Consider the following 57671-nt stretch of genomic DNA (forward strand, 5'->3'; position numbering starts at 1 on the left):
AAGGCACCAGTTTCCGATTTCCGGGCTAATCAGTTTTAAAGAACTCGCGAAAAATATGGGCGGAAAAGCAAAGACGACTGTGGATGGGTTTGATCTCGAACAGGCAGGAGCGGATATCGCGAGGGAACTGAATGTTGACAATGATGAGATGGTCTGGAAGGTGAAGAGAGTCAGGCATATTGATGAAGAACGGGTCATCCTCGATAAGGATTTTATCGTCGAAAGGCATGTGCCAGGCCTGTCACGCCAAAAATGCGAGAATTCGATTTTTGAATATATTGAGCAGGAACTGGATAAAAAAATCAGTTTTGCCAAAAAGGAATTCACGGTTGAGGAACCGAGTGAAGAGGATCGGGAGCTTCTGGATATGGAAGGATTCCATGCGATTGTCATCGTGAAAAACTATATTTATTTCGATGATGCGACACTTTTCCAGTATACCGAGTCAAGGCATCGTCCCGACAAGTTCCGGTTCGTGGATTTCGCCAGACGTATGGATACACAGAATATATAAAAAAGAGCTGCCGTTGACAGGCCTGGGCGACCAGGCTGTCATTAGGCAGCTTTTATTAATGTTTCGGATATTTTCCGACTAGATGAATGGCACTGATGATCCGTTTATTGATCCAGGCCCTGTTCTCCTGAGTGTTTAGCTGTTCATAAACCATCTTTCGGCCATCTTCCGTAGTGACATAGTGGCTTGGAAGAGTGTTCAGGCTGATGGCGATGATATCATTACGGCACTTCTGGCAATTGCAGAAAGTCTGGTAATCGGGGCTCATCATCAACACATTGACAAGAGTCGAAACCACTTCCTCCATTACATTGATATAACCAAATTTCATGGTGCTCCTTCTCTCCCTAAAGATGTCCTAAATAAATTATAGACGAATTACGCAAATATAAAATCTTTTTTTTGCTTTAAACTTAAGATAGGTCTATTTACATAATTTTATTGTAAAAAGTGGAAGTGTTTATTGATGTTTTGTCCTCTCCAGACAGGGAAGATTTAATAGTGGAGAATTTATTAAAGGAGATGTTGAATCCATGGGTAAGAAAATTGCCTGTTTAATAACAGACTTATTTGAAGACGCAGAATATCTTGAGCCTTCTCGTGCATTTACAGAAGCCGGACATGAGGTTATGACGATCGAAAAAGAAAAGGGAAAGACGGTAAAAGGCAAGCAGGGAAAAGCCGAAGTCAAGATTGATGAAAGCATTGACAACGTCAAGCCGGAAGATTTTGATGCATTATTCATACCGGGCGGCTTTTCTCCAGACCAGCTGCGCGAGGATGAACGATTCGTCCAATTCGCCAAGTACTTTATGGATGAGAAAAAACCCGTATTCGCAATATGTCATGGTCCGCAGCTGTTATTGACAGCCAAGACACTTGAAGGCAGAAGTGCGACAGGCTATAAATCCATTCGTGTCGACATGGAATACGCCGGTGCGAAATACCAGGACAAGGAAGTCGTCGTCTGCTGCAACCAGCTGGTGACAAGCAGAGAACCGAAGGATATTCCAGCGTTCAATCGCGAAGCACTTAAAGTGCTGGAATAATGTTGAGAACCCTTTTGCTGAGGCAGAAGGGTTTTTTATTGTGTGTGCAAACTGGAAAAACATAAAAGTCGCTATATAAAAGAAAAAGTCGCTATAAAAAGAGGAAACTCGCTATATAAAAGAAAAAGTCGCTATAAAAAGGTGAAACTCGCTATATAAAAGAAAAAATCGCTATATTTACGAGAAAGTCGCTATAAAATAAGATTCTCGCTATAAAAAATGATTGCAGAGATTTGTTAAAACCGTTAAAAGTGGATTTTCTGTGATAGTAATCAAGTAAACTAAGCCTATTTGCTTTTACCTTGTGAGGAACTGGTTCATTTTGCGAAATTTTACGTATAAGATAATATAGAGGGTGAAATGAATCAGGGAGATGACGGAATGATTGTTTTGAAATCGGCTCGAGAGATTGAGAACATGAAGGAAGCTGGAAAATTGCTTGCTTCTGTGCATAAAGAGCTTCGCAAGATCATCAAGCCAGGGGTGACGACCTGGGAAATTGACCAATTTGTTGAGGATTATCTGAAAAAGCATGGAGCCACACCAGAGCAAAAAGGCTACCGGAATTATCAATATGCAACATGCGCAAGCATCAATGATGAGGTTTGCCACGGTTTTCCGCGGAAAGAGGCTTTGAAAGAGGGCGACATTGTGACGATCGACATGGTCGTCAACCTGAACGGTGCCCTTGCTGATTCGGCCTGGAGCTATGCTGTAGGAGAAATCAGTGAACAGTCGCAAAAGCTGTTGGATGTGACGAAAGAGGCCTTATACCGCGGGATTGCTGCTTCCGTACAGGGTAATCGGGTTGGCGATATTGGCCATGTGATCCAATCATATGTTGAAGCAGAAGGATTTTCAGTTGTCCGCGAGTTCATCGGCCACGGGATCGGCTCGGTCATTCACGAAAAGCCGGAAATCCCTCATTATGGCTTCCCAGGCAAGGGGCCAAGACTCAAGGAAGGCATGGTGTTCACCATCGAACCGATGGTCAATGTCGGAGAATGGCCGACGAAAATGGACTCAAACGGATGGACAGCAAGAACGGTTGATGGAACCCTATCTGCCCAGTATGAACACACAATCGCAATCACAAAGGAGGGTCCGATTATCTTAACGGATCAGGATTAAAAAATGTATGGGGCTGAACCAAAATTCGGTCCTTTCTTTTTGCGAAGTGTGAAAAAAATTTTCATCCTGCTTAAATAATGATGAAAATCTTTTGGTAAAATAAAGTGGTTAAAAAAGGGGGCAAAAACATGGCCAGTGAACTGAATGGACAAAATGTCATCGTTAAAATTAAAGCGATCTACTCATCGCTTTCATCAAAGGAGAAGGCGGTCGCAGATTATATATTGAAGAACACCCAGGATATCATCCACCTCTCGATCACGGAGTTTGCGGAGTATGCCTCTGTTGCCGAAGCGACCATTTTCCGCTTTTGTAAACGGCTTGGGTTCAGAGGATATCAAGCCTTCAAGATTGCCCTGGCTAGTGAACTCGTGGAACCGATCAAGAATATCCATGAAGAAATAACAGAAGAGGATGAGGTCGTAACGCTTGCGGAAAAAGTGTTCGCCGGGCATATCGAGGCCATGAAGGAAACGCTAAACCTTTTGGATGCCAAAGTTCTTGAGAAGATTATCGATGTTCTTGTCCAAGCTTCGAAAATTGATTTTTACGGATCAGGCGGTTCATCAGCCATTGCGCTTGATGCCTATCATAAATTCCTGCGGACAGGCATCCATTGCAATGCCCATAGTGATGGACACCAGCAAATCATTTCTGCCGCGCTGCTTGGACCCGGGCAGGCTGCGATCGGCATTTCGCATAGCGGCAGCAATAAAGATGTCATAGAAGCGTTAAAAATAGCAAAAGCTAATGGGGCAGCGACCATCGCAATCACCGGACATTATAAGTCCCCACTGTCAAAGGAAGCGGATTATGTTCTCTATACCACATCCCGCGAGACGCTTTTCCGGTCTGAAGCACTGGCATCCAGACTCGTCCAGTTGAGCCTGATTGATGTGCTCCATGTGGCAGTATCCGTGCGCAGGCAAGACCAGACTTTAGGAAATCTGCAGAAAATCAGGGAAGCGATTTCCATTAAAAGATATTAACGCGTGAAAATTATTTTCTTCTATTTTATATACATATGAAAAAATATTTGATACTATCATATTATATTCAAGCTCTCTTCTTATGCAGAATCTGCACGAAAAGAGTTACATAAAAAGGAGTGCATCGAAGTGAAACTAGGAATGGTTGGCCTTGGTAAAATGGGCTATAACTTGGTATTGAATCTGATGGAAAACGGCCATGAGGTTGTGGCGAATGATATAAATGAAGAAGCAATGCAGAAAATCAAAGCAGAAGGCGCTGAAATCGCAGCAGACTATCAGGCAATGGCGGATATGCTGCTAAAGCCGCGCGTGATCTGGCTGATGATTCCTGCTGGTGATTTGATCGACCAGGTAATCGAGAAGTTCACGCCATACCTTGAAGAAGGTGACATCCTGATTGATGGCGGAAACTCCAACTATAAGGATACGTTAAGACGTGCAGAAAAGCTTTCTGCTGCCGGCATCCACTTTATGGATGTGGGAACAAGCGGCGGAATGGAAGGCGCACGCAATGGAGCCTGCACAATGATCGGCGGCGATGCAGAGGTTTTTGCCCATGTTGAGCCAATCTTCAAGGACATTTCCATCGAAAAAGGTTATCTTTACACAGGTAAGGTTGGAAGCGGCCACTTCCTGAAGATGGTTCACAATGGTATCGAATACGGAATGATGCAGGCAATCGCAGAGGGCTTCGAAATCCTTGAGAAGAGCCAGTTCGATTACGATTACAAAGAAGTTTCACGCGTCTGGAACCACGGCTCTGTCATCCGCAGCTGGCTGATGGAACTGATGGAAAACGCATTCTCAAAAGAGCCGAAGCTTGAAAGCATCAAAGGCGTCATGCATTCATCAGGCGAAGGAAAATGGACAGTCGAAACCGCACTAGACCTGCAAACAGCAGCTCCAGTCATCGCGCTGTCACTGATGATGCGCTACCGTTCACTTGAAGATGATACCTTCACAGGCAAGGTTGTTGCTGCATTAAGGAACGAATTCGGCGGACATGCTGTCGAAAAAAAGTAAAAGCTTGAAATCAGGTTCTCCTCTAATAGAGGAGGACCTTTTTTGTTGTTCATAAAATTATCCTATTTTGCAAGATGGCTACATTGCTTTTTCCGTTATAGTGAAAGTGAATACGGAAAATGGAGGCGCGAAACGTGAAAACAAAGTGGTATTTCTTTTTCCTGACGACAGTTGCCGTTTCGGCTATTATATATGCTTTTCTTGGGTTCAAGGGCGATGGTCCTGCGGAAATTGGGGTCCTGATGATCGGGGAAAATCGCCATGAAAAGTTCACTGGCCTGGAAAAAGGGCTTAAGGATCTCGGTTACAGCGGCAAGGAGATCCATTTTACAGTGAAGAATGCGGATGATGATGAAAAGCTGCTTGATAAGCAAATCGATGATCTACTAAAAAGTGAGCCAGATTTAATTGTTACGCTTGGAGGGATCGAATCCCTGCGTCTAAAGGAAAAGTTGGATAAGGAGAAAATCAAAATTCCTGTTGTTTTTGCAGGTATTGCTGCACCGAAGGAATTGGGCTTGATAAAGGATTACAAGTCACCTGGCGGGATTTTTACCGGAATCAATAACTATCATGCCAGTATTTCTGGAAAACGACTTGAAATGCTGACATCACTGGTTCCGAAAATTGAAAAGGTGCATGTCATATATGACAGCAAGATTGACGTCAGCAACTTAAGCCTTAAAGAAACAAGGATTGCTGCCCAGGCACTTGGCGTGGAGATATCCCCATGTGATGCAAGCTCGAAGGAATGCCTGGAAACATTGTGGAAAACGGTTAAAGATGAGGAGGCGATCCTGATCCTCCCCAGTTTCAGGATCGAATCGCTGACAGATGACATTGTCAGGCTGACCGAAGAGAAAAAAATTCCTGCTATGGGATTATATGATTTTGAAGCGGAAAAGGGGCTCCTGGCAAGCTACGGATCCAGCTTTCATTCACAAGGCTACCAGGCGGCAAGATTTGTCAGCTTGATCCTTCAGGGAAACAAGCCGGGAGAACTTCCGGTCGAACTGCCGGATGGCATCCGTTTTGTCATCAACCAGCAGACAAAGGACGCACTTGGCGTCAAATATAATGACGATTTGCTGAAGTTGGCGGAGCTGATCCATCCCGAAGTGCAAGGAGGCCGGAGTCAATGAAAGCAATGACTGATTTTATGCAATCGCAGACAATCCGGAATAAGGTCCTTGTGTTTGGAGTGGCCATGTCGACCATTCCGCTGCTGCTCATCAGCTTATTTTATTATTCTTTTGTAAAAGCGGATTTGGAAACGCGAATCATCGAAAAACAGCATCTTGTGCTTGAGAATTTGTCCCGTGAGATTGAATTTGAATTCAGCCAGACATTTCAGCGGATTCAGGTCCTTGCATCTCTCAATCTATTAGATAAAAAGCAAAGTGCTTTATATGAGCTTTTGCAGCAAAGCGAATCTGTCGAGGAGGTTGTGATCGCGGATGATAAAGGTTTTGTGGAGCAACGGGTGTCCCGATATGATCTCAATATCGCTGGAAGCATGGAGCGCTGGTTCACGGATGATATGTGGTTCCAGCTGCAGACCCGCGATAAGGTATATGGCCAGGTAGACTTCAACCAGTATGGCCAGCCGGTCATGAAACTGGCGATCCCATTTTATGGAAATGGCACAAAGAAAGCGATTGGGGTAGTAGTCCAACTCCAAAAAATCATCGGGAAAATATCTTCAATGCGCCAGGATCATTCTTCCTATATCTATCTGGTTGATGATAATGACCGTGTCATCGCCCATCAGGATTACAGCAAAATCTGGCATAAACAGCCTTCTGGAGGCCATGATGAAATTGGCGTGACAGCGAAAATTGAAGACTTGAACTGGATTCTCGTGATGGAGCAGCCGAAAACGACTGCGTTTGCTCCCATCAACAGGATATTGCAAAGCGGCATAGGTGCTGTCGCCCTCCTGATCTTGACGGTGAGCCTGATCAGTGTATGGGCGGGCCTTTATTTTACAAGGCCGATCGTTTCGATTGACCGGGAAATGAACAATTTGAAGCAGGGACGTAAAATCAGTCCTGTGAAAATGAGGCGCACCGATGAACTCGGGAAACTCGCAGATTCCTTCAACGACATGAGCAAGGAGCTGCTCGAAAAATCAAGATTGCTTGAGCAGGAGAAGGAAAGGCTCAATGTCGTGGTGAACGGGATTGGCGCGGGACTGGCGCTCGTGACGAAAGAGTACCGGATCACCTGGATGAACCCGATTTTAAAAGGCTGGTTAAAAGAAGACCGGCTTACGCTCCCTTGTTATACCTTGATTGGCGGGGAGAATACGCCATGCCTGAACTGTCCGATTACTTGTCCAGACCTTGATAAAATTGCCGATGAAGTCATGAAGTTCAAGGATGGGCCTAATGGCGAGCGGATATTCAGGCACAGGGTGTTCCCGCTGAATCACGCGATTGAGGAAGAAGGCGAATTCCTCGTCGTGCTCGAGGATATCACCGAGCAAAAACAAATGGAAGAAACGATGATCCAGACTGATAAACTGAGCGCGCTTGGCATCATGGCGTCAAGCTTCGCGCACGAAGTCAACAATCCGCTGGCAACAATCAATGTGTATGCGGAGGACCTGATTGACCGAATCCAGGCTGGCGACGAAGATTTGGATGAGGATGAGATGGAGCACTATCTTCGTAAAATCAAGGAGAACACTGAGCGCTGCAAAAAGATCACCGGGAATCTGCTTAATTTTTCCAGGAAAAACGATTGGACACAAGAACACATCCACATCAGGGAAATCATTGAAAGCAGCATCAGCCTTGTCGAACACCAGCTGAAAAAGCAGCGGATTCAGCTTGAGCTTCAAGTCCCTGATTCGCTGCCAATGGTTACCGGTGATGGACTAAAACTGATGCAAGTCATCGTCAACCTGATTAACAACGCAGTCGATGCGATGGAGAGCGAAGGAAGACTGCTCGTCTCCGCTTCGGCAGATGATGAGGGGCAGGTTTCCATCAAAGTGACCGACAGCGGCCATGGAATCCCGGCCGAAGCGATGGATAAATTGTTCGATCCATTCTTCACAACGAAGCCAATCGGCAAAGGAACCGGACTTGGACTGTCCGTCTGCTATGGCATCATCCAGCAATTTGGCGGGACAATCACGATTGACAGCAAACCAGAGGAAGGAACAACGGTGGAAATCCAACTGCCGGCAGAACTGCAAGCGGGAATAGAAGGTGAAGATCAGTAAGAGGAAGACGGACGAGGTTTTTCCAGACAGCAAACAGATGCTAACCTGTATTCTGGACTAGAAACAATGGAGGTGGGCTACGATGTCAGCAACAAGATTATTGGTCGTTGATGATGAACAGGATTTGCTGGAGCTATTGGTAAGGCGGCTGAGGCGTAAGGGGTTCGATGTGGACAGCGCGGGTACGGCTGAGGATGCACTCGAGCTTGTGAAAAAGAATGAATACGACATCGGCGTTTATGATATCAGACTTCCAGGCATGGATGGCATCGAGTTGTTAAAAGAAACGAAGAAAATTCAGCCCGATATCGAGGTGCTGATCTTGACCGGGCACGGGACGATTGATACCGCCATTGAAGCGATGAAGGTGGGCGCCTTTGATTATATCACCAAGCCTTATAATCTATCAGAGTTGGAATTGACGATAGGGAAGGCTGCTGAAAATAAGGCGCTCAAAGAGAAAAACGAATTAATGAAGAAAATCATCGCACAGCATAATGAATTCAGGATAATTGGTGACAGTGCCAATTTTAAAGAAGTGATCGAGATGACGAGACGGATTGCCGACAGCGACGTACCTGTCCTGATTGAGGGTGAGAGCGGCACTGGGAAGGAGCTGTTCGCGAAGGCTCTCCATTACTGGAGCTTCCGCGCTGATGAGCCATTTGTGCCCGTGAACTCCGGTGCGCTGCCTGAGCACTTGTTGGAGAGCGAATTGTTCGGCCACGCCCGCGGCGCTTTTACCGGAGCGAGCCAGGATAAGAAAGGCCTCGTCGAAGCGGCAAAAGGCGGAACACTGTTTTTGGATGAGTTGGGTGAAATGCCGCTTGCGCTTCAGGTGAAATTGTTGCGGTTCCTCGAAACAGGTGAATTCCGACGCGTCGGCGATGTCCGGGAGCGCCATGTGACCGTCCGCGTCGTCGCCGCCACGAATCGCGACATGGAAAAAGAAGTGGCTGAGGGACGATTCCGTGAAGACCTATATTACCGGTTGAATGTCGTCAAGCTGACGATCCCGCCGCTGCGCGAACGGAAAGGCGATTTGCCTGCACTGATCGAGCATTTTATCGCGAGGACGAAAGACCCGTCGAAGCAGTTGTCGGCAGAAGCATTTGCTGCGATGGAGCAATATGATTTTCCGGGAAATGTCCGCGAGCTCAGCCACCTGATCGAACGCGGCGTGCTCTTGTCGAAGGGCAGCCTGATTAAAACCGACGATTTGCTTTTGCCAAAACAGGCTGCGGTTGGTGCTGCTCCCGCTGGTGGGGAATCAAGACTCTGCTCACTTGAAGAAGTCGAAAAAATACACATCGATAACGCCTTGAAGCAGATGAACTGGAACAAAACAAAAGCAGCAGATGTGCTCGGCATCAGTGTGCGGAATCTCTACCGGAAGATTGACCAATATGATTTGAAAGAGTAGTTTGTATGTGGGCGGCGAACTGGAAAAAAAACCGTGGAATTTCCAGTTCGCTATATAAAAGAAAAAGTCGCTATAAAAAATGAAAACTCGCTATATAAAAGAAAAAGTCGCTATAAAAAATGAAAACTCGCTATATAATCCAAAAACTCGCTATAAAAATTTTATGGAACAGAGAAAAGGAATTTAAAATGTGAAAAGAGAATTATTATAGAAGAAAAATAAGAGGAAGTGATGTGCTTGATTGAAAAAAATAGGGATTTTCCAAGAGAAATTACTGTTTTGAAGGCGATTTTAAGGAGATTCACCTTAAATCCGCAGCTGCAAACGGATCTTGAGAGCAAATTATCAAGAAAATCAGCAGGCTACAAAGGTGAAAAAGAACTAGACTATCATTTATCGCAATTTGACCACACAAGATTCTATATTTTACACGATTTAAGAATTCCCCATAATAATACCCACTTCCAGATTGATTCCCTCTTGATATCAGAAACCTTCATGCTTGTCATTGACTCAAAAAATTTCGCTGGCACTTTGGACTTTCATCCGGAATTCAACTATTTGCTTCAAACTTTGAATGGAATTGAAAAGGTCTACCCTGATCCCATACTGCAAACAAGAACCCAAGCTGCGCAATTAAAATCCTTCCTAATTAAAAATCATTTTTCCCCACCTCCTATTGAATTCCTTGTTTCTATTAGCAACTCACAGGCAATTATCAGGAATCCTGGAAACCACCATGATGTAAGAGTAAGAGTTTGTAAAACTCCCGCTGTTGCCTATAAGATTCAGTCCTTTAATGACAAATATAAAAATGAGGTTTTATCAATAAAGGAAATAAGAAAAATCACCAAGCTGCTATTGAAAAGCCATGAACCATATATTCCTGATATTCCTTCAATGAATTTGCCTATGGATCAAGTAAAGAAAGGAGTCCAATGTCCGGAGTGCCAGCAGATCGGCATGAAAAAAATTTATGGCAACTGGATTTGTGAAAAATGCGGCCATTTATCAAGAGATGCTCAGATAGAAGCACTTAGAGATTTCTTCATCATATTTGGTCCTGCTATTACGAGCAGACAATTCAGCGATTTCCTCCAAATCTCATCCATCCACCAGTCAAAAAGGCTGCTTTCGGCGTTAGACCTAGATAGCAGCGGTTCCACCAAAGGAAGAATCTATACCCCGGGAAAGAACTTCCCCTTATAGGATTAATCAAACTCACCAAAGCGTATGTCATTCCTGCACACCATGCCAAAATGTCACATGCCAAAATTGCAGCATCATGACAAAATGGCACACAAGCAGCGTCTGAAACCGGCGACTAAAATCGGTTTCAGATGCTTTTTCTTGTTCACAGAAGTGTCACGAATCCGCGAGCCTTACTGCCCCAAGGAATCGCAATACCCATTCATCCGAAAACACTCCATGCCAAAAAAGTTGGCACGCAGCTTGCAATATAATTAGGCAAGAAAAAATAAAAAAGGAAGTGGCAACATGCTATCCAATATTGGTATTCCTGGTTTGATTTTGATCCTTACTTTGGCGTTGATCATCTTCGGCCCGAAAAAGCTGCCTGAAATCGGCAGGGCGTTCGGCCAGACGCTGAAGGAATTCAAGAAGTCGACTCGTGAGCTGACTAGTGACATTACTGACGACATTGTGGATGACATCAAGGAAATAAAGAAAGAAATCTAAACGCATAAAAAGAGGTGACGTAAAATGGGTCTTTTTTCAAATGAGAAAAAGGTAGATTACGATAAAATCGTCGACAAGATGCTGCCGGACGCACAGAAGGAAATGGATGAATCACAGTATGACACAGAGCTTGGCCTGAACATGGCGCGCGATGCCAGAAAGGTCATCAGCGGCAAACTGAAAATCGAAGACTTCCATAAAATCTACTCTTCATCGCTGACAAAGGAATTTGGCAACTATTATGCATCTGGGGATGGACCAGACATTAGGAAGGGTGACGGCCCGAAATGGGCGATGGTCATTGATCTGAAAAAATGCGTTGGCTGTGATACGTGTACCGTCAGCTGCAAGGCAGAGAACAGGACGCCGCCGGGCATCTCCTACAACGTCGTCATGGAATCGCTTGAAGGTGAGTTCCCGAACATCAAGGCGGTCAACCTGCCAAGGCCGTGCATGCAATGTGACAAACCAGCATGTGCACAGGTTTGTCCGACAAGGGCGACTTATAAGATGGAAAACGGCATTGTCGCGATTGATAATGACCGCTGCATTGGCTGCCGATATTGCATCGTTGCCTGCCCGTATGGCGCCCGTTCATTTGATTTTGGCGAAAGCTATGAGCAGGAAGTGCAAGGCGCAAATGATGTAACAAGCCCTGAATATGGCGTAGAGCGCGGCAACCGCGAAAAAGGCAAGACACCAATAGGCACGGTCCGTAAATGCAGCTTCTGCTTCCACCGCCTGCAAAGGGGCGAAGAGCCAGCATGCGTGGAAACGTGCATTGGCGATGCCCGCTTCTTCGGAGACATCAGCGATCCGAACAGCGTGGTATCAAAGCTTGCTGCAAGTCCAAGAGCATTCCGCCTGAAGGAAGAGCTTGGAACACATCCGAACGTCATTTATCTAAGATAGGAGGGACTGGCGATGGCCAATCTTGCTGTTGATTTAAAAGAGAAAAGCACATCAAAATCGAAAATCAATGTCACTGTGTCAAAAGCTTTTAAAATATGGATTTCTGCCCTGACTGTAGCCTTTTTGATCGGCGGGTATTTCATCGTAGAACGCTTCTTCACGGGGCTTGCGGCTACGAATCTATCAAGCATTACCCCTTGGGGAGCCTGGATTGCTTTTTACATCTTCTTCGTCGGCCTCAGCGCGGGTTCATTCCTGCTGTCGACCCTGATCTACGTTTTCGGGATGGAAGAATACGAACGGGTCGGAAAGGCGGCACTTTTCACCGCGATTGTCTGTATGATCGTCGCGCTGACCTTCGTGCTGATGGACCTTGGTCGTCCGGAGCGAATGCTCAACGCGATCATCTACTGGAATGTCACATCACCGCTTGCCTGGGAAGTCCACTTTTATCTGGTGTATATTGGGCTGTTAACAGTTGAGCTTTATATCGCGATGAGGGAAGATCTCGTCCGCGCGGCAAAAACAAACTCATTGAAAGGCTTTATCGCAAGATTCATCACCTTCAAAAATGCGACTATCAATGCAGCGACGAAAAAGCGTGACCATATGTGGATGAAAATCCTTGGTACAATCGGGATCCCGCTGGCAATCCTTGGGGTGCACGGCGGAACAGGAACGATTTTCGCTGTTGTAAAAGCACGTCCGGCCTGGAATACAGCACTTTTCCCGATCATTTTCGTCGTATCGGCAATGGTTTCTGGAACAGCATTGCTTTTAGCGATGTATATCATCAAGAAAAAAGTCCAGAGGCAGGAAATAGATAAAAACATGGTTGTATCGCTTGCAAAATTGATGGTCGGGTTCCTGATCATTGACCTTGGCCTTCAATTCTATGAATATCTGATTGGCTGGTATGGTCTTGAGGCGGAACACCTTGATACGCTGGCGACAATGATGGCCAGTGAAAAAGCCTGGTCGTTCTGGTTCGTGCAAATGTTCCTTGGAGCAGTCATTCCGATTACAATCGTTTTCTGGAAAAAAACAAGCCAAAACGTCAATGCACTGCTTGCAGCAGCTGTCCTTATCGTCATCGGGATCATCGGCGTCCGCTTCAACATTGTTGTTCCGCCGCTTGTCGTGCCAGTTTTCCACGAACTGCCCTGGGGCAATTACGCGCCAACGATTCGGGAATGGATGGTCAGTGTCGGTGTCGTGGCAATGGGACTCTTAATCTATTCATTCGGCGAGCTGCTGCTGCCAATCGAAGAAACTTCTGACGAGGTGAGCCATAATGGAAAATAAACCAATGAAACGGCGTGGGTTTTTAAAAGCGCTCGGTACGCTGAGTGCGGTCGCGTTTGTCGGTCCGGCTCTCGTCGGGCCAATCAAGCAGGTCATGGGCGGTGTCTGGACGGATGAACCACATGGAACCGGCACCGATTATCAGGATTATACAGCAGAAAATGTCATCTTCACATCATGCCAGCAGTGTAATGCGACATGTACGATTAAGACTTATATTACAGCCGGGGCGGCAGGCGGAGCTTACTCATCCATCGTCCGCAAGATTGCCGGCAACCAGTACAGCCCAATCAACATGGTTCAAATCGGCCATATCAACTACGATACTCCAGTATCCCAGGCTGTAAAAGGAACTGGCAATGTCGCTAAAATGGGACGCGGTCTCCGCGGCGGACGCACCTGTCTTAAAGGCCAGGCCGGCATCCAGACCAACTATGATGCCTTCCGGATCCAAAAGCCGCTCAAGCGTGTCGGGGAGCGAGGCAGCGGTGTCTGGAAAACGGTCACTTGGGAACAGGCTTATAAGGAAATCCTTGAGGGCAGCAAGGATCTTCGCACTCCAGGGCTAAAAGAAATGTGGAAGTTTGCACCCGAAGAAGCGGTCATGGGAGACTGGGATAAACTGAAAGCAGGAGAAATGACCAAAGCTGAATTCGATAAAAAATACAAGGATATCCTGATTGATACAAACCATCCTGACCTTGGGCCAAAGGCCAACCAAATTGCCGTTATGGCCGGACACAGACGCGAATTTATCGAGCGTCTGGCTGTCAACAGTCTTGGTACAGCCAACTTTTACGATCACGGCGGATATTGCGGAATCACCAGTGTAATGGGCAATACCCGCTCGCATGATGCCGAAAAGCCAAAGAAACGGATGATTCCCGATTATGACAACGCTGAGATGGTCATCGTCTGGGGAACAAATCCGATGGTCGCTAACCGGGGACCAACAACTTTCGCACCGCAGATCACTAATGCCATCGATCGCGGCATGAAGATGGTTGTCATCGATCCGCGTTTCAGCAAGACAGCTGAGAAAGCGCATGTATGGGTTCCGGTAAAACCGGGCGGTGATGGGGCGCTGGCAATGGCGATGTGCCGCTGGATCATTGAAAACAATCGCTATGACGATATTTACCTGCGAAACCCGAACCAAGAAGCAGCGAATGTAGATGGCGAAACAACCTGGAGTGATGCATCCTTCCTTGTCAATGCCGGGGATAAGAAGCGTCCGTTCGTCCGTGCCAAGGATCTGGGCATCGGAGGCGAGGAGTTTGTTGTCATCGAAAATGGCAAACCTGTGCTGCATACGAAAGCTCGCAATGGCGACCTGGATATCGATACAACGATCAACGGCATCCAGGTGAAATCCGTCTTCAGGATTTTTAAGGACAGGGTCATGGAAAAATCAATCGAAGAATACGCTAAGCAGGCAGATGTACCGGTGGAGCAGATTGTCCAGATTGCACGCGAATTCACATCTCACGGCAAAAAGGTTGGAATCCATGCATACCGCGGTCCGGCGATGCACACAAATGGCTATTACAGTGTCCGTGCCATCAATATGCTGAACCACCTTGTCGGCAACCACGACTGGAAGGGCGGCGACACCGTTCTCGGCGCCAAATACAAAGCAACTGAAGGACGCTATGATCTTGCGTCTGTACCGAATGCTAACAAAGGCTGGGGTATCCCGGTAACAAGGCATAAGATTCCATATGAAAAAACATCCTTATTCGAAAAGGATGGCTATCCTGCAAAACGTCCATGGTACCCGTTTGGCAATAAACTGATCCACGACGTGCTCCCAAGCTCTGCGGAAGGCTATCCGTATAAAATCAGGGCTTTGCTGATCAACAGGACTTCCCCGGTAATGGCTGCGCCAAGATCCGAGATGCAGGCTAAATTCATCAGGGATCCTAAGGTTGTTGAACTGGTTGTAGCATCTGATGTGATTATTGGCGAGTCTTCAAAGTATGCAGATTTCATCTTACCGGATCTTGCTTATCTTGAAAGTTGGAATGCGGAAGACATTTTCCCAATCCTCAAGCATAAATTTGCTGGTATCATCCAGCCAGTGACTAGAGTGGTTCCTGACGCGCGTCCAACAGAACAGGTCTATATCGATCTTTTAAAAGGAATGGGATTGCCCGGTGTCGGAGACAATGCTCTGGCTGATGGTTCAGCAATACACAACCCAGAAGACTACTACCTTAAACGGGTTGTGAACATCGCATTTGACGGCCAGAAACCTGTCAAGGATGCAAATGCGGAAGAGCTGGCGATTTTCGAAAAAGCAAGGCAGAAGGCGCTCGGCAAATATTTTGACATCCAGAAGCTGAAAAATGCTGTCAAACCGGAAGAATGGAAGAAAGTCGTCTACGTACTGAACCGCGGTGGACGCTTTGAGGCAGCAGGAGATGAATATATCGGAAACAAACTTAAGTATCAATGGGCTAAACAGGTTTATTTTTACGACGAAAAGGCAGCAGGCTTCAAGAGTGCTTACACAGGCAAATTCTTTGAAGGCGTGCCGGTAGCTGAGGAAATAAAGACATACGATGGCGAAGTCTACAAGCCAAACAAACCGCTGCAATTCATTAACTGGAAATCAAGGAATATGGCAACGCACCGTACGGAAGGTAATACATGGCTGCGTGAAGTGAAGCCGGAAAACTATCTGTGGATCAATCCGATCGACGCGAAGAAAAAAGGCATCCAGACTGATGATGAAATCTACATTTCATCTAATAACTCAAAAGTTAAAGGGCGTGCACTCGTGACACCGGGAATCAAGCCAGGTGTCGTTGGAGCGAACTTCAGCTTCGGCCATGATGCATATGGCTCAAAAGCAGTCAAAGTGGACGGCAAAACAATCGAGCCAGCCGGCAAATACGGCCATACTGGCTATGAATTCAATAAGCCGCTCCATGAGGAATCAGGATATGCTAAGCCTCGTGGGCAGGGATTCTCTGTTAACGCCTTGTCTGATCGAGATGGCAGCTACTTTGAAGGCTATCTCGCAGACTTGCTGATTGGCGGCCCGGCACAGCAGGACGTATTCGTGGATGTTGAAAAGGCTTAATATCATTGGGGTGGAAGCCCTGAAATTTCTTTAAAGTAAAGGTGGAGACAATAATGGAAGAACGATATGGAAAGCTGGCGATTGCGAATATCATGACAAGCATCTGGCTTGGGGACTGGGGCACCTATGAAGCATTCATGAACGAAATCCCTGAGGGAATGCGGAGGGAGCTTACATTTCATTCCTTATATAATCGGGATGAGGTGCACCTCTGGTATGACAATCACTTTTTCATACCTGGAGAACATTTTGTCTCCCCTTACTTTTCATCCTATACGAAGAAAAATGAAGATGAAGAAGCCCGCAGGCATGAGCTGCTGTGCTTGATCGGCCTTTATGAAAAAACTGCTTTTTACTTCCCGCTCGAGCAGGATCGGCTGCCAGATCACTTCGGCAGTATGACCGCGTTCATGAGTTCGATTTTACAGGGGGAAATCAAGGCAGAGCAAGAAGGTAATCAGGATTACCTAAAGCAGCTTGAAAAAATAGAAGCAGAGATGCTGGCCCGGTTCATCAAGCCGGTCTTGAAGCCGATGCTCGATAATGCAGAAACAAAAATTACCCTTCCATTCTTTAAGGAGTTTCTCAGCTTTTATGCAGAAGTGATGAGTGAAGAATGGATGGAGGCAGCCTAAAATGAAGAAACGGTCCTCCAAGTGGGGGACCGTTTCCTTGTTGTTTAGAAATTATAAAAGTATTTTTGTGTGGATAACTACATATGGGAGTCTTAATCCAGCTCCAGCGCCTAGCCCCTCGAGACGCTTCGGTCCTGCCAATGAAGTCAAAGAACGACTTCACTGTCAGGCCCTCCAGCGCTTGTCGGGGCTGAACAAGGCGCTTGCGCTTTTTGTTCTATCGAACATTTACTTATTCTGTTTGAAGAAATCGATGAACGCTTGATAAAACTCTACACCCTGATAAAACATAAAGCTGAACGCTGTCAGGGAAAAGAACCCAATCATTAAGAATCGAAACCACATATCCATTCCTCCTTGATTTTTTATTCTGATCATCAAGGAGACTTAATCACATAATTCGATTGGAAAAAGACTGCCGTCAAGAATGAAAATTGGCTTCCAAATTTTATTACTCTGTGATTAATTTGTGTGAAAGTGATAGTTGAAATAAGAAGAACGAATACATTCAGGATGAAAAGGGTTTTTTTATCATCCAAATCAGGACCTGGCAGTTGTTCATGGACTTGTTCCATGGGAAGGATGACTTTTGATTTGGCGTCTACTGCTAGGTTTTTTTGTGCAGGAAGGGTTCCGTGAGCAAGTAAAAACAGGATAAACAGGCTGAGCGCGGACATAGTCAGCTTTTTCACGGTTCTCACTCCCCTTGAAAAGTAATAACACTATCGTATAACAATATATGCGTAGTGGAAACAAAAAAGTTTTGACATTTTTCTCAGAATAAAAAAACAGGCACCGTATCATAGCCAGTGCCTGCTCCAATTATTGCTTTCTCAAGTTTCCTAGCTCTTCAGCGATTGCCTGCATTTCATTCGGGCTGAAGGTGTTTTTTCGCATGATCATATCAAAGATTTCCTTGAGTTCTTCATACATCTCGCCGTCAAAATGTGTCGACTTGATTGCGCCGAGGTTCATGACATTCAATTTTTCCTTGATTTTTTCAATCATGTAGTCAACGTTTTCAGGGGAATTTTTAGTTAAGTCCACGCCGTTCATCCTTTCAATGGTTGTACAACCATCTTTCCATGTCCGTCAAAAAAAGTCAATTACAAATCCGGCGCCAGTTGACGCCGGATTTGTCATTATGCACTTAACGATTTTTCCTCTTTTTTCTCTTCCTTGATCGTGTTCAAAATTTTCCTTGTTTCCACTACAACAACGCCGGACAATCCGAGAAGTCCAATCAGGTTCGGGAATGCCATCAGGCCATTCATCACATCGGCGACACCCCAAACGATTTCAAGCTGGGAAATCGCACCGACGAACACAGCAGCGACAAATGCGATGCGGTAGTATAAAATCACATTTTTGCTGAAGAGATAGGAGAAGCATTTTTCCCCGTAATAAGACCAGCCGATGATCGTTGATGAAGCGAAGAACAACAGCCCAATCGCCACAATTACTGAACCTGACTGGCCAAGGAACTTGTCAAAGGTCGCTGAGGTCAGGTCAGCTGCCGTCGTATCGCCCGTATACAAACCGCCCATGACGATGGTGATTCCGGTGATTGAGCAGATGACGATTGTATCGATGAACACCTGGGTCATCGATACAAGTGCCTGGCGCCCAGGCAAATCTGTCTTGGCTGCAGCAGCAGCGATCGGTGCGGAACCAAGACCGGCTTCATTCGAGAATACACCGCGGGCAACACCCATCCGAATGACAGTTCCAAGTGCACCGCCAGCCACGGCTTCCCCTGTGAATGCATCTGTAAAAATAAGTCCAATAGCGGCTGGTACAAGATCAAAGTTCATAATCATGACGACAAGACCCGCGATGAGGTAGAATCCGGCCATCACTGGTACAAACAGGGCGGTCACCTTCCCGATGCTCTTGATCCCGCCAATTAAGACAAGAGCAGTAAAAATCGTCAAGACTAGACCTGTAACCCATGCCGGCACTGAAAAGGTCGACTGTACGACACTGGCTACTGAATTCGACTGAACAAGATTGCCGATTCCAAAAGCCGCGACTGCGCCAAATAGCGCGAATAAGACCCCAAGCCATTTTTGGCCTAGCCCGCGTTCAAGATAATACATTGGGCCGCCGGACATCTCGCCATCCTTGTCTTCAACCCGGTATTTTACAGCCAGGACAGCTTCTGCATATTTCGTGGCCATTCCAAAAAAGGCTGTAATCCACATCCAGAACACCGCGCCAGGTCCCCCAGTGAAAATTGCTGTCGCCACGCCGGCGATATTACCAGTGCCAACTGTCGCAGCAAGTGCCGTCATCAAAGCCTGAAAATGAGAAATATCACCGTCAGACCGTTTATCCTGTTTTTTCGAAAAAGCCAGCTTAAGCGAGTAAGGCAGCAGCCTAATCTGCAGAAAGCCAATGCGGATGGTCAGGTAGATTCCAGTCCCGACAAGTAAAATCAAGAGAGGGGGTCCCCAAACCCAGCCGCTAATTTTTCCAATCCATTCCTCAAATGTCATAGTGTGCCCCCTTATAAAATTATCTTCATAAAATGTTCTCTAACAAGAATATTCTGATAATTATTCTGAGTCAAGCAATATCCATCAGGTAAATCTTTGAATTTCCACTGTATTCACTGTTCCCAAGACGTTTGACGATGTTTAAAAAGTTATTCTTTTTCTGGATTATTTGAAATTTTTTTCTGCGCGCTTGCATGAAGTGATGTCTATCGTGGAAAATGTTAGGTAGGTGACAGGCAAGTCTTGTCTGCGAAATGAGAAGCAAGATATTAGGAGGAGAAAAATGGGCAGTTCAAAAAGGTTTTGGATGGGGATGTTTTTAGGTGCAATGGCCGGGGGTGCAGTAAGCCTTCTGGAAAAATCGACGCGCCAGGCGGTAAAAGAGGATTTCAGCAAGGTATCGTGCGGAGTTGCGTATGTTGTTAAAAATCCGAATGCATTCATCGATGACATTAAAGAAACAGCGAATAAAGTCCGTACTACAGTGGAACAAGTAACAGAGGATGTTGCGTTCATCACGGAAAAAGTTGAAGAGATCAAAGATGTGCCGCCCCAGATTACCGAATTGGTGAAAGGGACAAAAGAGTCATTGAGGAAATTAGCAGCATCAGGAGATACAAAGCAGCATATAGATGGACAAGAATGATGGATAGGCTGATCACTGGCAGGAGCATGGAAGCTAAAAAAGAGGTGAATCAATGATTGATATGTCATTTTTCAGGCAAATGTGGCACAGGATACAGGAAGACGATGTTCCGGCACTTGCTGCCCAGCTTGCATACTTCTTGTTGCTTTCCTTGTTTCCGCTTTTGATCTTTCTGGTCACATTGGTTCCATATTTGCCAATTTCAGAAATGGATATCCTTGGATTTTTTGATGATTATGCTCCAGGAGAATCGATGGATCTAATCAAAAACAGCCTGGAGGATATCATGAAAAAAGATGGAAAGTTGTTGTCTTTCGGATTGCTGGCGACCATTTGGTCTGCTTCGAATGGAATCAATGCGATTGTAAGGGCATTTAACCGAGCCTACCGGGTAGAGGAAACAAGATCGTTTATCGTAAGCCGGTTAATGGCCATTTTTTTAACGTTCGGGATGATATTTGTCTTCCTCGTCGCTTTGATTTTGCCGGTATTCGGCAAAGAAATAGGCAGCTGGCTGTTCGCGAACTTTGGGCTGAGGGAAGAGTTCATCTATGTCTGGAACATGCTGCGCTGGCTGACCAGTATCTTGATTCTTTTTATTGTTTTTCTCGGGTTATACTGGATCGCACCAAATAAAAAGCTGACTTGCATAAGCGGGTTGCCTGGATCCGTTTTTGCGACTGGAGGATGGGTGCTGGTATCACTCGGATTCTCCTACTATGTCAGCAACTTTGCTTCCTACACCGCAACGTACGGAAGCATCGGCGCGATTATCGTACTGATGATCTGGCTCTATTTGTCAGCGTATATTATAATCATTGGCGGGGAAATCAATGCCTATTTCAGTGAAAAGAAAGCCGGCTGCTGATGTCATTGACTCCTGAAATTACCTCTGTAAGGTACGCTGTTTTAGCAAATGATAAAGGGGAGGAATGCTCCTCACTTTTTATGACAGGGGGAATTCAGGATGGCAAAGAAAACGAAAAAAGATGGAAGCACCAAGCAAAAAGGCAAAAGCAACCACAGCCAGAAAACATCAGGCTCAGCAAACGGATCCAACGGATATCACTAACAACAAGCGCCCCCACTCGGAGGGCGCTTTACTTTTGAGTGAAAGATGACAGAAGGCAGCCGGGATAATGCCCTTTAAGAGGAAAAAGGATGGACAGAAATTGAGGCAATCCAGGAGAAAGTGTCCGTCATGATGGCGATGACGGACAGAAATCGGGGAAATGCAAGGGAAAGTGTCCATCATAAGGATGATGATGGACAGAAATCGGTGAAATCCAAGAAAAAGTGTCCTTCATGAGGTGGATGACGGACAAAAATCTGTGAAATGCAAGGTAATCTGTCCATCATGATGGCGATGACGGACAGAAATTGATGAAACCAAACAAAAAGTGTCCGTCATGAAGGTGATGATGGACAGAAATCATAGAAATCCCACGAATAGTGTTCATCATAATAAAAAACTCCCGCTGGATCCGAAGTCCGGGCGGGAGACTACTTTATTTCAACAATCTTAAGCTATTCAGTATGACAAGGATGGTGCTTCCTTCGTGCCCGATGACGCCGTATGGCAGGTCGAGGAACTGCAGGAAGTTCGATGCGATCAGGACCATGATCACTAAAATCGAAAATACAATATTTTGTTTGACGATACGGTTCATCCGGCGTGACAGGTTGATGGCTTCGGCGATCTTTGGCAGGTCGTTTTTCATCAATACGACGTCTGCTGTTTCAAGGGCGACATCTGAGCCTTCTCCCATGGCGATCCCGACATTGGCGGTTGCGAGCGCCGGAGCGTCATTGATACCGTCGCCGACCATGGCGACCTGGCCGTGGTCCTCTTTGAGCTTCTTCAATTGCTGAACCTTTGTTTCTGGAAGGCATTCTGCGATATAGCCGTCAACATGGCTTTCAGCGGCAATGGCTTTTGCGGTATTTTTGCTGTCGCCTGTCAGCATGACTGTGTAGATGTCTTCTGATTTCAACAGATCGATGGCTTTTTTTGTTTCTTCGCGGACGACATCCTTTAAGGCGATCAGGCCGGCAAGCTGGCCATTCCGTTCGATGAAAACAATCGTCTTGCCTTGGGATGCAAGTGCCACTGCTGCGCCATCAGAGAATGCTTCTGCGACAGGCCTGCCGACAAAGTCCGCTTTCCCGATTTTCCAATCCTCGTTTTCGAAATGAGCTTTAATGCCCCACCCGGAAACATCCTCGATGCTTTCAGGATGCACAAGCTCCCTGCCGAGAACATCCTTTGCATAATTCACGATTGCATTTGCCAGTGGGTGGTTGGAGTGGCTCTCGATCGATGCGGCTTTAAGCAAAACTTCATCACGGTCCAACCCGTCAGCTGCGATCACATCCGTCACTTCCGGTTTACCCTTTGTGAGTGTACCCGTTTTATCGAAGGCAATGGCTTTAAGATGGCTAAGATTCTCCAGGTGGACGCCGCCTTTGAACAGTATCCCGTGTTTTGCCCCATTAGAAATCGCTGACAACGTAGCCGGCATGATTGATGCCACTAGGGCACATGGGGAGGCAACTACAAGCAGGATCATCGCCCTGTAAAACGTTTCTGTCCAGCTCCAGCCCAGCAGGTAGTGGGGAACGAACATCATCAGCACTACAACGATGAGCACGACTTTTACATATGTCCCTTCAAATCGTTCGATGAACAGCTGTGACGGGGATTTTTCGCTCTGTGCATTCTGGACAAGCTGGATGATCTTCTGGAACAATGTTTCATTGTTTGGCTTAGTTATTTCAACTGTCAGGGAACCTGTCAGGTTTACAGTGCCTGCGAAAACATCATCTCCGGTATCCTTTGATACTGGTATGGATTCCCCGGTGATCGCTGCCTGGTCTATCGTTGTCTGGCCCTTGGCTATTTTGCCGTCAGAGGGAATCCTTTCGCCCGGTTTGACCAAAATTAAATCGCCGATTTCCAGTTCGGATACATGGACTTTCCTTTCAACACCATTTGTGATTCTCAATGCTTCCTCTGGCTGCAGCTCCATCAATGAGGAAATTTCCTTATGGCTTTTATTCATGGTGTACGTTTCAAGCGCTCCGCTCATCGCAAAAATGAAAATCAAAATTGCGCCTTCTGTCCAATAGCCGATAATGGCTGAGCCGATCGCTGCAAAAATCATCAGCATTTCAACATTCAATTCTTTTTCTTCGATTGTCGCTTCAATGCCTTCCTTCGCTTTGGCGAAACCGCCGATTACATAAGCCAGGATAAAAGCGATGACCGACGCTGTTTGTGAATCTCCTTTGCTTAAGATCCAGCCTGCCGCTATCAGGATTCCACTGATGGCGGCGGCAATCAGTTCAGCGTGTGGCTTGATTTTTCCAAAAAGATTCCCTTCTGGAACCGAGTTTGGTTTTGCAATTGCATTAGCTCCCTGTGCCATCCTTTTCTCCTCCTTTGACATCTCTAATTGATACTAATAATCACCATCACTACCCTTAAAAAATACGAAAGCTGCCACCGGAACGGTGACAGCGAAAAGCCAGAGCAAAAGATACATATTGTGTTTATTATTATGTTACCATACACTATATGCTTTTGAAAGAATAATGCAATAGTCTAAGGAGAAAGATAGATGACAACTAAAGACTTTTTTACCCACCCGCTTGGCATTGTTGTGTCGGCAGCAGGGGCAACCTTCCTCTGGGGAAGTGCGTTCCCTTTTATAAAATTGAGCTACGCAAGCCTGGACATCAAGCCGGATGAAATCGGCGAGCAAATGCTGTTTGCGGGATACCGGTTTCTGCTTGCGGGGCTTCTGATCCTGATTTTGTTCCTCCTTTTAAAAAGGAATATGAAATTCAGGACGGAGACGACCAAGCCTCTTTTAAAAATAGGTCTGTTTCAGACATTCCTTCAATATGTCCTGTTTTACATCGGACTTAGCTACTCAACGGGCATCCAGGGATCCATCATCGCCGGCACGACGTCCTTCTTCCAGATCCTGCTGGCTCATTTTCTGTATCCTGACGACAGGATGAGCCGTTTGAAGGTCGCCGGTCTGATGGTTGGCTTTACTGGGGTCATTTTTGCGAACTGGCCAAATGGTGAATATGAAATCCACTTTGGCATCGGGGAAATCCTGCTCATGGGCGCGATGCTTGCTGGTGCGTACGGCAATATCCTGGCAAAACAGGGAAGTGCGAAAATGGAGGTCATTTATTTGACGGCCTACCAGATGATCCTTGGTTCTTTGGGATTGATTGCGATTGGTGCCTTCACTGTCGGACTGGTTCCTTTCGATTTTGACCTCAAGTCCGGACTGATGCTCATCTATCTGGCTTTCCTCTCTGCAACTGGATTCATTTTATGGAACAATGTCATGAAGTACAATCAGGTTGGAAAAGTGTCGCTGTACCTGTTCCTGGTGCCGGTATTCGGCGTCCTTTTATCATCGCTGCTTCTTGGTGAAGCGCTCCATTATTTTGTCATAGCCGGATTAGTCTTGGTTGTGGCCGGAATCGTTCTCGTGAACCGGCCTTCCCGTAAAAAAAACAGCCTCCCTGCCAAATAGGGGAGGCTGTTTCTCGTTATGCAGATTTTGCCTGCTGCTCAGACGCGTCATGTCGGACAGCGACCAGTGCGATGAAAATCAACAGCAGCATCGTGCTGATGACATAAAAGAAGCTGATGCCTTTCAGCCATTGGATGGCCAGTCCCCCAATGAACGGCCCGCTGATGCTGCCGAAACTGAAGAAAATACCGCACATCAGGTTGCCTGCCGGAAGAAGCGGCTTTGGCAGCAGGTCGGCCATATAGCTGATTCCAAGGGAAAAAGTCGATCCTACAAGCATGCCGGCTAAAAAGAAACAGATCAGCAGACCGATAGTCGAATTCTCCAGCAAACCGGCTGCAGTAAAAGAGATGAAGCCGGACAGGGTAACGGCAATCAATACATTCCGCCGCCCGAGCTTATCGCTTAAGATCCCGAGTGGAAGCTGTGAGAGAATGCCGCCGATGGCAAAGGCCGGAAGCAGGAGTGCGACTGCATCGACACCGATCCCTGATCTCATCGCGTACACCGGAAAGTTCCCGTTAAGGCTTGCTTCCAAAAATCCGTAGCCAAAGGGAGGCAGGAAGGCGACCCAGGCATATTTAAACACCTTCCCGAACCTTTTCATCGTACCGAAGAAAGAAGTACTGTCAGTGTCATGTTCAGGCCGCTCGTTTTTCAGCAGCCATACCGTCAGCCAGGCAGCGAGGCTGATGGCAGAGGAAAGGATGAATGGCAGAGCGGTATTTATTTTTACAAGCCCGATCATCAACGGTCCAGCTGCGAATCCCAGCCCGAAAAATAATCCATAGATTGAAATATTCCTTCCAATCCGATCTTTTGCCGAAAAGGATGTAATCCATGTCTGGGTGGCAAAATGGAGCATATGGTCGCCAATTCCGATGGCGAGCCTTAAGATAAACCAGAACCAGAACGATTTCCATAACGGAAAAAATGCCAGCGAAACCGCGACGAGAAAGCCGCCGATAAGAATGATCGGCTTGTAGCCAAATCTGCGCAACGGCGCTTCCATCAATGGCGAAGCTATCAAGATACCGATATATAATCCTGTTGCATGAAATCCATTCATCGAGGATGACACGCCATCCTGTTCAAAGATGATCGCAATCAAAGGCAGCAGCATTCCCTGGGAAAATCCCGAAATGGCAACGATGCTGACGAGGATCCAGAAACGAAGTTTTATGCTTATATTCATGATTCATAATCTCCCTGAGTATTAATACTCTTTTGATGTTAACGATATAAATTTTTATGTGCAATGTTTTTTTATTTTTAAATACAGGTAAAATAGTGTAATCTTCTTTGTGTCAGGGAAATATTCCTAGTTAAAAAGGAGAGATTCTAATGGAATTTAAAATGAAGCCAGAGGTTGGCTTTTATACAGAAACAGGTTTTGGAAGATTGGACATTGCTGGGGACGATGAATATGGATTCAGGCCATACCAATTGCTCGTTTCTTCAGTTGCGATCTGCAGCGGCGGAGTCCTGCGCAAGGTCCTGGAGAAAATGAGGATGGAAATCGAGGATATCCACATCCACGCGGATGCTGAACGAGTTGAGGAAGAAGCAAACCGTGTCAGCAAAATCATCGTCCATTTCCGCATTGCCGGAAGCAATCTCGATGAAAAGAAAATCGAGAAGGCAATGGTGCTGACAAGGAAGAACTGTTCGATGGTGCAATCTGTGGTCGGAAGCATTGAGGTCGAAGAGACATTTGAAATCGTCTAATACATGATTTCCTTTCATAACATTTTGTTTTTTTTATCTCCTTTGGAAGAACTGATAAAGTGACTAAGAATGTTGGTTAAGGGGTACAGATATTGAAAAAACAATAAGAGTTAACAGAGAGGAATCATACTATGGCAAACAAGATTTTCATGATTTTAACTTTCGTCGGTGTTCCGCTGTCTGTCATCGGAACGCTGATGCATTGGTCGAGTACAATGTTATTTATCATCTATTGTTTGACGATCGTAGCTCTGGCCAGCTATATGGGCCGGGCAACAGAAAGTCTGGCAATAGTAACAGGGCCGCGGATTGGCGGATTACTGAATGCGACCTTCGGAAATGCGGTGGAGCTGATCATTTCCATTTTTGCGTTAAAAGCGGGGTTGATTGGAGTTGTTCTTGCTTCATTGACAGGTTCCGTGTTAGGCAACCTCCTGCTTGTAGCTGGGTTATCCTTTTTTGTAGGAGGACTGAAGTTCAAACGGCAGCACTTTAATGTTCATGATGCAAGACATAATTCAGCTCTTTTAATTTTTGCGGTGATTGTGGCGTTCGTTATTCCGGAAGTATTTGCGATGGATATGAATGAAAGCAGGACGCTCAGCCTTAGTGTCGGAATCTCGATTATCCTGATTGCGCTCTATCTTGCTGCACTGTTTTTCAAGCTTGTCACCCACAGAGGTGTTTACCAGCCTAAGGTTCAAAGCGGCGCCGGGCACCATGAAGAAGAACCGGAATGGGGGAAAGCCAAAGCAATCACTATCCTCCTGGCGGCAACAGTTGCTGTCGCTTATGTTGCAGAAAACCTTGTCCATACTTTTGAGGAAGTGGGCGAATCCTTCGGCTGGTCCGAATTGTTCATAGGGATCATCATAGTAGCGATTGTCGGCAATGCAGCCGAACATGCCTCAGCCGTCATCATGGCCTATAAAAATAAAATGGACGTCGCTGTTGAAATCGCCGTAGGCTCGACCCTGCAGGTTGCCATGTTTGTTGCGCCTGTTCTCGTGTTAGTTTCTTTGCTGTTTGAAAAGAGTATGCCTCTAGTATTCTCGATGCCTGAAATGGTTTCAATGGCAGTTGCCGTGCTCCTCTCCATCAGCATTGCAAACGACGGTGAAACAAACTGGTTTGAGGGGCTTACACTTTTAGGCGCCTATGTTATAATGGGAATTGGATTTTACCTGCTTTAATATACTAGGATTAATGAACTCTGTTCCGGGAGGACAGGGTTCTTTTTTCGCTGTAAAAACGAACATGCTTTACCTCGCGCATCTCGATTTATCAACATAGAGATAGTTAAAGGACATTTCAGAGCGTTATAGCCGCCAAAATGTCCAAGAAAAGCGGTTTAAAGGACATTTCCGAGCGTTGGGGCAGTCAAAATGTCCAAAAAAGCAGTTTAAAGGACATTTCAGAGCGTTAAAGCAGTCAAAATGTCCAAAAAAAGCAGTTTAAAGGACATTTCCAAGCGTTGGGACAGCCAAAATGTCCAAGAAAAGCGGTTTAAAGGACAATTCGAAGCGTTGGAGCCGTCAAAATGTCCAAGAAAAACAATTCAATGGACATTTCAGACCCAAATGAGCAGTCAAAATGTCCAATAGAAGGTTCAACAGAAGGAGAATAGGGATCATGGCTTTTGTTTATCGCACTTTATTTTTTATCATCGGGTTAACGATTCTATCTTTTGGGGTTTCGATGACCATTAAAGCAAATTTGGGGACAGGCGCCTGGGATGCTCTCAATGTGGGCCTTTCGAAAACGGTGGGGCTGACGCCGGGCAGCTGGGTTGTCTTTGTCGGGATCATCATGATTTTCCTTAATGCCTCCCTGGTAAAAAGACGCCCGGATATTGCTGCAATCATTACGCTGCTTATCACAGGGGTGCTGATCGATTTCTGGTTATTGCGCGTGTTCGATGACATGTTGGTCGCTGGATATGGGAAGCAGTTTGGAGTATTCCTTCTCGGGATGGTGGCGTTGAGCTTCGGCCTGGCGGTCTATCTGCAGCCGAGATTCCCCTTGATTCCTATCGATAATTTCATGATGGCATTAAGGGAACGATTTAATCTGAATTTAATGGCAGCGAAGACGCTTGGTGAAGTGATTGCTCTGTCGGCGGCGTTCATCTTCAAGGGACCGATTGGGATTGGGACTTTGATTGTGACGTTTGCTATCGGTCCGTTGATTCAATTGTTCTTTCCTTACTGTGAAAAATTGTATAATAAGCTGCTTACATCCGCTCGATAGTTATTTCATAATATAATTCCTGAGGTTCTGCTCATCTGGCAGAGCTTCTTTTTTTCAACAAACTTTGGATAAAGTGGCGGAACTCCGAAAACACTATGAACAAACTTAAAAGTTTCCTGTAGTGAAAGGAGTATACACCGATGAAAAAAGCAGCAGCTATCCTTGTTATGACGATGGTTTTTATGATGTCTATTTTAGCAGTTGGTTTTGCTGAGGAAGGGAAGGCGAAAAAAGCGCCTCAGCCAAAGCAGGCGGAAAATGCGAAGTATGTGATCCCGAATTCAGTAATGAATATCACGAAGGATAATACGTATCCGAACCCGACTGAAGACTTGCCTTTCCTTCAGCCAAGTGAGCTTACCAAGAATTTGATTAAAACGTCGAAGGTGAAGATCGAGAATCCTGATTTGATTCGGATGCTGAATGAAACATCCATCAACAGCACTCCATTCGCCATCGGCTACCGGGCGATTGTTTACCTTGGTGAGTGGCCGTTGAATTATGAGTCGCAAGAAACCTCACCGAACTGGGAATTCCAGAAAATCAATACCAATTATTTCGACAATCGCGGCGGGAATGCTATTTATCAAATCCATTATGTTCAGGAGCAGCAAAAGGTAGTGAAGGGCGGTTTGACGGCGAAAATCAAGAATGCGGAAGATGTGCAGAAAATGATGCTGTTGCAAGCAGCAAAGAAATCAGGTCTGCCGCTTGCATTTGAAACGATAGTCGGAGCCGGTACGAAAAAAGACCATATCTACAATATCCAGCCGAAGCGTCTCGGGTATCTTTATGCCTACGCACCAGCCATCAATGAAAAAGGCAAGGTCACATATGGCGAGGTTTACCTTATGCTAAAAGGCAGCAAGAAATTCATTGTTGTCAAAAATGTTGTATCACAAGGGATTGGAGCATGGATTCCGGTTCAGGACCATGTCAGCTTTGGCTTCGTTTCCAGTGAACGGCCGAGATAAGTCTTCGAAATAATAGATAAGCCTGGTATCAAAAACGAACCAGGTAATGAGTGAGCCTGGTATTTCTGAAAAGAAACCAGGCTTTTTTTAATGCCTGTTAGTAATTTTTTCCTCTTGACAAAAGGTAGATATATCCTGTTTAACGCCTGTACATGCCGGGAATTAGATAGACATAACAAATTAACTCAACAAAATTAAGGAGGAAATAGATTATGTCTGACAATATTCTTTCTAACAACCAAAATCCAATGGGCAACAATTCAAACTCTTACAATATGAACAACAACATGTACACTTCATCAACGGAGAATGCATCATATGATCCAACAACTGGAACAACAACTTACGCAAGCACCAATTCCGGTAATTCGTATTCAAACAATTCATCAATGGGCGGCTACTCCAGCAGCTATTCATATGATGACTCCAGCAGCTCTAAGTCTTCGAACAGTAAGCTGATGAAGGGTGTGCTGATTGGAGCTGCAATCGGCGGAGCAATGGCGATGCTTGACTCCAATACGCGCACAAAGGTAAAGGACAAGGCGGTCAATGCAAAAGACACATCAATGAATGTCATCAGCGAAGTGAAGAACAATCCTTCTGATGTGAAGGAGCAGATGATGAGCAGCTTCAGGGAAGCTTCCAGCATTTTAAAAGAAGCGATCAGTGATGCTCAAAACCTTTACCAGCGCCTGAATGATGATGTATTCAGCAAGATGAATGAAGCAAAGTCCAATTCCTCTGATGCTGTGCAAACCGTCATGAACGCAAAGGAAGAGCTTAAGGATGTTGGATCAAAAGTGAAGGAAGCAGGAGCAACCGCAATGGACAACCCGGTGGTCAATTCTGCTACTGAATCTGACTCTTCAAACACTGGATCAAGCCATGCTGCTGATGCGTATGCTACTGGTATGGAAAGCCAACCGTCTGATACAACAGGGCTAGGAAATACCTCAAATGCCTTCACAGTATCGCCAGAAAACCAAAAAAATGATAATAACCGCTAATTAATGCGAATACTAAAGCCAGTCCTGGACAAGGACTGGTTTTTTGCTGTCAACCATCCCATATATTTGCTTGTTTCTTTATTTAGCTACGAGGGTATTAACTAGTACAGTCAGTTAATTTAGGAGGCTATGTCAATGGAAAAGGAATTTAAACCACGCTCTAACAGGTGTGATTATGATAGAGAAACTGCAACGGGGAAAATTGCAATGGCTGCTTCAGCGCACCCAATTGCAACGAATGCAGCGGAAAAAATACTGCGTGACGGCGGCAACGCCATCGATGCAGCGATCGCCATCCAATTCGGCCTGAATGTCGGAGAACCGATGATGACAGGAATTGGCGGCAGCGGATTTTTCATGGTTTATCATGCGGAAAGCAAAACCACGAAAATTTTTGATGGGCATACAAGAGCACCAAAAGCCGCACACCCAGAACTTTTTTTAGATGAAAAAGGTGAAGTCATTCCGTTTAAAAAGAGGTCTACGCATGCTACAGGTGTCGGGGTTCCAGGTATATTGAAAGCAATGGAAGCGGCAAGGAAGGAGTATGGCACAAAACCGCTTGCCGAATTGATCGAACCAGCTGCCCAGGCTGCAGAAAAAGGAGTAGAGGTCAACTGGATTATGGAAGAAAGTCTTAATACTTTCGACTATCGACTCGGTGATCATGCGAAGGAATTATTTATGCCGGGCGGGAAGTCGCTTAAGGAAGGGGATGTCTACCAGAAGGAACACCTGGCGAAAACATTCCGAATCCTTCAGCGTGATGGCATCGAAGCGTTCTATGAAGGGGAAATTGGAGAAGCCATTATTTCTACACTAAAAGAGCTTGGCGGAATCATGGAGATGTCAGATTTAAAGAATTATGAAATCTCCATTGATGAACCTGTTTGGGGAACTTATCGGGATTATAAAATTGCTTCTTCCAATATGCCGAGTGCAGGCGGGACAACGATGCTGCAGATTTTGAAAATCCTCGAAGGTTTTGACCTCAGCAAGTATGATGTGAAATCATGGGAAAAGTATTACTTATTTACAGAAGCCATGAGGATTGCTTTTTCCGATAAAATCGCCTTTTCAGGTGATCCGGAGTTTGGTGATATTCCGTTAAAAGGGTTGCTGAGTGAGGAATACCTTGCTGAGCGGCGAAAATTGATTAATTGGGAACGCAGGAACGATGCAATTGATTTTGGTAATCCATGGGTTTACGGGGAGGGTAAGGAAATTAATATTGTCCGCCAGCCTTTCGAGCCTGAAAGAGAAAGAAGCGAAACGACTCATTTCACGGTAACGGACAAGTGGGGCAATATCGTTGCCTGCACTTCTACCGTTGAGCACCCGTTCGGTTCTGGAATCATGGTCAAGGATCATGGCTTCGTTTTAAACAATGAAATGACTGACTTTGATGCTATTCCTGGCGGCCTGAATGAAATCCAGCCAGGAAAGAGGCCTGTGAGCTGCAAGACGCCAACCATTGTCTTCAAGGAAGATGAGCCTGTTTTGACATTGGGATCACCTGGCGGGCCAACAATCGTAGGCTCCGTATTCCAGACGATTGTCAATGTTCTTGATTTTGGCATGGACCTGAAAGAGGCCATCGAGGAGCCGAGAATCTTCAATAGTACCGGCCCGCTGATTGGCTGGGAGTCGGGCATCAGCATGGAAGCAAAAGGTGAGATGGAATCAAAGGGCTTCGAATTTGCCGATGGTCCATTCCCGCTTGGAAATGTCCAGGCCATCAAATTCGATCGTGAAAAAGGTATCCTCTATGGAGCTGCCGATTCCAGCAGGGAAGGGAAAGCAACCGGACTGGATGAATAAGAACCAAAAAGCAGGCTGGAATTTTTTCAGCCTGCTTCTCTTATTTATCCACACTGGAAAGCGTGTCCGTTTCTGAATCCGATTTTTTGATTACAGAAATGCTGCCGTCTGTTTCAAGGACGACAGCTTCCACCTGGTCCATTGAATTGATGCCGCTGGAACGTGCTGCCTGAAGGATTTCCACATCCAAAACACGTTCTTTGGTGATTTTTTCCTTTAAGTAATTCCCGCGGTAAAATAACAATTGGGGATCCGATTTAATCAGCTTTTTGAAACCGTCTGAACGTATCGACAGCCATGCCACAACATATTGCAGACCAATTAAAATAAAGAATGCTGAAACTCCCTCAATAAGGGCCACTTTTTTATTCAAAAGGATTGTCGCCAGGGTAGACCCCAGTGCGACCGTGACAATCAAATCGAAAGCATTCATCTTGGACAGCGTACGTTTACCAGAAACACGCAACAATAAAACAAGGGCCCCGTAAGCAAGGACACCGACAACAAGGGTACGCCAGACGGCATCCCAAGAATTAAATATCATTTTATCACCTCATATATGTTTTTTCCTGAAAAAGCCTGCGCAAACATATTGCGATAGGGGGGAATACTATCCAATAATAAAAGGGTTTTGCAAAAGCCCAAATGGACAGCATGCATTCTGATAAATATTGCACAATCGCCCATTTTTCGGTAGGATGTTAACGGTAGTGAAAGGAGCGAGAATAGTGGGAAGCCAGATAAATGATAAAAATACTCAGGTTGTATTCCTTAAGCAGCGTTTGGATATGTTCGCTGAATTGCTTGAAGCGATTGATCCGGAAGAAACGGACCTCGAGGATATCGACCGCATGATCCAAATCGTCGAAGAAATGGATGCCAAATGCCGCGAATTCAAAAACCGCGATTTGTAAGAGACCTTTTTATGAGGTCTCTTTTTTATGTTAGCGTCTTTTCGGAGCTGACCAACGAGCATGCGCTTTTCTCTGTCCAGCTCCAGCGACCAATGCTTGTCGAGGCGGACCAGGGCGCTTGCGCTTTTCTGTGTCCAGCTTCAGCACCTAGCCCCTCGAGCGTTTCGGTCCGCCCAATGAAGTCAAAGAGCGACTTCAGTGGTCGGCCCTCCAACGCTTGTCGGGGCTGCCCAAGGCGCTTGCGCTTTTCTGTTTGTAAACGATTCCACTTTCATCTTTAAATAGATGGTTGATAGGAGTATAATGATATCGGAGAAATTGTTATAAAGCTTTCACATATAAAGAGACAGCAAACATGGGGAGAGGGGTAGACAGATGAATATCGAAAAGTTCCAGGAAAGCATGTACCAGTTAGTTGTTGAAACATCCACGAACCTTCCTAAGGATGTCCGCCGGGCCATCAAAGCGGCGGCAGAGCGTGAAAACTCCGGGACACGCTCGGCGATGAGCCTGGATACGATCACCAACAACATTAAAATGGCGGATGATAATGTTTCGCCGATTTGCCAGGATACTGGTCTTCCAACCTTTAAAATCAAGACTCCTGTAGGTGAAAACCAGCTTGAGATGAAAAAGGCGATTTACAATGCGATTGCCCAGGCTACCAAGGATGGCAAGCTGCGCCCGAACTCTGTTGATTCATTGACAGGTGAGAACAGCGGCGACAATCTTGGCGGCGGCACTCCTGTCATCAAGTTTGAGCAATGGGAAAAAGACTATATTGACGCACGTCTGATTTTAAAGGGCGGCGGCTGTGAAAATAAAAATATCCAATACAGCCTTCCTGCTGAATTGGAAGGACTCGGCCGCGCTGGACGCGACCTTGACGGAATACGCAAATGTATCATGCATTCGGTTTATCAGGCCCAGGGACAAGGCTGCAGCGCAGGCTTCATTGGGGTCGGCATTGGCGGTGACCGTTCTTCTGGATATGACCTTGCGAAGGAGCAATTATTCCGTACTGTAGATGATGTCAATCCAAATCCAGAACTACATGACCTTGAAGAGTATGTCATGGAAAATGCCAACAAGCTTGGAATCGGGACGATGGGCTTTGGCGGTGAAACGACGCTTCTTGGCTGCAAAATCGGCGTCATGAACCGCATTCCGGCAAGCTTTTACGTATCTGTTGCGTATAACTGCTGGGCATATCGCCGCCTTGGTGTAGCCGTAAACCCTGAAACTGGTGAAATTCAGGAATGGATGTACCAGGAAGGAGAGAAGATTGATTTCGCCCAGCCTGCTGCACAGGAAATCGCAGCAGCAGTCGAAGCACCGGCAGAACAGAATGTCGTCACATTAACTGCTCCTATCACAGAAGAGCAAATCCGTGAACTCAAGGTCGGAGATGTCGTCCAGATCAATGGCATGATGTATACAGGCCGTGACGCGATCCATAAGTACCTGTCAGACCACGATTCACCTGTCGACTTGAATGGGCAGGTCATTTACCATTGCGGACCGGTCATGCTGAAGGATGAAGAAGGAAACTGGCATGTGAAGGCTGCAGGCCCGACAACAAGTATTCGTGAGGAGCCCTATCAGGGTGATATCATGAAGAAGTTCGGCATCCGTGCAGTCATCGGAAAAGGCGGAATGGGTAAGAAGACGCTTGCTGCTTTGCAAGAGCATGGCGGAGTTTACCTGAATGCCATCGGCGGCGCAGCACAGTATTATGCGGACTGCATCAAGTCTGTCGAAGGCGTTGACCTGATGAACTTCGGTATTCCTGAAGCAATGTGGCACCTCAATGTCGAAGGCTTTACCGCAGTCGTAACCATGGATTCGCACGGAAACAGCCTGCACGAAGATGTTGAAAAATCATCACTCGAAAAATTGGCGCAATTCGCCGATCGAGTTTATAAGTAAAACTTAAAAGGGGTCTCGCTGGGTTTGCTGCGAGACTTCTTTTTTATTCGATTGCTGGTAACGGCCCATTACCTTATCACCACTGCAAAAGTTTCCCGTTGATGCATTTGTAGAATTTTTTTTCCCTGCCGGCAAACAATAAGGAAAAACATCAATGGAGGAACATCATGAAAACGTTTGTTAAGATACTGCTTGCTTCCGCGATGCTGCTGTTGATTGCTTTGCCGGCTGTTACAGGCGCGGAAGAAAATTCGAACTCACCACTGCACTGGGGATTCAAAAAAGGCCGGAATGGGAGGCAGGCTGATGCCGGAAGAATGTTCGAGGTCATTCTTGAAGACCATGGAGCTGTTTATAAAGGGGACAAAAATAGCAAGGATTTGTACCTGACCTTTGATAATGGATATGAAAATGGTTATACTGCAAAAATTCTTGATGTATTAAAAGAGGAACAGGTCCCTGCAGCTTTTTTCATTACGGGCCATTATCTTGAAAGTGCTCCCGAGCTTGTTGTCCGGATGGCAAATGAAGGCCATATTATCGGCAATCACTCCTGGCATCATCCTGACATGACTCAAATCAGCGATGAAAAAATCAAGAAGGAACTTGAGATGGTCCGTGCTGAAACCGAAAGGATCACAGGCAGGAAGCATATGAACTATCTGCGTCCTCCAAGGGGGATTTTCAGCGAAAGGACAATGGCGGTCGCCAAAGAAGCCGGCTATACTCATGTGTTCTGGTCGCTCGCTTTTGTTGACTGGAATACCGACCAGCAAAAAGGCGCGCAATATGCCTATGATAAAATCATGACCCAGGTCCACCCAGGTGCCGTCCTGCTTCTGCACACAGTTTCGAAAGACAATGCGGATGCACTTGGGAAGGTAATCAGGGATTTGAAAGAACAGGGTTATCACTTTAAAAATCTTGATGAGCTGATGCTCAGAAAAGGCGGCATGAAGGATCCGATGCTGTACTGATTGTTTGATCCCGGCAATTTTACAGTTGCCGGGATTTTCGATTGGAAAAAAGGCGCATTTTTACCAGTTCGCCAATAAAAATTTATTTTCGCCAATAAACCTGTGATTTTCGCCAATAAAATTAAAAAATCGCCAATAAACAGTGATTATCGCCAATAAAGTTGTGAACTCCGCCAATAAAGCAGAAATGGGCCAGCTAAAAGATGTTAGACCCAGCCGGAAAGACAGGAATCATCTTAATAAAAGGGGGATTTCAACAATAAGTTGGCAATTCCCCCGCAAAATTCAGCCAGAAAGCCGACAATCGATTAATTTCAAAAACCCAATTCCGTCATTTGAACACAATCCATACTTAGGGCAATAAAAACGAGCATTCCTCACCAATAAAAATCAAATACCGCCCAGATGATCAGCACTATTTTCGTAAAAACAGAACGGAAATGCTATAATACGGGGAAAATACATGAGGGCGGTTTGTATATGTGGGAAGAAAAGCTGGCCATTACCGGGCCTTATAATTTTGACCTGGCCTTAAGCAGGCTTGCACTTGATCCATTGAACGCCGTTGATATCGAGCAGCGGCTCGTCAGGGTGCCGCTTGCTTTTGATGATAAAAAAATCATTGCGGATGTCATTGCGACGGGCACGCTGGAAAAGCCTGAATTCATTGTCCGCGCCAGTGATGAAAAAGAAAAAACGCTAAATCGTCTGACGGAAATTTTTCAGTGGGATGTGGAATTGCTTCGGGTCCATGAGCATTTTCAGACGACAGAGTTAAAAGATCTTTTCAATGATCATTTTGGAACCCCGCTTGTGCTGGAATTTGATCCGTTTTCCAGCTTGATCAAGAGCATTATCCACCAGCAGGTGAATCTGAAGTTTGCCTTTACTCTGACAGAACGGTTCGTGAAAGCTTTCGGTGAAGAGGTCGATGGAGTCTGGTTCTATCCCTCTCCTGACAAAGTCGCCCGGCTGAGGGTTGAACAGCTTCGTGAGTTTCAATTCAGCGGACGCAAGGCGGAGTATGTGATCGGAATCGGTGAGTTGACAGCTTCTGGCCAGCTTGATTTTGAAAAAATGAAAAGCATGCCTGATGCCGAAGTCTCTAAGGAGTTAATCAAGATTCGCGGTGTCGGTCCTTGGACGGTGGAAAACTTCCTGATGTTCGCGCTTGGCAGGCCGAATTTATTCCCGATGGGGGACATCGGCATCCAGAATGCTTTGAAGAAATACTTCGAGCTGGATGACAAGCCAGACCTTGCCCAGATGGAAAAATACAAGGAGCCGTGGAATCCTTATTTAAGCTATGCTTCGCTCTATTTATGGAGAAGCATTGAATAATTGGAGTGAAGTTTTATGAAAAAAGAGCAGCAAGGGAATCAATTTAAGAAATCATCACCAAAGAATAATGGTCAACATGTCAGGAAATTTTCAAAAGGGCAATCGAACAATGACCAGCAATCACCAAAGCTGCAGCTGAAGCAGACCTTCCCGCTGACCATCAAGCGTCTGGGAATCAATGGCGAGGGTGTCGGTTATTTTAAGCGCCAGGTCGTGTTCGTGCCCGGTGCGCTCCCAGGTGAGGAAATCGTCGCAGAAGCCACAAAGGTCCACCCAAAGTTTGCTGAGGCTAAAATAAAGAAGATCCGTAAACACTCCGAGCATCGGATCAAACCGCTCTGTCCGGTATACGAGCAGTGCGGCGGCTGCCAGCTGCAGCATTTGCGCTATGATCAGCAGCTGAATGAAAAACGTGATATTGTCATCCAGGCTTTGGAGCGCCATACAAAGCTGAAAATCGAACACCTTGATATTCGTCAAACAATCGGCATGGAAAATCCGTGGGGTTACCGGAACAAGAGCCAGTTCCAGGTTGGCGAAAAGGATGGAAGGGTGCTTGCCGGCCTGTACGGTCTCAACTCTCATAATCTGATTAATATCGAGCAGTGTGCGGTCCAGCATCCCGCTACGACAAAGGCTACCGAGATTGTAAAAGGCATTCTTCAGGATCTGAAAATACCAATCTATAATGAGAAAAAACATAAAGGTCTCGTAAGGACAATCGTTGCCAGGACAGGCGTCCAGACTGGCGAACTGCAAATTGTCCTGATCACGGCAAAAAAAGAACTTCCGAAAAAAGACTTGATCATCACAGAAATCAAGAAGCGTCTTCCAGAGGTAAACTCGATTGTCCAGAACATCAATGGCGAAAAGACTTCTGTCATATTCGGCGATGAAACCGCCACTTTGGAAGGGAAAGATTTTATCCAGGAAACACTTGGTGACCTGCAATTCGAACTTTCAGCAAGGACCTTCTTCCAGTTGAATCCTGAGCAGACGGTAAAGCTTTACAATGAAGCCAAAGCTGCTGCCATGTTAACAGGGAAGGAAAAACTCGTCGATGCGTATTGCGGTGTCGGCACAATCGGATTATGGATGGCAAATCAGGCAGGCGAGGTTCGCGGGATGGATGTCATTCCGGAATCGATTGAAGATGCCAGGAAAAATGCGCTGAAGCACGATGTCAGCCATGCCAAATTCTATGTTGGAAAAGCAGAAGAACTGCTTCCAAAATGGCTGGAGGAAGACTGGCGCCCGGATGTGATTGCCGTCGATCCGCCGCGCACAGGCTGTGACGAGGAATTCCTGAAAACCGTCCTGAAAATCAAGCCGAAAACCTTTGTTTACGTTTCCTGCAATCCTTCTACGCTCGCAAAGGATATCCAGACACTAGGAGACAAGTACAGAGTAGAATATATCCAGCCAGTGGACATGTTCCCGCACACCTCACAGATTGAGAGTGTCACGAGACTGGTTTTAAAATGATAAAAGCGCCGGCCCGGTTTGGGGCTGGCGCTTTATCGTATATTTGACAATCCATGATTGATGAAGTTGTTAATGATTTCGGCCATTTCCCTTGGTGTCTTGTCCATGCCATTTTCCACCCAATTTTTTATCACATAAATACCGCCGCTGACAACAAAGATATTGATATATTTAAATGTTTCCCGGTCGAACTGGCTGTCGAAAATCCAATTTTTGAAGATGTATTCCTGGGTGATTTTCATCCCTTTTTTCTGGAAGTGTATATCGCTGTTTTCACCAAGAAGCATTTGGCATACATCACTATTCCTGGCAATATACTCTAGAATCTTCTCGGTCATTTTTAAAGCCTCTTCTTCTTTGGAAAAATTATATTGGTTCAGTGTTGATACCATATCTTCAATGAATTCCTCTTCTATTGCGTTCAGTAGATCATATTGACTTGAAAAATGGGCATAAAAAGTGGAACGATTGAGATCAGCCAGCTCACAGATTTCCTTTATCGTAAGGCTCGAAATGGGCTTTTCTTTGAGTAATGCCATAAGGCTTTCCTTTAAAACCATCCTCGTGTATTTTTTTCTTCTGTCCATTTTTAAAAATCAACGTCCTTTTTCTCTGATTTCCAACAGATGATGATAATTTGTTGTGTAATGTACGTTATGTACGCAACTGTTTGTTGAATAGCCAACACCGTGTTTATATAATGATAAAGTGAAAATGTAAAAGACTCAAGTGAGGTTAAAAATGAACAGCATTGCAGAAAAAATCATTAAGCATAAAAAAGCTGTTGTTATCGCATTTGCTTTATTTGCGCTGTTATCAACAGTGGCGCAATTTTTTGTGTCGGTCAATTATAATATGGTAGATTATCTGCCTGAAGATGCCCAGTCAACAAAGGCGATGGAGATCATGGAGCAGGAATTTACCGCCGATGTCCCTGATACAAGGGTCATGATCAAGGATATAACCTTGCAGGAGGCCATAGCCTACAAGGAAAAAATGTCTGCCATCGATGGTGTGGGGGAAGTGATTTGGCTCGATGATGTGGTCGATTTGAAAACCCCAATTGAAATGGCAGATGAAGAAACGGTAGAGAATTATTATAAAGATGGAAATGCGCTCTTCTCAATCAGTGTCCGTTCCGGTGATGAAGTCAGGATTACTGATGAAATTTATGAGTTGATCGGTGAAAAAGGTGCAATTGCCGGCGAGGCTATCAATACGGCTTCATCCCAAAAAATGGCCGGGAAGGAATCGATGTATGCAGGGATGCTGCTTGTCCCGATCATTATCTTCATTCTCGTTATTTCGACGAACTCATGGATTGAGCCGTTATTTTTCCTGACAGCCATCGGGGTATCGGTGCTGATCAACCTGGGAACGAACATCTTTATCGGAGAGGTTTCCTTCGTCACCCAGTCGGTCGCACCAATCCTGCAGCTGGCAGTTTCTCTCGATTATGCTGTCTTTTTGCTTCACAGCTTCTCTGATTACCGGAAGACAACGAGTAATCCGGAGGAAGCAATGCAGCTGGCGATGAAAAAGTCATTCCCGGCAATTACTGCCAGTGCAGCGACAACCTTTTTTGGATTCATTGCCCTGACTTTCATGAAGTTCGAAATCGGCTCGGATCTTGGGATCAATCTAGTAAAAGGAATCATCCTGAGCTTCATCAGTGTCATGGTGTTTTTGCCAGCGCTTACCCTGCTGTTTTATAAATGGATGGATAAAACAGAGCATAGAAGCTTTGTCCCGAGCTTTACCGGTATAGGGAAGTTTGTCATGAAACTGAAAATCCCAAGCTTGCTGCTGGTGTTGGCGATCATTGTTCCAAGCTTCCTGGCCCAGAGCAAAACGGCCTTCACCTACGGGCTTGGCGTGCAGCCGGAAACGACACGAGCGGGCAGTGATTTTACCGAGATTAAGGAAGCCTTTGGCGAAACCACGCCGATTGTCCTTCTGGTTCCAAAAGGGGATCGCGCGAAGGAATCGGAACTGGTCAAGGAACTGGAGAACCTTGATTATGTCACAAGTGTGATTGCCTATGTCAATATGGTAGGTTCGGTCATCCCTCCTGAATATTTGGATGAATCGATCACCAGGGAGTTTTACTCGAAAAATTACAGCCGGATGATCATCAATACAAATCAGGGAACAGAAGGAGATGTCCCTTTTTCAATCGTCCAGAAGGTGGAAAAGGCCGCTGAAAAGTATTATGGTGACAAAGCCCTAAGTTTGGGGGAAAGCGTGACATTGTATGATATCAAGAATGTTGTCAACAAGGATAATTTCGTCGTGAATGTGTTGACGGTCGTAACGATTGCGATTGTTCTGCTGGCGACCTTTAAGTCTATTTCGATACCACTCGTGCTGTTGATCACGATCCAGTCCTCGGTCTGGATTAATCTGTCGATTCCGTATTTCACCAGCTCTTCGCTGGTTTTTGTCGGATATCTGATCATCAGTACAGTCCAGCTGGCGGCAACCGTGGACTATGCGATCCTTTTGACGGAAGCTTACCAGCATAACCGCCGGGATATGTCGTCCAGGAAGGCAATCATAAAAACCCTGGATGAAAAGACATTTTCGATTTCGATTTCTGCGGCGATTTTATCGAGCGTCGGTTTCATTCTATGGATGACATCTTCAAACCCAATTGTCGGCTCCATCGGCTTGCTGTTGGGCAGGGGGGCATTGCTGGCATTCGTGATGGTCTTGGTCCTCCTTCCAGCGATGCTGCTGGTATTCGATAGATTCATTAAAAAGACGACCTACAAAGCAAATTTTTATGAGGAGAAATGATGATGAGGACAAAAAAGTTACTACCTGCTGCTCTCGCACTGATGCTGATCTTGCCTTCATTTCTTGATACTGCAGCTGCGGCAGAAGCGGAAGGTAAAATTACCTCGAAGGATGAGGTAGTTTATGCCACGTTAACAGCCAATGGAAAACTTGATGATATTTATGTCGTCAATACGCTGGATGTTGCGGAAGCCGGCAAGATTGTCGATTATGGTGAATATAGCAGCGTCAAGAACCTGACCAATCTATCTAAACTGGATCGGGATGGGCAGGCCGTCCAATTCGATGCTCCCGAAGGAAAGTTTTATTATCAGGGAAACATGGCTGATAATACGGAATTGCCCTGGTCAATAGATGTTTCTTATTTACTTGATAGTCGTAAGATTGACCCATCTGAGCTGGCCGGTAAAAACGGACAGCTGGAAATCAGGATCCATACTTCAGCCAATGAAAAAGCAAATTCTCTCTACTTTGAGAATTACTTATTGCAAATTTCCCTGCAGCTTTCAAATAGTTATCAAAATTTGGAAGCAAATGGCGGGATGGTTGCAAACGCTGGGAAAAACAAGCAAATCACTTTTACGGTAATGCCCGGCCAGGAGGAAAATCTCAGCCTCAAGGCAGAAGTCGATGATTTTGAATTCACCGGCATCAGTATCGCCGCAGTTCCATCAACCTTGCCGATTGATACTTCCGAGATGGAGAACATGACTGAAGACATGTCCACATTGTCCGATGCAATCAGCGAATTGAACCAAGGCGTTGCCGAATTGAACCAAGGTGTTTCGGAATTGAATGACGGAGCAGCGAGTCTCCGTGATGGTTCGGCAAAATATAAAAATGGCATCAGCGAGTTGAACAGCTCATCCTCACAAATAGTAGGTGCATCGAATTCGATTGGCGATGCTCTGAAAAAAATCAGTACATCCCTATCAGGAGATTCTGCTCAAATGGACATGAGGAGCCTGAGCGAATTGCCAGCAGGACTGACTAAATTGGCAGATGGGATGAACCAGGCAGCCGATGGTTTGACAGTTTTGCGGGAAAATTACGCAGCAGCTTATGGTGCCCTGGATGGAGCGATTAAGGGAATTCCGGCACAACAGGTTTCTGAGGAAGAAATAGCTGCATTATACAGCAGTGGCGCGGACGCCAATGTCGTCAAGAAATTGGTTGAATCCTATGCAGCTGCCCAGAGAGTCAAAGGAACGTATTCACAGGTGCAGAAAGCTTTTGCAGCCGTGGACCCAACATTGAAGCAGGTCAGCGGATCGGTGTCAGAAATGAGCGCGGCTCTCAATGGGATAGCTGGAGAACTTTCTGCCTCCTTAAAGGACACGGATATGAGCGGCCTGGAACAGCTGCAAAAAGGGCTCAACGAATTGTCCGCGAAATACGGTCAGTTCCATTCAGGATTAGTGGGCTATACTGGGGGAGTAAGCAAGCTTGCCACCTCCTATAAAGAACTGCATTCAGGAATTGAAGGTCTGGCTGCCGGCACAGGTGAACTGAATAATGGAGTCGGCGAACTGCATGATGGAACAAGCAAGTTGAATGAGGAAACGAAGAACCTGCCCGAGCAAATGCAGCAGAAAATCAAAGAGATGATCAAGGAATACGACAAATCCGATTTTGAACCAGTTTCCTTTGTTTCTGCTAAAAATGAAAAAGTGGCCTCCGTTCAATTCGTCATCAAAACAAATGCAATCGAAAAAGAAGAGCAAGCAGAGAAAAAAGCAAAGCCTGAGAAAAAGAAAGGCTTCTGGGAGCTTTTGATGGAATTGTTTTAATGTATGAAAGACAGTCTGGCGGCATAGCTTTTGCTTCCGTACTGTCTTTTTTCTTTGCCGCCCGTTGGATAAACATGGTTTTAAGCAGCGCAAAAGGGTAAAATTCAATTGTGAAGGCAAAATAACTATGTTAGCGTAAAAAGACAGAGCTGCATGGACTGAGGAGGAATTAGTATGATCAGTGACAAGCTAGTAAATGGATTGGTTGAACAAATGAATTATGAATTTTATTCTGCGCATGCATACATGGCAATGGCAGCATATTGCTCAGCGGAGAATTTGGATGGTTTTGCGAACTTCTTTATGGTACAAGCAGAGGAAGAACGCTTCCATGCAATGAAGTTTTACAATTTCATCAATGATATGGGTGAACGTGTGACATTCGATGGTTTTAATGCTCCATCGAACGATTTCGAATCTGTCCTTGATGTGTTCGAAAAAGGACTTGCACATGAGAAGGAAGTAACCCGCCGCATCTATAATCTGGCAGATATCGCCCTCGACGAACGTGAGCACGCAACGATGACATTCCTGAAATGGTTCATCGAGGAACAAGTCGAAGAAGAGGCACTCTTCGACAGCCTCATCCAGAAGCTGCGCCGGATTGACCAGGACAGCAACGCCTTCTTCATGCTTGAAAATGAACTCGCACAGCGTTCATTCACAGCACCAGAGTCAAAATAAATACGAAAAAACAGGATTCCCAGCCGGAATCCTGTTTTTTTATATAGAAAAGACTAATTGCCCTTTAAAATCCCCCAGTTGGTTGAGCTTTATCTACAGTTGGTTGAGCCTTATCTACAGTTGGTTGAGCTTTATCTCCAGTTGGCATAGTTTTATCTCCAGTTGATAGAAATTTATCTCCAGTTAGTTGAACTTTATCCGGTTAGCTGTGCTTTATCTTCGACAGCTGTTTATAATTCCGATTATGAAGTTTTATTCCCGGTTGGCACAGATTTGTTCCAAGTTCAGCGACTGTGATAACCGTTGATACTGATTAAATCATGCTCTCTCGTCAAACGGAGTCCATCTGCCAATTATATCCAAATTTTCAAAAAAACTATTCCGCTTGTTTAATGGGGTATGAGTTATATAACAGAAACTTACGACAAGGAGGACCTTATGAAAAAACTACTTATATCTTTAACAGCTGCTGGGATCCTTGCTGGATGTAGTGCTGGTGACAGTGAGAATGGGCAGGAGGGGCCGCCGGAAACGGAGGTTAAGACTGAGGAGGATCCGGTGACCACGGATTATCTGCAAGAGAGGTTTTATGAAGGAATGGATTATGATGCTTATGCTGTTGAGGTTCAGACATGGGTTGATAAGGGCCAGGCGACCATTTCCGATACTGTAAAGATTGATGGGCAAAAGAATGTATCAGCGGATATCATCCAGGTGGCTGATGGATTCCTGGCGGTTGCAAATGACAGCAAGGAAATCACTTTTATCAAACCCTTCGCCTCTCCTGAGGATGCAAAAGAATACTTGGAGAATAATCTATAAAAAAACGCAGCCCGCTAACAAATCGTTTAGCGGGCATTTCCTTGTGGTATACGTCCATAGAGGGGCATGGACAGAAAGGACCACGAAACGGTCTCTAATTCATCTTGTGAACGATTACATAATATGCTCACACATCGTAAATGGAGGAATGAATCAGTGAAGAGAAATGAGAACCATCAATCTATGAACAAGAATTCAAAAGATCAGCAGCTGGAACAGTTCAGATCCGGTCATGACGGAGAAGCATTGACAACGAACCAGGGACTGCGTGTTTCTGAAGATGAACATTCCCTGAAGGCGGGCGAGCGTGGTCCGACTTTGATGGAGGATTTCCATTTCCGTGAGAAAATGACTCATTTTGACCATGAGCGCATTCCTGAGCGTATTGTCCATGCAAGGGGATTTGCGGCTCATGGGTACTTCCAGGTGTACGAGCCAATGGCTGAATATACGAAAGCAGGGTTCCTGCAGGATCCGTCAAAAAAGACTCCGGTCTTTGTGCGCTTCTCGACGGTTGCCGGTTCACGCGGGTCAGGTGATACTGTCCGTGATGTCCGCGGTTTTTCGACTAAATTTTATACAGAAGAGGGGAATTACGACCTTGTCGGCAACAATATCCCTGTATTTTTCATCCAGGATGCAATCAAGTTCCCTGATTTGATTCACGCAGTCAAGCCGGAACCGCATAATGAAATCCCGCAGGCGCAGTCAGCGCACGACACGTTCTGGGATTTTATCGCGAATAATACGGAGTCCGCACACATGATCATGTGGCATATTTCAGACCGTGCAATTCCGCGCAGCTTCCGGATGATGGAGGGCTTTGGTGTCCATACATTCAGGTTTATCAATGAACAGGGGAAGGCCCGTTTTATAAAATTCCACTGGAAACCGGTGTTGGGAGTCCATTCACTGGTTTGGGATGAAGCGCAGAAGCTTGCCGGCAAAGACCCTGATTTCCATCGCCGTGATCTTTTTGATGCGATCGAGATGGGGAATTATCCAGAATACGAGCTTGGCGTCCAGATGATTGATGAGGAAGACGAATTCAAATTTGATTTCGATGTTCTGGACCCGACTAAAATCTGGCCAGAGGAACTGGTGCCAGTCAAGATCATCGGAAAAATGACGCTGAATCAGAATGTGACCAATTACTTTGCGGAAACAGAACAGGTCGCATTCCATCCGGGACATGTCGTGCCAGGAATCGATTTTTCAAATGACCCGCTTCTTCAAGGGCGTTTGTTCTCCTATACCGACACGCAGCTTTCCCGTCTCGGCGGTCCGAACTTCCATGAAATCCCGATAAACAGGCCCGTATGCCCGTTCCATAACAATCAGCGCGATGGAATGCACAGGATGACAATTGACCGCGGCCAGGTAGCCTACCATAAAAACTCGCTCCAAAGCAATCATCCAAAAACTTCATCCGCGAGCGAGGGTGGATATCAACATTATCAGGAAAAAGTGGATGGCCGAAAAGTCCAGGCACGCAGCGACAGCTTCAAGGACCACTATTCACAGGCAATCCTTTTCTGGAACAGCATGTCCGATGTTGAAAAGGAGCATATGATCCAGGCATTCAGCTTTGAGCTAGGTAAGGTAAAAAGCAAGGATGTACAGCAGCAGGTGGTCGAGATGCTCGGCAATATCGATACCTTACTGGCTGAGCAGGTAGCAGAAAGTCTGGGGGCAAAAAAGCCAGAAAGCAAACCAGCAGAAGTGACTATGTCTTCTCCAGCATTAAGCCAAATGAATACAGCGAAGCTCCCGAATACCAGAAAGGTTGCGATCCTTGCAGATCATGGATTTAACGGAGCAGAAGTTTCCGGTGTGATGGAGATTTTGAAAAAGAGCGGCATTACAGCGGAAATTGTCAGCAAACAGCTCGGCATGATCAAGGGCGATGACGGGAGTGAGATTGAAGCCCAGCATACACTTTTAACAGGAAGCTCTGTTCTTTTTGACGCTTTGTATATCGCCGGCGGCCAGCAGAGTGTCGACAGCCTGAAGCAGAAAAAGGAAGCCGTTTATTTTGTGGATGAGTCGTTCAGCCACTTAAAGGCAGTTGGTGCAGGAAAAGAAGGTGCAGAACTCCTGGCTGCTGCAGGAATCGGCCATGAAGAAGCCCCAGGTGTCGTCGTTTTTGAAAACAGCAAAGAAGTGACAGGTGAAGCCCAGAAATTCATCAAGGCAGTAGCAGAACACCGCCACTGGAATCGAATGATTTAATTTAAGAAAGAGAAACGGATCATATCTGTTTCTCTTTTTTACAAAACCGGCTTATGGAAGCAACAAAGTAAACGGAAAAGCTTACCAAAGGAGGGGACATAAATGAAGGTGATTGTCTTCGGTGCTCATAGCAGTGTTGGCGAATTGGTTGTCAGTAAGCTTATGAAAAACGGATATCAGTCATGCGCAGTGATCAGCAATGAAAATCAAATCGAGACATTGAAAAAGCTTGGAGCGAATGAACTGGTGATATATGAGGAGAAGTTGCTGCCAAGCTTATTCCAGGGCTATGATGCGGCCATTTATCTAACGGGCATCAATCCAAGAGCCAAAGCGGGCAGAACAGTAATGGTGGACCATGAGTCGGTCATAGAGACGGTAAAGGAGGCCGAAAAGCAGGGAGTTCAGCGCTTTGTAATGATGAGTGCCATCACAGCCAATGAAGCGGAAGGTGATGAAAGCCGTGACATCGGGGCCAAAGAGATGCCGGATGAATTACTGCGTCAATCAAATCTGACATATACTGTAATACAGCCTGGAGCGGTTACAGATAAACCTGGGGATGGAAAAATATCGGCGGCTGTCACACTTGAGGAAAATGATGCTGAAATATCACGCGAGGACTTGGCTGAGGTGCTCGTCAAGTCGCTTGAGGCGGAGAGAACTTTTAATAAGACATTCGAGGTAGCAGACGGGGATACAATGATAACAAAAGCATTATCTTCATTATAGGAAAGGAGGATCCAAATGGGTTTGACGGATTACCTTGTGATCGGCTTGTTTATTTTCATCGCCTTGATCATACTCGTGCCGATTCTGTTATTCATTTATTTATATTTAAAAGACGACAAGCAAAAACAGCATTCGATTTTGAGGAATTTCCCTGTCATCGGGAAGGTGCGTTATTTTACCGAACACATCGGCCCTGAACTTAGGCAGTATTTATTTAATGCTGATAATGAAGGAAAGCCTTTTTCGCGCAAAGAATACCAGGATGTCGTTAAGGCAGGGAAGTATAAGGAAAGATTGATTGGTTTCGGCTCTTTAAAAGACTTTGATGCAGAAGGCTTTTATATTCGAAATACGCTTTTTCCGAAGTTGACTGAAGAAATGAAGATCGATAACGCAGAAAAAGTCAAAACAAGAGTTTACAAGATTGATGGCGAGGGGCTGTTCACACGGAAGGAACACAACGAGGAAAAGCTGGTTGACCCTTATTACTTGCAGGATGAAGACGCTGTCGTTGTTGGTGAAAGTACTTGCCGCTATCCATTCAGGGTAAAAGGCCAGGTAGGCCAGTCAGCTATGAGCTATGGAGCACTTGGTGAGAAAGCGATCCAGGCGTTGTCAAAAGGTCTCGGAATTGCAGGCGGAACGTGGATGAATACAGGGGAAGGCGGATTGTCCGACCACCACCTCGCAGGGAATCCGGATATCATCATGCAAATCGGTCCCGATTTATTTGGTGTCCGCAAGCCAAACGGGGAGTTTTCCTGGGAAGAATTCAAGAAGAAAAGCGAGATGCCACAGATAAAAGCATTTGAGATCAAGCTGGCGCAGGGGGCTAAGACACGCGGCGGCCATGTTGAAGGTGCAAAGGTTACCGAGGAGATCGCCAAAATCCGTCTGGTTGAAGTCGGAAAGACCATTAACAGTCCGAACAGATTTTATGAATTCAGTGATGTCCCATCCATGTTCGACTGGATTGAGGAATTGCGCTCGGTTGGAGGCAAGCCTGTAGGTATGAAGATTGTCGTCGGGGACATGGACGCACTTGAAAACATGATTTCTTACATGAAAGAAAGCGGGAAAGGCCCGGATTTCATTACGGTGGACGGCGGTGAAGGCGGGACAGGCGCAACCTATCAAGAGCTGGCCGATACGGTGGGGCTCCCTATTCATTCGGCGTTGCCGGTTGTGGATGAAATGCTCCGTCAGTATGGGATAAGAGATCGTGTGAAGCTGATCGCTTCTGGTAAACTGATCACCCCTGATAAAGTCGCCATCGCTCTGGCAATGGGAGCTGATATGGTGAATATCGCCCGCGGAATGATGATCAGTGTTGGCTGCATCATGGCCCAGGTATGCCACACGAATACATGTCCTGCGGGGGTAGCGACCACAGACAAGAAGCTTCAGGATGGCCTGGTTGTCGATGAGAAGATGTACCGTGTCGCCAACTATATCATTTCGCTGCGGGAAGGCCTGTACAATCTGGCAGCGGCTGCCGGGTTGGATAGTCCCACACAATTTGAACGGAAACATATTGTCCATAAAGATAAACTTGGGCGCGTATCGCCGGTTGAAGACCTGATTATCGCGGCAAGAAGAGCACAATTGCAAAAAGAACGAAAGATAGATTAATGATAGAAAGCCAGTCCATTCGCGGGCTGGCTGTTTTGCTTTTAAAATTTTCTTATCAAACAAATTGTGGAATAATAAAGGGTATTAAGCTTTTCATTAGGGGGTTGCTTGCTTGGCGGGTAAAACAGCATTGATTGCCGGTGCGACCGGTTTGATTGGGAAGGAACTGCTGCAGTTTCTATTGAATGGGAATGAGTATGATAAAGTCATTGCGATTGTAAGAAGGCCGGTTGGGATTGATCATCCAAAACTTGATGAAAGAATCGTCGATTTCAATCAGCTCGAACAAAGAAAACAGCTATTTACAGCGGACGATGTGTTTTGCTGTCTTGGAACAACAATCAAAAAGGCTAAAACGAAGGAAGCGATGTGGAAAATAGACGTTGAATATCCAGTTTCCATTGCCACGCTGGCGAGTTCGGAGGGAGCAAAGAAGTTCTTGCTTGTCAGCTCAATGAACGCGGACCCTGAATCTGCAATTTTTTATCCAAGGATGAAAGGGAAGCTCGAAGAGGAAATCAAACAGATCCCATTTGAAACAACTGCCATCTTCCGTCCGTCTCTCCTGCTGGGGGAACGTGAAGAATTCAGGTTTGGCGAAAGGACGGCAGCGGCCATTTTTTCGAAACTGCCTTTTCTTTTTACCGGTCCGTTAAGGAAATATAAAGCGATTGAAGGAAGGACAGTGGCTTCTGCAATGTATCGTGTTGCCCAGAAAAATGATAAAGGACTGACTGTGTATCCTTCTGAACTCATACAAGAGATAGGGTGCTGAACATTAACATGATCATCGATCTTATATTGGTTATAGCAGGAATTATTGTACTTGGATATGCGGTCCTGAAGATTCATCCGGCTTTTGGGGGAAAGCAATCCAAAGAGAAGAAAGAGTTATTCGCACAATCTCCGCAATATCTAAAGGGGGAATTCGTCAACCAGACCCCAACCCACTGGGATACGAGTTTTGGTTCGATGCTTTCCATGATGAGGGACTTTTTAAAAGGCAATTCCGAAAGAAGGCCAAGGATTCCTATTCCGATGGCAGCCTACACACCTGGAATAAATCAAGGTTCCCCAGTGAAAGTCACCTGGTTCGGACACTCCGCTTTCCTGTTAGAGATAGAAGGGAAAACGATTTTTTTTGACCCAATGTTCGGGAAGGCTCCAACACCTTTTCCGGTCAGGAACCAGCGATACAGTGGAAAGCTCCCTTTCGCGATTGATGAGTTGCCTGTGATTGATGCTGTTGTCCTGTCTCATGACCATTATGATCACCTTGATTATGGTTCGATCATGAAGTTGAAGGGGAAGGTAAAACAGTTCATAACTCCCCTCGGAGTCGGGAGCCATTTGGGAAGATGGGGAATTCCTGAAGGGAAGATCAGTGAACACGATTGGTGGAGTGAATTTACCTTCGAAGGTCTTAAGCTGGCGTGCACCCCGGCCCGCCATTTTTCTGGCCGCGGACTCACCGACCGTAACTCAACGCTTTGGTGTTCGTGGGTAATAATTGGTCCTGAATCAAAGGTATATTTCAGTGGTGATGGCGGCTACGGTCCGCATTTTAAAGAGATTGGCGAAAAGTATGGACCGTTTGACCTGACCTTGATGGAATGCGGCCAGTATGACGCACGCTGGGCAGCGATTCATATGCTTCCAGAAGAAACGGTCCAGGCACATCAGGATGTCAAAGGAAAGCTGCTCATCCCTGTCCATTGGGGAGCATTCACCCTGTCGCTTCATGCCTGGCATGATCCAGTTGAGAGGGCGCTTCAGGCGGCAAAAGAATCCGGGGTCGTTATTGCAACGCCAAGAATCGGAGAAACCATCTGTTTAGGCGAAGACCAGATTCCAGAGACTGCCTGGTGGAAGCTGACAGATTCATATTGATTTTAAAAGTCATGTTAGTGATAACATGGCTTTTTTTGCTGGGGATTGTTGCTTAATGTATGGCAGCTCTTAGATGACTCGCAACTATTTCAGTATTGCTTTTGTGATAGATATCTCTAACGGACACTTTTCGCGAGAATGGCTGTAAAACTGTCCGATAGAGGGGTTCTAACGGACACTTTTTCATAGAAAGGTTGTAAGAGTGTCCGATAGAGAGGTTCTAACGGACACATTTTCCGAGAATGGTAGTAAAACTGTCCGAAAGAGTCGCATTAGCCAAACCTAGAGGGATATTATTTCCGATTCTAAAGGTTTTTGAAATAAAAAGGCAGTGAAGGAAAAATAATTTGATCCCATTCCATGCTGAATGGTTTTTTTTATCGGTAAATGGCACGGGATTGGAAGCTGCCTGGGTCATTCGTTTCTGTTGTGATATTCTACACAAATTTAAACTCCTTAAAAAGACTCATTTTTTGAAAAATTTACATTTTCATCATATTTCGACAACTTTTTTACATTATGATTATCTTGGATTTATATTTGAGGAGGTAGTCAAAGTTGAAGAAGTTGATTTCTGTTTTTCCTGCAATTATTTTATTTTTTTTCACGCTTTACCCATCATTCCTGCCCGCTGTATCAAAGGTGGAAGCAGCAGGGACTGGGAATGTCGTCATCAATGAAATCGCCTGGATGGGCACGAACAACAGTTATAGCGATGAGTGGATTGAGCTTTACAACAATTCAGGTTCTGATGTGGTGCTCGATGGCTGGCAGCTCAATGCCACGGATGGTGCCCCGGCAATCAAGCTGAGCGGGACGATTCCGGCATATGGCTATTTTTTGCTGGAAAAGACAGATGACCAATCCGTAACAGGGATCCAGGCTGATCAGATTTACAGCGGCTCGCTTGGCAATACAGCTGAATATCTGAAATTAATGAATGCCGCAGGTGCTGTTATAGATGAGGTCGACTCATGGTATGCAGGTGATAATACGGCAAAAGCGACAATGGAACGGATTGATCCAGCTGTTGCCGGACTTGATTCGACAAACTGGGCGACAGCCAATGCAAGTTATGCCGATGGCCTTGGGACTCCAAAGGCCCTGAATTCAACGGCCACTGATGGCAGCGGTTCGGGTGGTGATGCCGGCGGAAATACAACTCCTCCTGAAACGCCAAGTGTTTGTGATGACAGGACGCAGCGCCTGAATAATGTTTCTGAGGCAGAAGGCGCGATGAATGTCTATTTTAATAAATGTGCCTTTCCGCAATATGCTTCTGCGGGGAACGAAGCGAACTATAATGTAAACTTTGAAGATATCTTAATCAAAAGATTAAATTCTGCAACAACGAGCATTGACTTTGCCACCTATGAAATCAACCTGCCGCGAGTGGTTGATACATTGATCCAGAAGGCGGCACAGGGTGTGGATGTGCGAGTGATTGCGGATTCCAAGGAAGCAGCAGACCCGCATTACGCAGAACGATTTGAAACAATGCGGCTCTATCTTGAAAAAATGAAGCGCGGGCAGGATGCGGTCATTGGAACTGAGGATGATATTGTCATTTTTTCAGACTCACCTATGTTTGCCGTTGAAGACAGTGCCAAAAGAACGGAAAAGGGATTGCCTGCCGGCGTTACAGATATTGAGCAAGTAACTGTGACAGTTGGAAACAGTGATACTACTGGTCGGCTTTTTGTTGAAGCAGAGGAAAAATCGGCAGGAAGCTACTATGGGCCAGGAAACCAGATGCATAACAAATTCGCAATAGTGGATGATCGCTGGGTATTCACAGGAACCTGGAATTTTACCGTGACAGGCCTTTATGGTACTGATGAAAACATGCAGCAGGGCATCCTTGACGGCAACCAAAACCAGATTGTTGAAATTAACTGGCCACAGCTTGCCGGCATCTATGAAACAGAATTCAATGAGATGTGGGGAAGCAATGCATTGAATCCAGATCCAGTTGCTTCAAACTTCAGCACGCGCAAAACAGATAACACCACACATGTTTTAGATATCAATGGTAAGAAGGTTGAAATCTATTTTTCAGCTGGGGATAACGCTGTTGGCAAAATGGCTGATGTGATTCGGAATGAAGCTGACTTTAATACATACTTCTCGATTTTTGCATGGAGCGACCAGGCGTTAGCGGATGAATTGAAGAATAAGTGGGAGGGTTCCTATAATGATATGGAAGGAACCTTGACTGGATTTGATGTGAAAGGTTTGTTCGATTCGGATTTCTGGAACCAGTGGTGGTCCGCGAGTGTGGATATGACAGGGAGGACTGCTTCGCAAACCAGTGTGAACAATCCTAACACACGCTGGAACAATCCCGCACCAGTCTATGCGGATGCAGAAATACGCAAACTTCACAGTAAAACCATGCTGATTGACGCCGATACAAACAGTGACCCTACTGTCATCGTCGGATCGACGAACTGGAGCAACAATGGAAACAATGTTAATGACGAAAACATGCTGATCATTCACGATGCAGCAGTTACGAACCAATTTCTTCAGGAATTCAATGCCCGTTACGTCCAGGCTGGCGGAGTATTGCAGTAGTTTGAGTACAGCATGAGCAAGGAAGAGTTACATCATACAAGAAGGCAAAACGAGTGAAATCGTTTTGCCTTCTTTTTATTTCACTGCCTGTGGAGCAGGGGTGATGGACATTTGCTTTTCCTGACTTTTCTGCTGAACCGTTTATTTAAAATTATACCAACTTCTCAAGATTCACTCGTTTATGGATCGCAAGCATCACTGGGATGCCGACAGCCATTACGATGAATTCACCTGCGGCTGTTGTCAGCCATGTGAACCAGAACGGCAGCTGGAATGCTAGATTCAATTCAAGCGCAATCAGGAACATCGTGAAGGTGAACACCAGAGTATTCACAAACATCCGGCCGATGATATTCTTGATATATTTTGCAGTGAAAATCGTAATCCATAAAGAAATCACTGACTGGCCAACCCCAAAAACAAGGTCATAAGCGATCATCGGGGAAAAGAGCAGGTTTGTTAAAAACACACCTAATACAATTCCGAAGAAAAATTTTTTGTTAAAAACAATCAGGTGGTTGAACATTTCCGATACGCGGAACTGTACATTGGTAAAGCCGAATGGCTGGATAACTGCGGAAACGGCAATATACAATGCAGCAAGAATCCCGTTTCGGACAATCATTCTCGTATTCATTTTCATCTCTCCTAGTTTTTTTACGTGGGATGGTTACGAACCACGATATTTAAAAGCCAAATTTATATTATATAGGATGAAAGACCTTCTCACAATGGCATTTTTCTAGAATAGCAGTTTGGGACTTGGACTCTGATTAAGATAGGGTTTATCTCAGCTTAAAGTATCTTTGATTTAAAATAATACCTGCGATTGGTATAATTTAATGCAACTGGGAAGGTAAAATGACCTGTAAAAATTGAAGTACCTGGAAAGGGGATATAAAAATGTTTAAAAGAGATATAAAAAAGCATTGGACCGTTCAATATGAAGAGAGGGTCATGCCGCATGTGCAGGCAGGAATGGTACTGAACCCGCAAGACTGGAGGGAACTGGACCCGTTCATTCTAATGGCGGAGGACTGGTTCAAGCGCGGAACCTTTTCCGACCATCCACATCGCGGCTTCCAAACGATTACGTTTGTCATTGACGGCAGACTGGAACATATCGATAATCATGGAGGCCACAGCATCCTGGAGGCAGGGGATATCCAGTACATGAACGCCGGCAGCGGAGCGAGGCATGCCGAGGAGGCGGTGGAAAACGACATTGCCCATACGCTGCAATTATGGCTGAATTTGCCTGGAGAGCTGAAAGGCACAACCACTTCTTATCAGAATGTATATAACGAAGAGGCGCCTGTTGTCCCATTCGATGGCGGCACACTGAAGGTCTACTCAGGAGAAACCGCGGGTGTAAAGGGACCGTTGGAACCATTGGTGCCATTTGCTTTATCTGAAATTCGCCTGTCAGAAGGTGCTGAATTCACATATGAGCTTCCAGAGACACATAATGCGTTCCTTTATGTACTTTCAGGTGAACTTGAAGCTGGTGAAAGCAAGACCAACCTAAAGAAATCTTCAGCAGCAACTTTAACTTACAATGATGTTGGCAAAGGCTTAAGCGCCCTATCTTTGAAAGCGAATAAGCGCTCAAGAGTTTTGGTTTACTCTGGCCAGCCAATCAAAGAGGAAGTCGTTGCATACGGTCCATTCGTCATGAATTCAATGGAAGAAATCCGCCAGGCATACCGGGATTACCAGGAAGGGAAATTTGGCGGGGAAGCGAAGTAGCTGTGGTGCAAACTTTAAAAATTTTTATTTATTTTTTCGTGTCGAATAAGTATGATAAAAGTAGAATTAAAATCCGATAAAGGCAAATCCAGGGAAACCTGGGGACGCAAAACTACAGGGGCTAAAGTCATGACCATGCCAGCCAGTTGCCGAAGGTTCACATAGTCGATTTATGTGTGCTGCTCTTCGGACAGCACTTTTTTGATTTTAATTCCAATATATTAGTGGGGGAAATTGGAATGAAAAAGTTTTTCGCATCAACAATTTTGATCGGGTTGCTTGCTTTTGGTACGGGAGTATCCGCAGAGGAAGTTATTGAAACTGCAGATCCCGGAACGACACCAGACGAGTTTTTATTTACGTTTGATCAATTATTTGAAGAATTGAAGCTTTTAATTACCTTTGATGATGAAAAGGAAGCCGAGCTGCTTTTAGAGTTTGCGAACGAGAGGCTGGCTGAGGCGGCAGCTATGTCAGAGGAGGAAAAGACAGAATTCGTACAAGAGGCGTTAAAAGATTATTTAGAAACGCTTGAGGAAGCGCAAGAGAAGGTCACGGAGGTCATTGTTGAAGACGGGACCGATTCCGATGGAGAAGACCGGCTGACAGAAGAGTTGGAAAATGCAGCTGATCTTGAGGAAGGGCTTACCGAAGAACTCGAAGATGAATTGAAGGAAGAAGTTGAAGAAGCAACAGAACAAGCAAAGATCGTTGCTAACGTGGTAAAGGATCTTGATCAGGATAGGGTAGCCCAGCTGCGTGAGCAGGAGTTGGGTTATGGACAAATCGCACAAATCTTCTGGCTTGCAGAGGCAGCTGGCAAGACAGTGGAAGAGATTGCCGTTTTATATACAGAGGAAAAGGTTGGTTTTGGAAAGGCAGCCAAGCAGCTGGGTGTCCATCCTTCACAGTTGAAAGGACTGGCAGCAGGTAAAAAAGAATCTTCAGTCGATGAAGAGACTGATGCAGATGATAGTGGTGAAATTTCAGAAGATGAAGGCTCCTTAGAAGCAGAACAGCCTGAAGAAGAAATGGAAACTGAGGAAGGAAATGTGGAGACTGAATCGGCTGACCAGCAAGTTAATATTGCAGCCGCTACAGTTGCCGGCACGGTATCGAAAACGACTGCTTCAAAAGTAGAAGAAAAGAAAGTAAATGCAGAAAAGAAGGCGGAAGAAGCCGCTGTGAAGGCTGCTGAGAAGAAAGCTGAAGCTAAAAAGAAAGCGGAAGAACAAAAGCGCGAAGCAGAAAAGAAGGCTGAAGAAAAGCAAAAAGAAGAATCAGCAAAAGCTGAAGAGAAGCGTAAGGAAGAAATGAAAAAAGCTGAAGAGAAGCGTAAAGAAGAAGCGAAAAAAGCTGAAGAGAAGCGTAAAGAGGCAGTAAAAGAAACAAAGAAGAATAAAGAAAAGCAAGAAGATGACGAAGTGGAAGACGACGAGCAGGAAGATGATGACAGCCACGGTAATCCAAACAATGAAAAAGAGAAGAAAAACGGAAAGTAAGTTTACAGGTACTATTCGATAGAGGAAACCGATCCGCTTAGAATATTTGACTGTATTCAAGTTTTTATGTACGATGATAGTATCAAAATGAATAGTTCTCCTAAAGGGGAGTAGCTTTTACAACAGAGTCG

The 57671-nt window shown here is 45.5% G+C and carries 49 protein-coding genes and 2 riboswitches (1 of these 51 running past the window's edge); of the genes, 40 read left to right on the top strand and 9 right to left on the bottom strand.

What is annotated here, in order from left to right:
* Positions 1-514: the 3' portion of a trehalose operon repressor gene (gene treR / locus M3593_RS15675; RefSeq protein ID WP_144475537.1), read on the top strand. Its footprint begins 212 nt before the window's first position; 514 of the gene's 726 nt are visible here — the last part of the coding sequence; its start codon lies beyond the left edge, outside the window; the stop codon is at positions 512-514.
* Between the two features lie 55 nt (positions 515-569).
* Here treR and M3593_RS15680 read toward each other — a convergent pair whose 3' ends face one another.
* Complete coding sequence (locus M3593_RS15680; protein WP_251543978.1) at positions 570-845, bottom strand: late competence development ComFB family protein; 276 nt, start codon at positions 843-845, stop codon at positions 570-572.
* Positions 846-1047: 202 nt separating this feature from the next.
* On the opposite strand from M3593_RS15680, the gene M3593_RS15685 reads away from it, so the two are divergent.
* The 13 genes from M3593_RS15685 to M3593_RS15745 all read left to right on the top strand — a co-directional run bounded on the left by M3593_RS15685 (position 1048) and on the right by M3593_RS15745 (position 17002).
* The gene (locus tag M3593_RS15685) at positions 1048-1563 is read left to right on the top strand and encodes a type 1 glutamine amidotransferase domain-containing protein (protein ID WP_144475193.1); all 516 of its coding nucleotides are present in this window, start codon (positions 1048-1050) and stop codon (positions 1561-1563) included.
* A gap of 381 nt (positions 1564-1944) precedes the next feature.
* Positions 1945-2694 (top strand): type I methionyl aminopeptidase, encoded by a 750-nt coding sequence (gene map, locus M3593_RS15690; RefSeq protein ID WP_144475192.1) that lies wholly within the window; start codon positions 1945-1947, stop codon positions 2692-2694.
* Positions 2695-2822: 128 nt separating this feature from the next.
* Positions 2823-3683 (top strand): MurR/RpiR family transcriptional regulator, encoded by an 861-nt coding sequence (locus M3593_RS15695; RefSeq protein ID WP_251543976.1) that lies wholly within the window; start codon positions 2823-2825, stop codon positions 3681-3683.
* Positions 3684-3812: 129 nt separating this feature from the next.
* Positions 3813-4709, top strand: coding sequence for a phosphogluconate dehydrogenase (NAD(+)-dependent, decarboxylating) (gene gnd, locus M3593_RS15700; protein ID WP_251543974.1), 897 nt, complete (start codon positions 3813-3815; stop codon positions 4707-4709).
* A 134-nt stretch (positions 4710-4843) separates the two neighbouring features.
* Complete coding sequence (locus M3593_RS15705; RefSeq protein WP_251543972.1) at positions 4844-5851, top strand: ABC transporter substrate-binding protein; 1008 nt, start codon at positions 4844-4846, stop codon at positions 5849-5851.
* A complete protein-coding gene (locus M3593_RS15710; RefSeq protein ID WP_251543970.1) occupies positions 5848-7941 on the top strand; it encodes an ATP-binding protein in 2094 nt (697 codons plus the stop codon). The genes M3593_RS15705 and M3593_RS15710 overlap by 4 nt, the downstream gene beginning before the upstream one ends.
* 82 nt (positions 7942-8023) lie before the next feature.
* A complete protein-coding gene (locus tag M3593_RS15715; protein ID WP_251543968.1) occupies positions 8024-9364 on the top strand; it encodes a sigma-54-dependent transcriptional regulator in 1341 nt (446 codons plus the stop codon).
* A gap of 237 nt (positions 9365-9601) precedes the next feature.
* Positions 9602-10573 (top strand): nuclease-related domain-containing protein, encoded by a 972-nt coding sequence (locus tag M3593_RS15720; RefSeq protein WP_251543966.1) that lies wholly within the window; start codon positions 9602-9604, stop codon positions 10571-10573.
* A gap of 288 nt (positions 10574-10861) precedes the next feature.
* Entirely contained in the window at positions 10862-11062 is a 201-nt protein-coding gene (tatA, locus tag M3593_RS15725; RefSeq protein ID WP_251543964.1) for a twin-arginine translocase TatA/TatE family subunit, read from the top strand.
* 24 nt (positions 11063-11086) lie between these two features.
* Positions 11087-11974 carry a 4Fe-4S dicluster domain-containing protein gene (locus tag M3593_RS15730; RefSeq protein WP_144475184.1) on the top strand — a complete coding sequence of 296 codons (888 nt, stop codon included), beginning with the start codon at positions 11087-11089 and terminating at the stop codon, positions 11972-11974.
* Positions 11975-11986: 12 nt separating this feature from the next.
* Complete coding sequence (nrfD, locus tag M3593_RS15735) at positions 11987-13279, top strand: NrfD/PsrC family molybdoenzyme membrane anchor subunit (RefSeq protein WP_251543962.1); 1293 nt, start codon at positions 11987-11989, stop codon at positions 13277-13279.
* A complete protein-coding gene (locus M3593_RS15740) occupies positions 13269-16367 on the top strand; it encodes a molybdopterin-dependent oxidoreductase (protein WP_251543960.1) in 3099 nt (1032 codons plus the stop codon). The genes nrfD and M3593_RS15740 overlap by 11 nt, the downstream gene beginning before the upstream one ends.
* 53 nt (positions 16368-16420) lie before the next feature.
* A complete protein-coding gene (locus M3593_RS15745) occupies positions 16421-17002 on the top strand; it encodes a molecular chaperone TorD family protein (RefSeq protein ID WP_251543958.1) in 582 nt (193 codons plus the stop codon).
* Positions 17003-17379: 377 nt separating this feature from the next.
* Here M3593_RS15745 and M3593_RS15750 read toward each other — a convergent pair whose 3' ends face one another.
* The 3 genes from M3593_RS15750 to M3593_RS15760 form a co-directional block, all read right to left on the bottom strand.
* Complete coding sequence (locus M3593_RS15750) at positions 17380-17694, bottom strand: hypothetical protein (RefSeq protein WP_251543956.1); 315 nt, start codon at positions 17692-17694, stop codon at positions 17380-17382.
* A 130-nt stretch (positions 17695-17824) separates the two neighbouring features.
* Positions 17825-18049, bottom strand: a complete 225-nt coding sequence (locus M3593_RS15755; protein WP_144475179.1) for a DUF1128 domain-containing protein — start codon at positions 18047-18049, stop codon at positions 17825-17827.
* Between the two features lie 95 nt (positions 18050-18144).
* Positions 18145-19500 (bottom strand): alanine/glycine:cation symporter family protein, encoded by a 1356-nt coding sequence (locus M3593_RS15760; protein ID WP_144475178.1) that lies wholly within the window; start codon positions 19498-19500, stop codon positions 18145-18147.
* A 283-nt stretch (positions 19501-19783) separates the two neighbouring features.
* Here M3593_RS15760 and M3593_RS15765 point away from each other — a divergent pair, with 283 nt between their 5' ends.
* Both M3593_RS15765 and M3593_RS15770 read left to right on the top strand, forming a co-directional pair.
* Complete coding sequence (locus M3593_RS15765) at positions 19784-20146, top strand: YtxH domain-containing protein (RefSeq protein ID WP_144475177.1); 363 nt, start codon at positions 19784-19786, stop codon at positions 20144-20146.
* Positions 20147-20198: 52 nt separating this feature from the next.
* Positions 20199-21014 carry a YihY/virulence factor BrkB family protein gene (locus M3593_RS15770; RefSeq protein ID WP_144475176.1) on the top strand — a complete coding sequence of 272 codons (816 nt, stop codon included), beginning with the start codon at positions 20199-20201 and terminating at the stop codon, positions 21012-21014.
* Between the two features lie 640 nt (positions 21015-21654).
* Here M3593_RS15770 and M3593_RS15775 read toward each other — a convergent pair.
* Positions 21655-23574: a heavy metal translocating P-type ATPase gene (locus M3593_RS15775; RefSeq protein WP_251543954.1), complete on the bottom strand. Its 1920-nt coding sequence runs from the start codon at positions 23572-23574 to the stop codon at positions 21655-21657.
* A 192-nt stretch (positions 23575-23766) separates the two neighbouring features.
* Between M3593_RS15775 and M3593_RS15780 the strand changes: the two genes are divergently transcribed.
* A complete protein-coding gene (locus M3593_RS15780; RefSeq protein ID WP_144475174.1) occupies positions 23767-24705 on the top strand; it encodes a DMT family transporter in 939 nt (312 codons plus the stop codon).
* A 16-nt stretch (positions 24706-24721) separates the two neighbouring features.
* Here the strand turns inward: M3593_RS15780 and M3593_RS15785 are convergent, their stop codons facing one another.
* Positions 24722-25900, bottom strand: coding sequence for an MFS transporter (locus M3593_RS15785; RefSeq protein WP_251543952.1), 1179 nt, complete (start codon positions 25898-25900; stop codon positions 24722-24724).
* Positions 25901-26049: 149 nt separating this feature from the next.
* Between M3593_RS15785 and M3593_RS15790 the strand changes: the two genes are divergently transcribed.
* From M3593_RS15790 to ggt, 6 genes are all read left to right on the top strand, one after another.
* Complete coding sequence (locus M3593_RS15790) at positions 26050-26433, top strand: OsmC family protein (RefSeq protein ID WP_251543950.1); 384 nt, start codon at positions 26050-26052, stop codon at positions 26431-26433.
* 131 nt (positions 26434-26564) lie between these two features.
* Positions 26565-27626, top strand: a complete 1062-nt coding sequence (cax, locus tag M3593_RS15795; protein WP_144475171.1) for a calcium/proton exchanger — start codon at positions 26565-26567, stop codon at positions 27624-27626.
* A 439-nt stretch (positions 27627-28065) separates the two neighbouring features.
* The gene (locus tag M3593_RS15800) at positions 28066-28683 is read left to right on the top strand and encodes a YczE/YyaS/YitT family protein (RefSeq protein WP_144475170.1); all 618 of its coding nucleotides are present in this window, start codon (positions 28066-28068) and stop codon (positions 28681-28683) included.
* Between the two features lie 140 nt (positions 28684-28823).
* A complete protein-coding gene (locus M3593_RS15805; protein WP_144475169.1) occupies positions 28824-29657 on the top strand; it encodes a YfkD famly protein in 834 nt (277 codons plus the stop codon).
* 212 nt (positions 29658-29869) lie between these two features.
* Positions 29870-30664 (top strand): YtxH domain-containing protein, encoded by a 795-nt coding sequence (locus M3593_RS15810; protein WP_144475168.1) that lies wholly within the window; start codon positions 29870-29872, stop codon positions 30662-30664.
* 135 nt (positions 30665-30799) lie between these two features.
* A complete protein-coding gene (gene ggt, locus M3593_RS15815) occupies positions 30800-32485 on the top strand; it encodes a gamma-glutamyltransferase (RefSeq protein WP_251543948.1) in 1686 nt (561 codons plus the stop codon).
* Positions 32486-32525: 40 nt separating this feature from the next.
* Here the strand turns inward: ggt and M3593_RS15820 are convergent, their stop codons facing one another.
* On the bottom strand, positions 32526-33029 hold the full coding sequence (locus M3593_RS15820) for a DUF421 domain-containing protein (protein ID WP_251543946.1): 504 nt from the start codon (positions 33027-33029) through the stop codon (positions 32526-32528).
* Between the two features lie 184 nt (positions 33030-33213).
* Here M3593_RS15820 and M3593_RS15825 point away from each other — a divergent pair, with 184 nt between their 5' ends.
* From M3593_RS15825 to rlmD, 5 genes are all read left to right on the top strand, one after another.
* Positions 33214-33399: an SE1561 family protein gene (locus M3593_RS15825; RefSeq protein ID WP_144475165.1), complete on the top strand. Its 186-nt coding sequence runs from the start codon at positions 33214-33216 to the stop codon at positions 33397-33399.
* 375 nt (positions 33400-33774) lie between these two features.
* The gene (locus M3593_RS15830; RefSeq protein ID WP_285848078.1) at positions 33775-35328 is read left to right on the top strand and encodes a fumarate hydratase; all 1554 of its coding nucleotides are present in this window, start codon (positions 33775-33777) and stop codon (positions 35326-35328) included.
* Positions 35329-35495: 167 nt separating this feature from the next.
* Positions 35496-36305 (top strand): delta-lactam-biosynthetic de-N-acetylase, encoded by an 810-nt coding sequence (gene pdaA / locus M3593_RS15835; protein ID WP_144475163.1) that lies wholly within the window; start codon positions 35496-35498, stop codon positions 36303-36305.
* Between the two features lie 480 nt (positions 36306-36785).
* On the top strand, positions 36786-37646 hold the full coding sequence (locus tag M3593_RS15840) for a DNA-3-methyladenine glycosylase family protein (protein WP_251543944.1): 861 nt from the start codon (positions 36786-36788) through the stop codon (positions 37644-37646).
* Positions 37647-37661: 15 nt separating this feature from the next.
* Positions 37662-39131: a 23S rRNA (uracil(1939)-C(5))-methyltransferase RlmD gene (gene rlmD / locus M3593_RS15845; RefSeq protein WP_251543942.1), complete on the top strand. Its 1470-nt coding sequence runs from the start codon at positions 37662-37664 to the stop codon at positions 39129-39131.
* Positions 39132-39163: 32 nt separating this feature from the next.
* Here rlmD and M3593_RS15850 read toward each other — a convergent pair whose 3' ends face one another.
* On the bottom strand, positions 39164-39670 hold the full coding sequence (locus M3593_RS15850) for a TetR/AcrR family transcriptional regulator (RefSeq protein WP_251543940.1): 507 nt from the start codon (positions 39668-39670) through the stop codon (positions 39164-39166).
* Between the two features lie 202 nt (positions 39671-39872).
* Between M3593_RS15850 and M3593_RS15855 the strand changes: the two genes are divergently transcribed.
* The 10 genes from M3593_RS15855 (at position 39873) to M3593_RS15900 (ending at position 54289) form a co-directional block, all read left to right on the top strand.
* The gene (locus tag M3593_RS15855) at positions 39873-41930 is read left to right on the top strand and encodes an efflux RND transporter permease subunit (protein ID WP_251543937.1); all 2058 of its coding nucleotides are present in this window, start codon (positions 39873-39875) and stop codon (positions 41928-41930) included.
* A gap of 2 nt (positions 41931-41932) precedes the next feature.
* Positions 41933-43720 carry a YhgE/Pip domain-containing protein gene (locus tag M3593_RS15860; protein ID WP_353056101.1) on the top strand — a complete coding sequence of 596 codons (1788 nt, stop codon included), beginning with the start codon at positions 41933-41935 and terminating at the stop codon, positions 43718-43720.
* Positions 43721-43894: 174 nt separating this feature from the next.
* Positions 43895-44404, top strand: a complete 510-nt coding sequence (locus M3593_RS15865) for a ferritin (RefSeq protein ID WP_144475158.1) — start codon at positions 43895-43897, stop codon at positions 44402-44404.
* A gap of 438 nt (positions 44405-44842) precedes the next feature.
* Positions 44843-45226: a hypothetical protein gene (locus tag M3593_RS15870; protein ID WP_251543934.1), complete on the top strand. Its 384-nt coding sequence runs from the start codon at positions 44843-44845 to the stop codon at positions 45224-45226.
* Between the two features lie 183 nt (positions 45227-45409).
* Positions 45410-47458 (top strand): catalase, encoded by a 2049-nt coding sequence (locus M3593_RS15875; protein WP_483308931.1) that lies wholly within the window; start codon positions 45410-45412, stop codon positions 47456-47458.
* A gap of 102 nt (positions 47459-47560) precedes the next feature.
* A complete protein-coding gene (locus M3593_RS15880) occupies positions 47561-48190 on the top strand; it encodes an NAD(P)H-binding protein (protein ID WP_251543932.1) in 630 nt (209 codons plus the stop codon).
* A gap of 15 nt (positions 48191-48205) precedes the next feature.
* Positions 48206-49822, top strand: a complete 1617-nt coding sequence (locus M3593_RS15885; RefSeq protein ID WP_251543930.1) for an FMN-binding glutamate synthase family protein — start codon at positions 48206-48208, stop codon at positions 49820-49822.
* 112 nt (positions 49823-49934) lie between these two features.
* On the top strand, positions 49935-50597 hold the full coding sequence (locus M3593_RS15890; RefSeq protein ID WP_251543929.1) for an NAD-dependent epimerase/dehydratase family protein: 663 nt from the start codon (positions 49935-49937) through the stop codon (positions 50595-50597).
* The gene (locus M3593_RS15895; RefSeq protein WP_353056102.1) at positions 50591-51712 is read left to right on the top strand and encodes an MBL fold metallo-hydrolase; all 1122 of its coding nucleotides are present in this window, start codon (positions 50591-50593) and stop codon (positions 51710-51712) included. The genes M3593_RS15890 and M3593_RS15895 overlap by 7 nt, the downstream gene beginning before the upstream one ends.
* Before the next feature lie 558 nt (positions 51713-52270).
* Positions 52271-54289, top strand: coding sequence for a phospholipase D-like domain-containing protein (locus M3593_RS15900; RefSeq protein WP_251543927.1), 2019 nt, complete (start codon positions 52271-52273; stop codon positions 54287-54289).
* A 151-nt stretch (positions 54290-54440) separates the two neighbouring features.
* Here the strand turns inward: M3593_RS15900 and M3593_RS15905 are convergent, their stop codons facing one another.
* On the bottom strand, positions 54441-54926 hold the full coding sequence (locus tag M3593_RS15905; protein ID WP_144475151.1) for a QueT transporter family protein: 486 nt from the start codon (positions 54924-54926) through the stop codon (positions 54441-54443).
* Positions 54927-54931: 5 nt separating this feature from the next.
* Positions 54932-54976, bottom strand: a riboswitch (PreQ1 riboswitch).
* A 216-nt stretch (positions 54977-55192) separates the two neighbouring features.
* Between M3593_RS15905 and M3593_RS15910 the strand changes: the two genes are divergently transcribed.
* Positions 55193-56038 (top strand): pirin family protein, encoded by an 846-nt coding sequence (locus tag M3593_RS15910; protein ID WP_144475150.1) that lies wholly within the window; start codon positions 55193-55195, stop codon positions 56036-56038.
* Positions 56039-56109: 71 nt separating this feature from the next.
* Positions 56110-56192, top strand: a riboswitch (cyclic di-GMP riboswitch).
* 85 nt (positions 56193-56277) lie between these two features.
* On the top strand, positions 56278-57540 hold the full coding sequence (locus tag M3593_RS15915; RefSeq protein ID WP_144475149.1) for a DUF5667 domain-containing protein: 1263 nt from the start codon (positions 56278-56280) through the stop codon (positions 57538-57540).
* Positions 57541-57671: the final 131 nt, after the last annotated feature.

Origin of the sequence: Mesobacillus sp. MER 48 (assembly GCF_023714225.1) — a bacterium.
Taxonomy (GTDB): Bacteria; Bacillota; Bacilli; order Bacillales; family Cytobacillaceae; genus Mesobacillus; species Mesobacillus oceanisediminis_A.

Excerpts from the sequence above, each read along its gene's own strand:
- M3593_RS15680 (WP_251543978.1), bottom strand. The coding sequence starts at position 845 with ATGAAATTTGGTTATATCAATGTAATGGAGGAAGTGGTTTCGACTCTT.
- M3593_RS15685 (WP_144475193.1), top strand. The coding sequence starts at position 1,048 with ATGGGTAAGAAAATTGCCTGTTTAATAACAGACTTATTTGAAGACGCA.
- map (WP_144475192.1), top strand. The coding sequence starts at position 1,945 with ATGATTGTTTTGAAATCGGCTCGAGAGATTGAGAACATGAAGGAAGCT.
- M3593_RS15695 (WP_251543976.1), top strand. The coding sequence starts at position 2,823 with ATGGCCAGTGAACTGAATGGACAAAATGTCATCGTTAAAATTAAAGCG.
- M3593_RS15710 (WP_251543970.1), top strand. The coding sequence starts at position 5,848 with ATGAAAGCAATGACTGATTTTATGCAATCGCAGACAATCCGGAATAAG.
- M3593_RS15715 (WP_251543968.1), top strand. The coding sequence starts at position 8,024 with ATGTCAGCAACAAGATTATTGGTCGTTGATGATGAACAGGATTTGCTG.
- tatA (WP_251543964.1), top strand. The coding sequence starts at position 10,862 with ATGCTATCCAATATTGGTATTCCTGGTTTGATTTTGATCCTTACTTTG.
- M3593_RS15730 (WP_144475184.1), top strand. The coding sequence starts at position 11,087 with ATGGGTCTTTTTTCAAATGAGAAAAAGGTAGATTACGATAAAATCGTC.
- nrfD (WP_251543962.1), top strand. The coding sequence starts at position 11,987 with ATGGCCAATCTTGCTGTTGATTTAAAAGAGAAAAGCACATCAAAATCG.
- M3593_RS15740 (WP_251543960.1), top strand. The coding sequence starts at position 13,269 with ATGGAAAATAAACCAATGAAACGGCGTGGGTTTTTAAAAGCGCTCGGT.
- M3593_RS15745 (WP_251543958.1), top strand. The coding sequence starts at position 16,421 with ATGGAAGAACGATATGGAAAGCTGGCGATTGCGAATATCATGACAAGC.
- M3593_RS15760 (WP_144475178.1), bottom strand. The coding sequence starts at position 19,500 with ATGACATTTGAGGAATGGATTGGAAAAATTAGCGGCTGGGTTTGGGGA.
- M3593_RS15765 (WP_144475177.1), top strand. The coding sequence starts at position 19,784 with ATGGGCAGTTCAAAAAGGTTTTGGATGGGGATGTTTTTAGGTGCAATG.
- M3593_RS15770 (WP_144475176.1), top strand. The coding sequence starts at position 20,199 with ATGATTGATATGTCATTTTTCAGGCAAATGTGGCACAGGATACAGGAA.
- M3593_RS15775 (WP_251543954.1), bottom strand. The coding sequence starts at position 23,574 with ATGGCACAGGGAGCTAATGCAATTGCAAAACCAAACTCGGTTCCAGAA.
- M3593_RS15780 (WP_144475174.1), top strand. The coding sequence starts at position 23,767 with ATGACAACTAAAGACTTTTTTACCCACCCGCTTGGCATTGTTGTGTCG.
- M3593_RS15785 (WP_251543952.1), bottom strand. The coding sequence starts at position 25,900 with ATGAATATAAGCATAAAACTTCGTTTCTGGATCCTCGTCAGCATCGTT.
- M3593_RS15790 (WP_251543950.1), top strand. The coding sequence starts at position 26,050 with ATGGAATTTAAAATGAAGCCAGAGGTTGGCTTTTATACAGAAACAGGT.
- cax (WP_144475171.1), top strand. The coding sequence starts at position 26,565 with ATGGCAAACAAGATTTTCATGATTTTAACTTTCGTCGGTGTTCCGCTG.
- M3593_RS15800 (WP_144475170.1), top strand. The coding sequence starts at position 28,066 with ATGGCTTTTGTTTATCGCACTTTATTTTTTATCATCGGGTTAACGATT.
- M3593_RS15805 (WP_144475169.1), top strand. The coding sequence starts at position 28,824 with ATGAAAAAAGCAGCAGCTATCCTTGTTATGACGATGGTTTTTATGATG.
- M3593_RS15810 (WP_144475168.1), top strand. The coding sequence starts at position 29,870 with ATGTCTGACAATATTCTTTCTAACAACCAAAATCCAATGGGCAACAAT.
- ggt (WP_251543948.1), top strand. The coding sequence starts at position 30,800 with ATGGAAAAGGAATTTAAACCACGCTCTAACAGGTGTGATTATGATAGA.
- M3593_RS15820 (WP_251543946.1), bottom strand. The coding sequence starts at position 33,029 with ATGATATTTAATTCTTGGGATGCCGTCTGGCGTACCCTTGTTGTCGGT.
- M3593_RS15830 (WP_285848078.1), top strand. The coding sequence starts at position 33,775 with ATGAATATCGAAAAGTTCCAGGAAAGCATGTACCAGTTAGTTGTTGAA.
- pdaA (WP_144475163.1), top strand. The coding sequence starts at position 35,496 with ATGAAAACGTTTGTTAAGATACTGCTTGCTTCCGCGATGCTGCTGTTG.
- M3593_RS15840 (WP_251543944.1), top strand. The coding sequence starts at position 36,786 with ATGTGGGAAGAAAAGCTGGCCATTACCGGGCCTTATAATTTTGACCTG.
- rlmD (WP_251543942.1), top strand. The coding sequence starts at position 37,662 with ATGAAAAAAGAGCAGCAAGGGAATCAATTTAAGAAATCATCACCAAAG.
- M3593_RS15850 (WP_251543940.1), bottom strand. The coding sequence starts at position 39,670 with ATGGCATTACTCAAAGAAAAGCCCATTTCGAGCCTTACGATAAAGGAA.
- M3593_RS15855 (WP_251543937.1), top strand. The coding sequence starts at position 39,873 with ATGAACAGCATTGCAGAAAAAATCATTAAGCATAAAAAAGCTGTTGTT.
- M3593_RS15860 (WP_353056101.1), top strand. The coding sequence starts at position 41,933 with ATGAGGACAAAAAAGTTACTACCTGCTGCTCTCGCACTGATGCTGATC.
- M3593_RS15865 (WP_144475158.1), top strand. The coding sequence starts at position 43,895 with ATGATCAGTGACAAGCTAGTAAATGGATTGGTTGAACAAATGAATTAT.
- M3593_RS15870 (WP_251543934.1), top strand. The coding sequence starts at position 44,843 with ATGAAAAAACTACTTATATCTTTAACAGCTGCTGGGATCCTTGCTGGA.
- M3593_RS15875 (WP_483308931.1), top strand. The coding sequence starts at position 45,410 with ATGAACAAGAATTCAAAAGATCAGCAGCTGGAACAGTTCAGATCCGGT.
- M3593_RS15880 (WP_251543932.1), top strand. The coding sequence starts at position 47,561 with ATGAAGGTGATTGTCTTCGGTGCTCATAGCAGTGTTGGCGAATTGGTT.
- M3593_RS15885 (WP_251543930.1), top strand. The coding sequence starts at position 48,206 with ATGGGTTTGACGGATTACCTTGTGATCGGCTTGTTTATTTTCATCGCC.
- M3593_RS15905 (WP_144475151.1), bottom strand. The coding sequence starts at position 54,926 with ATGAATACGAGAATGATTGTCCGAAACGGGATTCTTGCTGCATTGTAT.
- M3593_RS15910 (WP_144475150.1), top strand. The coding sequence starts at position 55,193 with ATGTTTAAAAGAGATATAAAAAAGCATTGGACCGTTCAATATGAAGAG.
- M3593_RS15915 (WP_144475149.1), top strand. The coding sequence starts at position 56,278 with ATGAAAAAGTTTTTCGCATCAACAATTTTGATCGGGTTGCTTGCTTTT.